The organism is Methylobacterium sp. NEAU K, from assembly GCF_030700285.1.
Taxonomy (GTDB): Bacteria; Pseudomonadota; Alphaproteobacteria; order Rhizobiales; family Beijerinckiaceae; genus Methylobacterium.
In genome coordinates this window covers 1-57,082 of the sequence record NZ_JAUYZJ010000024.1, presented here as the reverse complement: position 1 = coordinate 57,082, position 57,082 = coordinate 1, and the positions used below count along the sequence as shown (strand labels likewise).

Annotated in this window: 51 protein-coding genes and 2 tRNA genes (1 of these 53 cut by a window edge); 20 read left to right on the top strand and 33 right to left on the bottom strand. The window is 68.6% G+C overall.

All coding sequences use genetic code 11. The annotated features are described in order from the left end of the window. The 4 genes in view from Q8W67_RS18675 to Q8W67_RS18660 are tightly spaced (at most 57 nt apart) and all read left to right on the top strand, a layout consistent with a single transcriptional unit that may run on beyond the window. Nucleotides 1-1,157, top strand: partial view of an AAA family ATPase gene (locus tag Q8W67_RS18675; protein WP_305548404.1) — the 3' portion only. The gene continues 88 nt to the left of window position 1, outside the view; 1,157 of the gene's 1,245 nt are visible here — the last part of the coding sequence; its start codon lies beyond the left edge, outside the window; it ends in the stop codon at nt 1,155-1,157. Between the two features lie 57 nt (nt 1,158-1,214). Next, complete coding sequence (locus Q8W67_RS18670) at nt 1,215-2,657, top strand: CpaF family protein (protein WP_305548402.1); 1,443 nt, start codon at nt 1,215-1,217, stop codon at nt 2,655-2,657. A 4-nt stretch (nt 2,658-2,661) separates the two neighbouring features. Next, nucleotides 2,662-3,660: a type II secretion system F family protein gene (locus tag Q8W67_RS18665; RefSeq protein ID WP_305548400.1), complete on the top strand. Its 999-nt coding sequence runs from the start codon at nt 2,662-2,664 to the stop codon at nt 3,658-3,660. A 32-nt stretch (nt 3,661-3,692) separates the two neighbouring features. Then, complete coding sequence (locus tag Q8W67_RS18660) at nt 3,693-4,667, top strand: type II secretion system F family protein (RefSeq protein ID WP_305548398.1); 975 nt, start codon at nt 3,693-3,695, stop codon at nt 4,665-4,667. A 31-nt stretch (nt 4,668-4,698) separates the two neighbouring features. Here the strand turns inward: Q8W67_RS18660 and Q8W67_RS18655 are convergent, their stop codons facing one another. After that, nucleotides 4,699-4,932 carry a GcrA family cell cycle regulator gene (locus tag Q8W67_RS18655; RefSeq protein WP_305548396.1) on the bottom strand — a complete coding sequence of 78 codons (234 nt, stop codon included), beginning with the start codon at nt 4,930-4,932 and terminating at the stop codon, nt 4,699-4,701. 417 nt (nt 4,933-5,349) lie between these two features. Here Q8W67_RS18655 and sseA point away from each other — a divergent pair, with 417 nt between their 5' ends. Next, nucleotides 5,350-6,195, top strand: coding sequence for a 3-mercaptopyruvate sulfurtransferase (gene sseA / locus Q8W67_RS18650; RefSeq protein WP_305548394.1), 846 nt, complete (start codon nt 5,350-5,352; stop codon nt 6,193-6,195). Between the two features lie 103 nt (nt 6,196-6,298). Here sseA and Q8W67_RS18645 read toward each other — a convergent pair whose 3' ends face one another. Genes Q8W67_RS18645 through Q8W67_RS18630 form a run of 4 tightly spaced genes read right to left on the bottom strand, consistent with a single transcriptional unit; the run spans nt 6,299 to nt 9,519 of the window. Then, nucleotides 6,299-7,123 carry an FTR1 family protein gene (locus tag Q8W67_RS18645; protein ID WP_305548392.1) on the bottom strand — a complete coding sequence of 275 codons (825 nt, stop codon included), beginning with the start codon at nt 7,121-7,123 and terminating at the stop codon, nt 6,299-6,301. Nucleotides 7,124-7,153: 30 nt separating this feature from the next. Continuing rightward, nucleotides 7,154-8,578 (bottom strand): 4Fe-4S binding protein, encoded by a 1,425-nt coding sequence (locus Q8W67_RS18640; protein WP_370693903.1) that lies wholly within the window; start codon nt 8,576-8,578, stop codon nt 7,154-7,156. A 7-nt stretch (nt 8,579-8,585) separates the two neighbouring features. Continuing rightward, the gene (locus tag Q8W67_RS18635; protein ID WP_305548390.1) at nt 8,586-8,933 is read right to left on the bottom strand and encodes a cupredoxin domain-containing protein; all 348 of its coding nucleotides are present in this window, start codon (nt 8,931-8,933) and stop codon (nt 8,586-8,588) included. A 22-nt stretch (nt 8,934-8,955) separates the two neighbouring features. Then, complete coding sequence (locus tag Q8W67_RS18630) at nt 8,956-9,519, bottom strand: iron transporter (protein WP_305548388.1); 564 nt, start codon at nt 9,517-9,519, stop codon at nt 8,956-8,958. Nucleotides 9,520-9,869: 350 nt separating this feature from the next. On the opposite strand from Q8W67_RS18630, the gene Q8W67_RS18625 reads away from it, so the two are divergent. After that, on the top strand, nt 9,870-11,984 hold the full coding sequence (locus Q8W67_RS18625; RefSeq protein ID WP_305548385.1) for a carbohydrate porin: 2,115 nt from the start codon (nt 9,870-9,872) through the stop codon (nt 11,982-11,984). A gap of 10 nt (nt 11,985-11,994) precedes the next feature. On the opposite strand, the gene lipB is transcribed toward Q8W67_RS18625, so the two are convergent. Further along, on the bottom strand, nt 11,995-12,726 hold the full coding sequence (gene lipB, locus Q8W67_RS18620; RefSeq protein WP_305548381.1) for a lipoyl(octanoyl) transferase LipB: 732 nt from the start codon (nt 12,724-12,726) through the stop codon (nt 11,995-11,997). Between the two features lie 90 nt (nt 12,727-12,816). Here lipB and Q8W67_RS18615 point away from each other — a divergent pair, with 90 nt between their 5' ends. Both Q8W67_RS18615 and Q8W67_RS18610 read left to right on the top strand, forming a co-directional pair. Further along, nucleotides 12,817-13,122: a FliM/FliN family flagellar motor switch protein gene (locus Q8W67_RS18615; RefSeq protein ID WP_305548379.1), complete on the top strand. Its 306-nt coding sequence runs from the start codon at nt 12,817-12,819 to the stop codon at nt 13,120-13,122. Between the two features lie 112 nt (nt 13,123-13,234). Then, nucleotides 13,235-13,319 (top strand) — tRNA-Leu (locus Q8W67_RS18610). Between the two features lie 497 nt (nt 13,320-13,816). Here the strand turns inward: Q8W67_RS18610 and Q8W67_RS18605 are convergent. The 5 genes from Q8W67_RS18605 to Q8W67_RS18585 form a co-directional block, all read right to left on the bottom strand. Continuing rightward, nucleotides 13,817-14,317 (bottom strand): MgtC/SapB family protein, encoded by a 501-nt coding sequence (locus Q8W67_RS18605; RefSeq protein WP_305548377.1) that lies wholly within the window; start codon nt 14,315-14,317, stop codon nt 13,817-13,819. 18 nt (nt 14,318-14,335) lie between these two features. Next, complete coding sequence (locus Q8W67_RS18600) at nt 14,336-14,920, bottom strand: histidine phosphatase family protein (RefSeq protein ID WP_305548375.1); 585 nt, start codon at nt 14,918-14,920, stop codon at nt 14,336-14,338. 620 nt (nt 14,921-15,540) lie between these two features. Further along, nucleotides 15,541-17,529 carry an adenylate/guanylate cyclase domain-containing protein gene (locus tag Q8W67_RS18595; protein WP_305548373.1) on the bottom strand — a complete coding sequence of 663 codons (1,989 nt, stop codon included), beginning with the start codon at nt 17,527-17,529 and terminating at the stop codon, nt 15,541-15,543. Nucleotides 17,530-17,972: 443 nt separating this feature from the next. Beyond that, nucleotides 17,973-18,197 carry a hypothetical protein gene (locus Q8W67_RS18590; protein ID WP_305548371.1) on the bottom strand — a complete coding sequence of 75 codons (225 nt, stop codon included), beginning with the start codon at nt 18,195-18,197 and terminating at the stop codon, nt 17,973-17,975. Nucleotides 18,198-18,408: 211 nt separating this feature from the next. Next, on the bottom strand, nt 18,409-18,669 hold the full coding sequence (locus Q8W67_RS18585; RefSeq protein ID WP_305548369.1) for a hypothetical protein: 261 nt from the start codon (nt 18,667-18,669) through the stop codon (nt 18,409-18,411). A gap of 450 nt (nt 18,670-19,119) precedes the next feature. Here Q8W67_RS18585 and Q8W67_RS18580 point away from each other — a divergent pair, with 450 nt between their 5' ends. From Q8W67_RS18580 to Q8W67_RS18560, 5 genes are all read left to right on the top strand, one after another. After that, nucleotides 19,120-20,661: a DEAD/DEAH box helicase gene (locus tag Q8W67_RS18580; RefSeq protein ID WP_305548367.1), complete on the top strand. Its 1,542-nt coding sequence runs from the start codon at nt 19,120-19,122 to the stop codon at nt 20,659-20,661. A 104-nt stretch (nt 20,662-20,765) separates the two neighbouring features. Beyond that, nucleotides 20,766-20,951: a DUF1508 domain-containing protein gene (locus tag Q8W67_RS18575; protein ID WP_305548365.1), complete on the top strand. Its 186-nt coding sequence runs from the start codon at nt 20,766-20,768 to the stop codon at nt 20,949-20,951. 172 nt (nt 20,952-21,123) lie between these two features. Next, a complete protein-coding gene (locus tag Q8W67_RS18570; RefSeq protein WP_305548363.1) occupies nt 21,124-21,393 on the top strand; it encodes a hypothetical protein in 270 nt (89 codons plus the stop codon). A gap of 149 nt (nt 21,394-21,542) precedes the next feature. Continuing rightward, nucleotides 21,543-21,680, top strand: coding sequence for a hypothetical protein (locus Q8W67_RS18565; protein WP_305548361.1), 138 nt, complete (start codon nt 21,543-21,545; stop codon nt 21,678-21,680). A 28-nt stretch (nt 21,681-21,708) separates the two neighbouring features. Next, a complete protein-coding gene (locus Q8W67_RS18560) occupies nt 21,709-22,161 on the top strand; it encodes an acyl-CoA thioesterase (protein WP_370693905.1) in 453 nt (150 codons plus the stop codon). Between the two features lie 6 nt (nt 22,162-22,167). Here Q8W67_RS18560 and Q8W67_RS18555 read toward each other — a convergent pair whose 3' ends face one another. Continuing rightward, a complete protein-coding gene (locus Q8W67_RS18555; RefSeq protein WP_305548359.1) occupies nt 22,168-22,725 on the bottom strand; it encodes a superoxide dismutase family protein in 558 nt (185 codons plus the stop codon). Between the two features lie 109 nt (nt 22,726-22,834). Between Q8W67_RS18555 and Q8W67_RS18550 the strand changes: the two genes are divergently transcribed. The 5 genes from Q8W67_RS18550 (at nt 22,835) to Q8W67_RS18530 (ending at nt 28,135) form a co-directional block, all read left to right on the top strand. Next, nucleotides 22,835-23,617: a TlyA family RNA methyltransferase gene (locus Q8W67_RS18550; RefSeq protein ID WP_305548356.1), complete on the top strand. Its 783-nt coding sequence runs from the start codon at nt 22,835-22,837 to the stop codon at nt 23,615-23,617. Then, on the top strand, nt 23,614-24,852 hold the full coding sequence (locus tag Q8W67_RS18545; RefSeq protein WP_305548355.1) for a class I SAM-dependent RNA methyltransferase: 1,239 nt from the start codon (nt 23,614-23,616) through the stop codon (nt 24,850-24,852). Before Q8W67_RS18550 ends, Q8W67_RS18545 begins: the two co-directional genes overlap by 4 nt. A 53-nt stretch (nt 24,853-24,905) precedes the next feature. Further along, entirely contained in the window at nt 24,906-25,178 is a 273-nt protein-coding gene (locus Q8W67_RS18540) for a hypothetical protein (RefSeq protein WP_305548353.1), read from the top strand. 171 nt (nt 25,179-25,349) lie between these two features. Next, nucleotides 25,350-26,354, top strand: a complete 1,005-nt coding sequence (locus Q8W67_RS18535; RefSeq protein WP_305548351.1) for a magnesium transporter CorA family protein — start codon at nt 25,350-25,352, stop codon at nt 26,352-26,354. A 95-nt stretch (nt 26,355-26,449) separates the two neighbouring features. After that, a complete protein-coding gene (locus Q8W67_RS18530; RefSeq protein ID WP_305548349.1) occupies nt 26,450-28,135 on the top strand; it encodes a methyl-accepting chemotaxis protein in 1,686 nt (561 codons plus the stop codon). 41 nt (nt 28,136-28,176) lie between these two features. Here Q8W67_RS18530 and Q8W67_RS18525 read toward each other — a convergent pair whose 3' ends face one another. From Q8W67_RS18525 to Q8W67_RS18510, 4 genes are all read right to left on the bottom strand, one after another. After that, nucleotides 28,177-29,865 (bottom strand): B12-binding domain-containing radical SAM protein, encoded by a 1,689-nt coding sequence (locus Q8W67_RS18525; protein WP_305548347.1) that lies wholly within the window; start codon nt 29,863-29,865, stop codon nt 28,177-28,179. Between the two features lie 240 nt (nt 29,866-30,105). After that, nucleotides 30,106-30,912, bottom strand: a complete 807-nt coding sequence (locus tag Q8W67_RS18520) for an SDR family NAD(P)-dependent oxidoreductase (protein WP_305548487.1) — start codon at nt 30,910-30,912, stop codon at nt 30,106-30,108. Nucleotides 30,913-30,944: 32 nt separating this feature from the next. After that, nucleotides 30,945-31,712, bottom strand: a complete 768-nt coding sequence (locus Q8W67_RS18515) for an enoyl-CoA hydratase-related protein (protein WP_305548345.1) — start codon at nt 31,710-31,712, stop codon at nt 30,945-30,947. A gap of 11 nt (nt 31,713-31,723) precedes the next feature. Beyond that, complete coding sequence (locus tag Q8W67_RS18510; protein WP_305548343.1) at nt 31,724-33,463, bottom strand: acyl-CoA dehydrogenase; 1,740 nt, start codon at nt 33,461-33,463, stop codon at nt 31,724-31,726. A 137-nt stretch (nt 33,464-33,600) separates the two neighbouring features. Here Q8W67_RS18510 and Q8W67_RS18505 point away from each other — a divergent pair, with 137 nt between their 5' ends. Next, nucleotides 33,601-34,599 (top strand): L-threonylcarbamoyladenylate synthase, encoded by a 999-nt coding sequence (locus tag Q8W67_RS18505; RefSeq protein WP_305548341.1) that lies wholly within the window; start codon nt 33,601-33,603, stop codon nt 34,597-34,599. Nucleotides 34,600-34,741: 142 nt separating this feature from the next. On the opposite strand, the gene wrbA is transcribed toward Q8W67_RS18505, so the two are convergent. Further along, on the bottom strand, nt 34,742-35,338 hold the full coding sequence (wrbA, locus tag Q8W67_RS18500) for an NAD(P)H:quinone oxidoreductase (RefSeq protein WP_305548339.1): 597 nt from the start codon (nt 35,336-35,338) through the stop codon (nt 34,742-34,744). A gap of 143 nt (nt 35,339-35,481) precedes the next feature. Here wrbA and Q8W67_RS18495 point away from each other — a divergent pair, with 143 nt between their 5' ends. Then, on the top strand, nt 35,482-36,354 hold the full coding sequence (locus Q8W67_RS18495) for a LysR family transcriptional regulator (RefSeq protein WP_305548337.1): 873 nt from the start codon (nt 35,482-35,484) through the stop codon (nt 36,352-36,354). A 6-nt stretch (nt 36,355-36,360) separates the two neighbouring features. On the opposite strand, the gene greA is transcribed toward Q8W67_RS18495, so the two are convergent. The 16 genes from greA to tuf all read right to left on the bottom strand — a co-directional run. Beyond that, nucleotides 36,361-36,837, bottom strand: coding sequence for a transcription elongation factor GreA (gene greA, locus Q8W67_RS18490; RefSeq protein ID WP_305548334.1), 477 nt, complete (start codon nt 36,835-36,837; stop codon nt 36,361-36,363). Between the two features lie 47 nt (nt 36,838-36,884). Next, nucleotides 36,885-37,871, bottom strand: coding sequence for an MDR family oxidoreductase (locus tag Q8W67_RS18485; RefSeq protein ID WP_305548331.1), 987 nt, complete (start codon nt 37,869-37,871; stop codon nt 36,885-36,887). A 63-nt stretch (nt 37,872-37,934) separates the two neighbouring features. Next, a complete protein-coding gene (locus Q8W67_RS18480; protein WP_305548328.1) occupies nt 37,935-38,522 on the bottom strand; it encodes a hypothetical protein in 588 nt (195 codons plus the stop codon). A gap of 219 nt (nt 38,523-38,741) precedes the next feature. Continuing rightward, nucleotides 38,742-39,842: a cell wall hydrolase gene (locus tag Q8W67_RS18475; RefSeq protein ID WP_305548484.1), complete on the bottom strand. Its 1,101-nt coding sequence runs from the start codon at nt 39,840-39,842 to the stop codon at nt 38,742-38,744. Nucleotides 39,843-40,138: 296 nt separating this feature from the next. Continuing rightward, on the bottom strand, nt 40,139-44,347 hold the full coding sequence (gene rpoC, locus Q8W67_RS18470; RefSeq protein WP_305548326.1) for a DNA-directed RNA polymerase subunit beta': 4,209 nt from the start codon (nt 44,345-44,347) through the stop codon (nt 40,139-40,141). A 169-nt stretch (nt 44,348-44,516) separates the two neighbouring features. Then, nucleotides 44,517-48,641 carry a DNA-directed RNA polymerase subunit beta gene (rpoB, locus tag Q8W67_RS18465; RefSeq protein WP_305548323.1) on the bottom strand — a complete coding sequence of 1,375 codons (4,125 nt, stop codon included), beginning with the start codon at nt 48,639-48,641 and terminating at the stop codon, nt 44,517-44,519. Between the two features lie 243 nt (nt 48,642-48,884). After that, the gene (rplL, locus tag Q8W67_RS18460) at nt 48,885-49,262 is read right to left on the bottom strand and encodes a 50S ribosomal protein L7/L12 (RefSeq protein ID WP_007566046.1); all 378 of its coding nucleotides are present in this window, start codon (nt 49,260-49,262) and stop codon (nt 48,885-48,887) included. A gap of 49 nt (nt 49,263-49,311) precedes the next feature. Further along, nucleotides 49,312-49,830 carry a 50S ribosomal protein L10 gene (gene rplJ / locus Q8W67_RS18455; protein WP_305548311.1) on the bottom strand — a complete coding sequence of 173 codons (519 nt, stop codon included), beginning with the start codon at nt 49,828-49,830 and terminating at the stop codon, nt 49,312-49,314. A gap of 526 nt (nt 49,831-50,356) precedes the next feature. Beyond that, entirely contained in the window at nt 50,357-52,000 is a 1,644-nt protein-coding gene (locus tag Q8W67_RS18450; protein ID WP_305548306.1) for a B12-binding domain-containing radical SAM protein, read from the bottom strand. A gap of 166 nt (nt 52,001-52,166) precedes the next feature. Continuing rightward, nucleotides 52,167-52,865: a 50S ribosomal protein L1 gene (gene rplA, locus Q8W67_RS18445; RefSeq protein ID WP_305548303.1), complete on the bottom strand. Its 699-nt coding sequence runs from the start codon at nt 52,863-52,865 to the stop codon at nt 52,167-52,169. Between the two features lie 11 nt (nt 52,866-52,876). After that, nucleotides 52,877-53,326, bottom strand: a complete 450-nt coding sequence (rplK, locus tag Q8W67_RS18440; protein WP_243969862.1) for a 50S ribosomal protein L11 — start codon at nt 53,324-53,326, stop codon at nt 52,877-52,879. A 194-nt stretch (nt 53,327-53,520) separates the two neighbouring features. After that, a complete protein-coding gene (gene nusG, locus Q8W67_RS18435; protein ID WP_238290620.1) occupies nt 53,521-54,054 on the bottom strand; it encodes a transcription termination/antitermination protein NusG in 534 nt (177 codons plus the stop codon). Between the two features lie 58 nt (nt 54,055-54,112). Next, nucleotides 54,113-54,409, bottom strand: a complete 297-nt coding sequence (gene secE / locus Q8W67_RS18430; protein ID WP_305548298.1) for a preprotein translocase subunit SecE — start codon at nt 54,407-54,409, stop codon at nt 54,113-54,115. Nucleotides 54,410-54,591: 182 nt separating this feature from the next. Next, nucleotides 54,592-54,668 (bottom strand) — tRNA-Trp (locus tag Q8W67_RS18425). 147 nt (nt 54,669-54,815) lie between these two features. After that, the gene (locus Q8W67_RS18420) at nt 54,816-55,706 is read right to left on the bottom strand and encodes a hypothetical protein (RefSeq protein ID WP_305548295.1); all 891 of its coding nucleotides are present in this window, start codon (nt 55,704-55,706) and stop codon (nt 54,816-54,818) included. 212 nt (nt 55,707-55,918) lie between these two features. Further along, nucleotides 55,919-57,082, bottom strand: a 1,164-nt coding sequence (gene tuf, locus Q8W67_RS18415; protein ID WP_305543583.1) for an elongation factor Tu, incomplete at its 5' end; no start/stop codon positions are given.

The following is a 57,082-nucleotide window of genomic DNA, read 5'->3' as shown; positions in this document are numbered from 1 at the left end:
CCGCGATGATCGAGGGCGCCGCCCTCGACCGGCGCATGCAGAAGGCACAGGTCAAGGTCCGGATGGGGGGCGGCGCCGCCGCGATCGAGGCCTATCGCCACGCGCCAACGCCCAACGTCATCGTCATCGAGACGCAGGGCGTGCGCTCGAAGCCGGTCGAGTGCCTCGATGCCCTGGCGGAGGTCTGCGACGAAGGCACCCGCGTCCTGGTTATCGGCCACCTCAACGACGTGATGCTCTACCGCCAGTTGATCCAGCGCGGGGTGTCCGACTACCTGATCGCGCCGGTCGAGCCGCTGACCCTGATCGCGGCGATCTCAGACCTGTTCACGGCGCCCGGCGTCAAGCCGGTGGGCCGCACGGTAGCGGTCTACGGCGTCAAGGGCGGCATCGGCGCCTCGACGGTGGCGCACAATTTCGCGTGGTCGATCGCCCGGAGCCAGGGCGTCCAGACGGTGATCGCCGATCTCGACATCGCCTTCGGCACGGCCTCGCTCAACTTCAACCAGGATCCGCCGCAGGGCATCGCCGAGGCGGTCTTCGCCCCCGAGCGCCTGGATTCGGCGCTGGTCGAGCGGCTCCTGTCGAAATGCAGCGACAACCTCAGCCTGCTCTCGGCCCCCGCGAGCCTCGACCGGACCATCGACCTGTCGGAGCCGGCCTTCGACGCCCTGATCGAATACCTGCGCGCGAGCGTGCCCTGCGTGGTCCTCGACATTCCGCACCAATGGAGCGCGTGGTCGAAACGCGTCCTCACGGCGGCGGACGAGATCCTGATCGTCGCGGGCCCCGACCTCGCCTGCCTGCGCAACGCCAAGAACCTGATCGGGGCACTCAAGCACGGGCGCCCGAACGACCAGCCGCCCCGGGTCCTACTCAACGGCGTCGGCATGCCCAAGCGGCCCGAGATCGGCACGGCCGAATTCGCCAAGGCCCTGGAGGCGCCGATCGCCACCACGATCCCGTTCGAGCCGGCGCTGTTCGGCACCGCCGCCAACAACGGCCAGATGATCGCCGAGATCCAGGCCGGATCGAAGGTGGCGGAGCTGTTCAACGACCTCGCGGCGGCCACCCTCGGGCGCCCGGAAACCCGGCGCGGCCGGGCGAGCCTGCTGGAGCCGCTGCTCGCCAAGCTCGCCGGCCGCAAGGCCTCGTGATGCGGCGCGGCACCTTCGCCGGAACGATTCCTCAGGGAAGCGCCGAGGATCTGGCCCATGTTCGGTAGGAGACAGACCGGCGCCGCCCCGACGGCCCCAGCGCCGGTCCCGCAGCCGCGGGCCGCGATGCCGGCCGCGCCCGCCCCGCGCGACGCTTCGCCGCCGGCCAAGCGCCCGGGGCCGGTCGTCCCGGCGGTCGTCGAGAACATCCGGTCCGAAGACTATTACCGCACCAAGAGCCTGATCTTCGGCGCGCTGATCGAGGCGATCGACCTCACGCAGCTCTCGCGCCTCGACGCCGAGACCGCCCGCGAAGAGATCCGCGACATCGTCACGGAGATCATCGGGCTCAAGAACATCGTCCTGTCGATCGCCGAGCAGGAGGAACTGCTCGACGACATCTGCAACGACGTGCTGGGCTACGGCCCGCTGGAACCGCTGCTCGCCCGCGACGACATCGCCGACATCATGGTCAACGGCGCCAACCGGACCTTCATCGAGGTCGACGGCAAGATCCAGCTGACCAACGTCCGCTTCCGCGACAACCAGCAGCTGATGAACATCTGCCAGCGCATCGTCAGCCAGGTCGGGCGGCGCGTGGACGACGCCTCGCCGATCTGCGACGCGCGCCTGCCGGACGGCTCGCGCGTGAACGTGATCGCGCCGCCGCTCGCCATCGACGGCCCGGCGCTGACGATCCGCAAGTTCAAGAAGGACAAGCTCACCCTCGAACAGCTCGTACGCTTCGGGGCGATCTCCCCGGAGGGCGCGGAGGTGCTGAAGATCATAGGCCGGTCGCGCTGCAACGTCGTCATCTCGGGCGGCACGGGCTCGGGCAAGACCACCCTGCTGAACTGCCTCACAGCCTTCATCGAGCATGACGAGCGGGTCATCACCTGCGAGGACGCGGCCGAGCTGCAGCTCCAGCAGCCGCACGTCGTCCGCCTGGAGACGCGGCCGCCGAACATGGAGGGCCAGGGCCAGGTCACCATGCGCGACCTCGTCAAGAACTGCCTGCGCATGCGGCCCGAGCGGATCATCGTCGGCGAGGTGCGCGGACCCGAGGCCTTCGACCTGCTCCAGGCGATGAACACCGGCCACGACGGCTCGATGGGCACGCTCCACGCCAACAGCCCCCGCGAGTGCCTGTCGCGCATCGAATCCATGATCTCGATGGGCGGCTTCACGCTGCCCTCGAAGACCCTGCGCGAGATGATCTGCGGCTCGATCGACGTGGTGATCCAGGCGATGCGCCTGCGCGACGGCTCCCGGCGGATCACCCACATCACCGAGGTGCTGGGCATGGAGGGCGAGGTCATCACCACGCAGGACATCTTCCTCTACGACGTCATCGGCGAGGACGCGAACGGGAAGCTGATCGGGCGCCACCGCTCGACCGGCGTCGGCCGGCCGAAATTCTGGGAGCGGGCCCGCTATTACGGCCTGGATCGCCGGCTCGGCGAGGCGCTCGACGCCGCCGAAATCGTCGGCGGAGCGTGAGCACATGCCGGATCTCGCCGCGCCCGTCTCGACCGCTTCCCACCTGCCCGTCGCTGCGGGCCTGATCGGCATCGCGGTGGCCGCGGTGGCCTACGTGGCGGTCCTGCCCCTGCTCGACGGCGAGCGGAGGGCGAACCGGCGCCTGAAGTCGATCGGCGTCTCGGCCTCCGGGGCGGCGATACGGGGCGTCGCGGTCAACCGGCGCGAGCAGGTCGCCAAGACTTTGGGCGAGATCGAGGCGAAGGCGAAGAACGCCAGCAAGGCCACGGTGGAGTTGAAGCTCGCCCGCGCCGGCCTCGGCTGGACGAAGCAGACCTACTACGCGGTCTCCGCCGGCTGCGGCGTCGTCCTCGGCCTCCTGCTCTTCCTCATCACCGACAGTCCGATCGCCGCGGCGGGGGCCGCCTTCGCGGGCGGCTTCGGCCTGCCGGCCGCGATGCTGCGCCACCTGCGGCTCCGGCGCATCGCCAAGTTCAACAAGGAGCTGCCCAACGCGGTCGACGTAGTGGTGCGCGGCATCCGCACAGGTATCCCGGTCGGCGACTGCTTCCGCATGGTCTCGCGCGAGGCGGAGGAGCCGGTGCGCAGCGAGTTCAAGACGGTGGTGGAGACCCAGGCCCTGGGCCTCTCGCTGGGCGAGGCGGTCTCGCGCCTGTTCGAGCGGGTACCGACCGCCGAGGTGAACTTCTTCGCGATCGTGATCAACATCCAGCAGCAATCGGGTGGCAACCTGTCCGAGGCGCTGAACAACCTCTCCGTCGTGTTGCGCGAGCGCGCCAAGATGCGCGGGAAGGTCCAGGCGATGAGCATGGAGGCCAAGGCCTCCGCGGGCATCATCGCCTGCCTGCCCTTCGCGGTGGCCGGCATCACGACGGTGACCAGCCCGGACTACATCTCGCTGCTCTGGACCACGGATATCGGCAAGATCGCCCTGGTGGGGGCGGCCATCTGGATGTCGCTCGGCGTCCTGACCATCAAGAAGATGATCGCCTTCGAGTTCTGAGGCCTGTCCCGAGTCCTGCCGGATCCCGTTCCATGATCGACGCCATCGCGGAGAAGCTGTTCGATCCCCGCTTCATGGGTACGCTGCTGACCGCCATCGCGGCGGCCGCGACCGCCTTCGCGGTGGCGCAGCCCTTCTTCGAAACGGACAAGCTCAGCAAGCGCATGAAGCTCGTCAGCGACGAGCGCGAACTCATCCGGCGGCGCGAGCGCCACGTGGACCCGGCCAAGGACCGGGCGGCGCTGCGCGTGGCGCCGAAGGCCTACATGAAGTCCATCGTCGACCGGTACCAGTTGCGCCGGTGGCTCGGCACCGACACGGCCAAGCGCAAGCTGATGATGGCGGGCTACCGTGGACAGGGGGCGGAGACCGCGTTCCTGTTCTTCCGCCTCATCGTCCCGGTGGCGTCCGTGATCGCGGCGGTGTTCTACCTGTTCGTGCTGGAGGCGCTCGACGCCTCCTATCTGGTGCGGATCGGACTGGTGATCGGGGCGGCCTATGCGGGCATCAAGGCGCCCGAGCTGTTCCTGCTCAACACCGCCAAGAAGCGCCAGACCGAGATCCGGCGGGCGTGGCCGGATGCCCTCGACCTGACACTGATCTGCGTCGAGTCGGGCATGGCGATCGAGAATGCCTTCCGAAAGGTGAGCACCGAGATCGCCACCTCCTCGGTGGTGCTGGCCGAGGAACTCGCCCTGATGACCGCCGAGATGGCGTTCCTGCCCGACCGGCGGCAGGCCTACGAGAACCTCGCCCTGCGCACGGGTCTGGAGCCGGTGAAATCCGTGGCCACCGCGCTGATCCAGGCCGACCGCTACGGCACGCCAGTGGGCCAGGCGCTTCGGGTGCTGAGCCAGGAGAGCCGCGACCAGCGCATGAACGAGGCAGAGAAGAAGGCGGCCGGGCTGCCGCCCAAGCTGACCGTGCCGATGATCCTGTTCTTCCTGCCGGTGCTGTTCGTCGTCATCATCACCCCGGCCGTCATCCAGATCATGCGGACGCAGTGACGGCCGGATTGGGCGGTCTCGGCGCAGACGCTCAGCGGATGCGGCCGGGGCGAGTCGGCTCGAACACGATCCGGCGGTGAAAGGCGCACCAGCTCTTCCCGTCGGAGACCGGCGCGCCGCAGCAGATCGCGCGGTCGTTCGGCTCGCCGATGATGTACTTGCAGACGAAGGCCCCCGACTGCGCGAAAGGCACGCGCAGCTCAGCCGAAGGCTCCTGGACGGTCTCGGCATCGCCGATCTGGGACATGCGGACGAGTTGATTCATGGCGTTGATCGGCTCAATAGGCATCCTGCACGGTCGGCATGGACGCCCGGGCAGAGAGGGAGGGTGAACGCCCGCCCCTCAGGCGGCGGCCCCGTCTCGCGTCTCTCGGACTCTCGTCTCTCGGAGCGGCATCCGGGGCGACCAGCCCGATGCCGGCCTCGACGGCTGGCACGGTTGGCGTCATCATGGTGTCGTAACTGGGGTTAGAGCGGTTGAAAACAAGACCAGCGTGCATTCCCTGCATCGGAGCACGGTGCAGGATGCGTAGCTTACCACAGTGTTGCCGCGGCACTACGGACCATAACGGGGCCTGACGAATCCGTCCGACCGCCTGGCCGGAGCCTCGGCCCGGACGTGCAACCCGCTCCAGGCTGTGGTTTGGTGCGGGCTCTCGCCAACAGAGCCGGATCCCGGACCATGGCCAACGCGCCCCTCGTGACACCCGAATGGCTGCACGACCGTCTCGATGCTCCCGACATCGTGGTGCTCGACGCCTCCTGGTACCTGCCGGCCGCCGGCCGCGACGCCGCGGCCGAGTTCCGGGCCGCGCACATCCCCGGCGCGCTGCGCTTCGATCTCGACGCCATGAGCGACACCGAGTCGAGCCTGCCGCACATGCTGCCGCGCTCCGACGTGTTCGCCTCGCGGATGCGCGCGCTGGGTATCGGCGACGGCATGCAGATCGTGGTCTACGACGGCCAGGGCCTGTTCTCGGCCCCGCGGGTCTGGTGGATGCTCAAGACCTTCGGGGTGCGCGACGCGCTGGTGCTGGACGGCGGCCTACCCGCCTGGATCGCCGCCGGCTACGCCACCGAGGAGGGCGACCCGCGCCCGCGTGAGCGGCGCCACTTCACCGCCCGCCTCGACCACGGCGCGATTGCGGATGCGGACGACGTCGCCCGGGCCCTGGAGACCGGCTCGGCCCAGGTGGTCGATGCGCGCTCTCCGACTCGCTTCCGCGGCGAGGAGCCTGAGCCGCGTCCCGGCGTGCGGCCGGGGCACATGCCCGGAGCCCACAACCTCCACTACGCGGCCCTTCAGCGGGACGGTCGCCTGAAGAACCCGGCTGAGTTGGAGAGCCTGTTCGCGGAGAGCGGCATCGATCCCGACAGGCCGATCGTGACCACCTGCGGCTCGGGCGTGACCGCGGCCATCATCGCGCTGGCGCTGGAGACCATGGGCCGGCCGGCCCGCAGCCTCTACGACGGCTCCTGGTCGGAATGGGGCGCCGACCCCGCGCGGCCGGTCGCCACCGGCGCGTGAGCGGATATCGCAGGCGCAACCTGTGGTTTTACGCAGACCACCCGCGCCCCGATACCCTTCTCGAACGGACGAAGCCTCGGCGGGGCCGCCGGACGGGCAGGCCTCAGGCCGTCCGCATGGCCCGGCGCTTGTCGGCGGCGCTCCACTGCATCAGACCGACCATGACGGCGATGGTAGCGAGGTAGACGAGCCCCTGCAGGGCGGTGGGCCGGTCGGTGTAGCCCACGAGGGCGTGGAGCACCCGGCCCGGCCAGGAATTCTCGGGGATCACGCCCGAGCTGTTCCAGAGCGTGTGGCCGAGCACGTCCACGATTCCGGCATTGGCCAGGAACTGGGCGGCCTGCGCGGCCAGCCCGGCGGCCAGGAAGATGATCAGCGCGCTCGTGATCGAGAACACGTAGCGGCTCGGAATCGAGGCGAGGCCGAAATAGGTCACCGCGGAGAGCAGCACGCCCGCCCCGATCCCCGCGAAGGCGCCGAACTGGATATCCGCGCCCGAGGTGCCGGAGGCCACGAGGCCGTACAGGAACAGCACCAGCTCCGCACCCTCGCGCAGGATCGCGGCACCGACGACGATCGAGAGCGCCGCCGCCTCGCGCTCGCCCGAGCGCACCGCCGCGCCGGCCGCACGCAATTCGCCCGCGAGTTCCTTCCCGTGCTTGCTCATCCAGGTGTTGTGCCAGACGAGGAGAAGGACCGCGACGATGAGCACCGCGGCGTTCAGGATGTCCTGCCCGTTGCCCTCGAAGGCGTCGGAGATCTTTTCCGCGAACAGGGCCACCAGGCTGGCACCGGCCAGCCCGCCCGCGACGCCGAGCAGGACCCAGCGCATCCGCCCCGGGATGCCGCGGGTGGCCGCCAGCACGATCGAGATGATGAGGCCCGCCTCGATGACTTCGCGGAAGGCGATGACGAAGGCGCCGATCATGGCGTTCTCCTCAGTTGCGCGCGGACCGCGCTACCAGATCCAGAACAGGAGCACCCAGTTGGCGACCGAGAGGGCCACCGCGCAGGCGATGCAGGCCGTGGCCCCCGCCCGCCGGAGGCCGCGCGCGCCGAGGCCGGCGACGCGCCAAGCGAGCCACACGCTCCACAGACTCGCCCCGGCCAGCAGGGCCGCGCGGATCTCCGAGACGTACGGGATGATGATGCCGTCGCCGCGCAGGAACGTGACGGTCAGCGCCGAGAGTCCAAGAAACACGCCGCACCCCGCCACCGGGATCAGCGTCTGCGTCAGATGGTGGAAGCGGCGGCGCGACCAGCTTCCGGCGGCCAGCGTCGCGAGCGCCACGATCCCCGACAGGACGAACCCGAGGAGGACCGTCGCGGCACCGATGTAGGCCAGGAGCAGCGTGCCGTCGAGGAGCGTCATCACGTCGCTGTGGTCGGGGTAGTTCGTCAGCACGAACCACGGCGCGGAGGTCTCCAGCGGCCACGTCACCCCGTGCTCGATCAGCCAGGTGGCGGCCCATTGCTTGGCATCGACGTACCAGGGGCTCGACGACCATTGGAAGGCACCCACCGCCAGGGCCAGCATGCCGAACAGGATCAGCGCGGTCTGGTCGAGGCTCGGCTCGTCGCCGGCCACGTGCACGATCTCGTGATTGGGCGAGCGCAGGGCGAGGCGTACCGCGCCGCGATGGCCGCTGCAGCGCCCGCACATGTGGCAGGCGCCCGCGCCGCGCATGGTCTTCACCGGTACGAGGGGGGCGCAGTTGAAGTGCTCGGTGCCCCGCGTGGGCCGTGGCGAGGCGGCCCAGCCGGCACGGTCGACCTGGAAGCTCACCGGGGCGAGCTTCGAGAGGACCGCGAAGACGCCGTTGACCGGGCAGAGATAACGGCACCAGACCCGCTTGTTGCGCCCGTAGAGCAGGCCGACGGCGATCGCCGCGACCGTCGAGCCGCCCAGCACGGCGAGCACCGGCTTCGGGTAGCCGTAGACGCTGGTCATCTGCCCGTAGACCGTGGTGCCGGCAAACGCCACGAACGGCCAGCCCTGCCAGGTGATCCAGCGCGGCACCGCGTAGCCGCGGCTCCAGCGGCTCGCGAATTCGCTGAGCGCCCCCTCGGGGCAGAGAATCCCGCACCAGGCCCGGCCGACCAGCACCATGCTCACGAGCACGAACGGCCACCAGATACCCCAGAACGCGAACTGGGCGGCCAATGTCAGGTTGTTCCAGATATGGGCGGCGTTGTCCGGGAGCGGCAGCAGCGCCGGCACGATCACCAGAACCGCGTAGACGGCGACGATCACCCACTGCACCGCGCGGATCATCCAGCCGTGCCGGCGCAGCCAGTCCCCGAAGCGGGCGAGGCGCGTGTCCAGTATGTCCCGGCGGGAGGGGACGCTGGCGAGGGAGAGGGCGGGGGCGGCCACCGTCATGACGCGCTCATTTGGCCACCAGGGTGGCCTTCGCCTCGGGATGGAAGTCGTCGAACACCTGGTAGGTGCCCGGATCGAGGGTGCGGAACACGATCGCCGAGGTCGCGCCCGCGGCGAGCGATTTCTCGCGCTTGAGTTCCACGCTCTCGAACTCGGCCGGGGACTGGCCGGTATTCGAGATCTCCAGCTTGAACCGGGTGTTGGCCGGCACCTCGATGGTCGCCGGGAGGATGACCCCGTCCCGAATCTCGACCTTGATCACCGGCATGTCGTCCGCACGGGCGGACGACGCCGTGCAGGACGCGGCGAGGAGCGCGGCGGCGGCGAGGCGGGCGGAACGCGACGATCGTGACACGGATATCCCCTAGGCTCGGTGGTCAGTAGGCGCCCTTCTTGCCGACGCCCGCGAAGGTGAAATCCTGGGTCACGTCGAAGGGCTCGAACCACGGGCCGACGCCCGTCTCCTTGTCGACGTGGCGGCCGAAATGGCTGTCCTTGCCGGGCGGCGCAACCATCACCTTGAGGCGGTAGCGGCCGGGACCGAACAGCTTGACGTTGTCGCCGTAATGCGGTCCGTCGTTGGCCACCATCGGCATCAGCATCCCCGACACCTTCTGATCCGTAGGCTTGTCGCCGTCGAGCTTCACCGCCTCGAATCGGACATCGAGCGCCGGCACCCAGTCGCCCTCCGCGAAGCCGTTGCGGTTGTCCTTGGCTGCGCGGATATCCGTCTCGAGATGCAGGTCCGACTGCGCGGCGGCCCGCATCATGCCGGGCGGATCCATCTCGATCGGCTGGAGATAGACGGCGGCGACCTCCAGGCCGTTCTGCGTCACGTGCGGGCCGATCGGCACCTCCTTGGCCGCGGCGGCATTCGCAGCCCCGAGAAGGGCAGCCGCGGCTAGGCAGCGGAGAAGCGGAAAGGTGGTCTGAGCGCGCATGATTCCGCACATAAACCTCTCCGCGCGAAGTTCAAAGAGGCCATCGGACGATAGTCAAATCATAATAATTCTAATCTGCGCCCATTACGGCGACGATGAGTGATAGTTCTTCGCCTTTATTTGAGATCTTCGCAGTCCGGCATAGGTGCAACGACGATCTTCTCACTGCTGTGGCCGTGTGGATCTTGACCAACTACGGAATGTCGGGATCGTCACGTCGCTGCCATCCATGGATCCGACAATGCGGCGCAGCACGTAAAATCCGGTGCGGCCCGTGTTCGAAGCCCCGCATGCGGCTTGTGTGACCGAAGATGCCGTTATAGCAAGTGCTATATTTTGCCGCGAGTTCCATGACGACCCGCTCCGTATCCTTGATCCGCGCCGCGGCCCTCGTGCTGATCGTGCCCGTCCCGGCAGGGGCGGCCGACCTCGCTGCGCAGCGGCCTGCGGCGGAGAGTCCCGCCTACACCGACTGGTCGGGCGGCTATGTCGGCCTCCAGGGCAGCGCGGGCGGATCCTACGGCGCCTACAATTTCGGGCCGACCATGATCGGCGCCCGCTCGATCCCGGCCTTCAGGAGCGGCGACTCCACAGGCCGCAGCGATCAGGGGCGGAACGCCACCACGGCGGTCGGCGGCGTCTTCGGCGGCTGGAACTGGCAGGCTGGCCCGTGGGTCTACGGCGTCGAGGCCAGCCTCGACGCGGCGAACCTGAAGCGGCCGGTCCCGTCGACCATCGCGGGCTTCGGCTACGTGGATGCCGACCCGGTCTTCAACCTCGTCCGCGCCAAGACGGACCTGTACGGCACGCTGCGGGCCCGGCTCGGCTATAGCTTCGACCGGTATCTGATCTACGGCACCTTCGGGCTCGCGGGCGCCGACGCGCGCTTCCTGGCGACCTATCCGGATCTCGACGCGGGCGGGCAGAACACGGCGCGGCGCGAACTCGGCTATCTCGGCTTCACCCTCGGCGCGGGCGTGCAATACGCGATCACCGACAGCCTCGCGCTGGGGATCGACTATCGCTACCTCGATCTCGGCGGCAGCCGGCGCTTCCCGCTGGGCACCGTACCGGGAGACGCTGGCGGCCCGGTCACGACCCGGGCGAGCTTCACGTCGAACCAGCTGTTCGCGCGGCTGATGTGGTTCCCGGGCGACCTGACTGTGCCGCCCGACCCGTACGAGGCAGCCCCCCACGATCCCGACAACGGCGATACCGGGCGATTCTCGCTGCACGGGCAGACGACCCTGATCGCCCAGGGCGTGCCGGGCTTCCGCTCACCCTACGCGGGCGCGCAGAGCCTGCTCCCGTACCAGGCCCGGCAGACCACGACGGCCACGATCTTCCTCGGATTCAAGCTCACCGACAGCACCGAGCTGTACTACAACCCCGAGTTCAGCCAGGGCTTCGGCCTGTCGCGCACGCTGGGCGTCGCCGGCTTCGTCAACGGCGAGGCGCAGAAAGCGGGCGCCTCGTTCCCGAAGCTGCGCTCGAACCGCTACTACGTGAAGCAGACGATCAATCTCGGCGGCGAGACCGTCGAGGTACCGGACGGGCCGAACCAGGTGGCCACCCGCTATGCCGCGGAACGGATCACGCTGATCGCCGGCAAGTTCGCACTCGGCGATTTCTTCGACGGCAACATCTACGCGCACGACCCGCGGGTCGACTTCTTCAACTGGTCGCTCTGGGGCTCCTCGGCCTGGGACTTCCCGGCCAACCTCCCGGGCTTCACGCAGGGTGTCTATGCCGAGTACAACCGGCCGGACTTCGCGATCCGCGCCGCCTACACGCAGGTCCCCAAGGAGCCGTCGAGCGACGTGCTCGACCCGCGGGTGTTCCGGCGCGCGGGGCTGAACGCCGAGTTCGAGCAACGCTACATCCTGCCGGGCCTCGACCAGCCGGGCAAGCTGCGCTTCGGGCTGTTCTCGAATGTCGGCGTCTCGGCCAGCAACCGCGAGGTCGTCACGCTCACGCAGTTCGGCTTGTTCGGCGACGTCAACGACGCGGCCGCGGCGACCCGGCGCCCCCGCCGCAAGACCGGCGGCTACATCAACCTGGAGCAGGGTCTGACGCCCGAACTCGGGCTGTTCGCCCGGGCCAGCCTGAACGACGGCCGCACGGAGAACATCTCCTTCACCGACATCGACCAGAGCTTCTCCGGGGGCCTGTCCCTGAAGGGCAAGGCCTGGGACCGCCCGGACGACACGATCGGCGTCGGCGCGGCGATGAACGGGCTCTCGCCCTCACATCGCGCCGCCTTCGCGGCAGGCTTCTACGGCCTGCTGATCGGGGACGGGCGGCTCAACTACGGCACCGAGCGCGCGCTGGAGACCTATTACGCCCTGAACCTCACGAAATTCCTGACCTTGACCTTCGACTACCAGTTCCTGAGCAACCCCGGCTACAACCGCGACCGCGGGCCGGCCCACTTCTTCGCGTCGCGGCTCCACGCGGATTTCTGATCGGACGCGGCTACTCCGCCGCTTCGATCGCCGTCTGCCCGAAGATCGCCTCGAACGCGGCGCGCAGCTGCATGTCGACCTCCGCCATGCTGACCGGCAGGCCGAGATCGACGAGGCTCGTCACCCCATGTTGGCGCACGCCGCAGGGGACGATTCCGGAGAAGTGCGACAGGTCCGGCTCGACGTTCAGGCTGATGCCGTGGAAGCTGACCCAGCGGCGCACCCGGATGCCGATGGCCGCGATCTTGTCCTCGACGCCTTCGCCCTTCTCGGGGCGGCGCACCCAGACGCCGACCCGGTCCTCGCGGCGCTCGGCGCGGACGTTGAAGGCGGCGAGCGTCCCGATCAGCCACGCCTCCAGGCTCGCCACATAGGCGCGCAGGTCACGGCTGCGCCGGTCGAGATCGAGCATCACGTAGGCGACCCGCTGGCCGGGCCCGTGATAGGTATACTGGCCGCCCCGGCCCGTGGCGTGGACCGGGAAGCGGTCCGGCGCCACGAGATCCTCCGGCCGCGCGGACGTCCCCGCCGTGTAGAGCGCCGGATGCTCCAGCAGCCAGACGCATTCGGGGGCTGCCCCCCGGGCGATCCGCTCCGCGCGCGCCTCCATCCAGGCGACCGCCTCCGCGTAGCCCACGGGCGTGTCGCTCACGCGCCAGGAAACCGGGCCCGCGACCGGATCGGAGCCGGGGCGCTTCGGGAAGGCGTGCGGCGAGACCGTGAGACGGGGCGCGTTTACCAAGGCTTCACCATCCTGCGTCGATGGTCGAAGCCTTCAACATCCGCGGCCGGCGGTTGCAAGGCTTCGGCCGCGAGACGGGATGGGCAGGCAGTGGCGGTCTTCGAGACCCTGAAGGTCGATCTGACGGTCGTGCTCGGCCGAGCGCGGATGCCGCTGCACATGCTGCTCCGCATGGGCCGCGGCGCCGTGATCGAGCTGGAGGCCAGCGACAGCGACATGGTCGAGATCCTGGCCAACGACCATCCGATCGCCCGCGGGCAGATCGTGGTGACGGGCGACCGCATCTCCGTCGAGGTGACGGAGCTGATCCGCAAGGCGGTGGCGATCGTCGAGCCGGGCACAACCATCGGCGACAGCGCGGCGCCGTTTCTGGACGGCGGCTACGACGCCGTGTGAGCGGGACGCTTGTCGGCGGCGGAACGATCTGTTATCCGCTGCGCCGCCCGACATGACGGCGACCCGAGGGTCGTCCCCAGGTCGGGAGAACGGGCGGATCTTCGCGTCCGATGCGGCCATGGCGGAATTGGTAGACGCGCTAGCTTGAGGTGCTAGTCCCGCGAGGGGTGGAGGTTCGAGTCCTCTTGGCCGCACCACAATTTTCTCAACGACCGGAAGAGATTGGGCGAATCGGCGGTGTGCGGCTGACCGTTCCTCTCACACGTCGGTCTCACGCTTCGGTCCTCAGGATCGCCAGACCGTGGAAGGACCCGGAATAACGGGTCTGCCATCTTCGCCAACGTATCCCGACCGATCACCTCGAACGGCTGAAGGGCAAGGCCGTCTCGCTCCCAGTCGGTCAAGCCTGGGCGGCCGTCACGTCCGCCCCATCGTCCAGGCCTCGCTTCCGACCGAGGAGCCGCGTGAAGCACGGGTCCCGCACGCTGATCCTGATCGTGCCCTGAAACGATTCTGGCAGGGATAACGGGACGGGAGGCATCGTCACCCTGGCACCGCTCTGAATGTCGTCTTGGCGCGGTACGCCGACGCGACAGGGCCGGCATCAGCGCGAGGACGATCAACAAGAACGATCGCGTGGCCGTGCCGAAGTCATGCGGAATCGTGGCTGGAGGCTTCGAAGGTCGAGCAGGAACTAATCGGGCGGCGTGCTTCCCTGCCGTGATGCTTGTGCCTGTGCCGCGTCGCTCCCGTGCTTCTTCAACCATCGCGCGTCGATGATCCGGTCGATGCGGCCACCGATCCCGATCAGGAGCAGCAGCAGGATCACCCCGACCGCGACGGGTAGATAGGCGCCAACCCCACACGATATGCCAAGCGCGGACGTGACCCAGATGGCAGCGGCCGTGGTCATACCGTGGACGTGCGATTTGCGCGCGCCTTTGACGATGACGCCCGCGCCCAGGAAACCGATGCCCGTGACGATGCCCTGAATGGCCCGGCTGGCGTTGGCATCGACCCCTTCGGCCAGGAAGCCCGACCCCGCCATCGTCACGAGAGCCGATCCGAGACCGACCAGCCCAAGGGTGCGGACTCCGACGGGCTTGGCGTGCATCTCCCGATTGAAGCCGACCACCATGCCGGCGACCACAGAAGCCCCGAGACGCAGGCACAGATCGGTCGCGGTCATCATCATCGTCGGCCAGCCGCTGATCTAGCCTTCACGCTCCGAGAACGGCCCATCGCTGTCGCCGCTCATAAGACGCGGGGACAATTGGCGGAACGACCAAGGAGCGTCCGGCATAGCCCTATCGAATCGGAGCACCACGTCGAAACGGTCGGAGTCCCATTTTGTCGGGACGCCGGGGATGATCTGACCCTCCTTCAACGCTGGGATCAGGTCCGTGACGATGGCCTTGTGCTCCCAAAAGGCGATCACGACCCCGGTGAGCTTCCGAATCTCATCCGCCAGTTCGCGTTCCTGTGAGACGCCATAGTCGGTTCTGAGGGTGAGTCCCAGGCGTTCGGCAAGGGGCAACGCGGTTTCGAACGGGCGATGGCTGAACTTGGCCTTCTTCGTCACCGGCTCGGCCTTGGCCGCGTAGACGACGTTAGGATGGGGATAGTCGGCGCTGCGGAGGTCGGAACCGAACAGCGCCGCCCATGCCCCGGCTCTTTGCCATCCCCGGACCACCAGAGACTTATCGTCAGTCGTCCCATCAATCGTGGTGCCTCCGCCAGGGAAGCGGCCCAAGGGCTTCTCGGCATGGCGGACGAACATTACGGTGAGAGCGGACATTGGGCCGGAACTCGTACGCAGACAAACCAACAGGCATTTCTTAGCAATACCAGATCCTGCAACGCTTCCAAACGCTCACAATTTTAGGCGTGCCTGATCGGACTCTTACCGGGCGCATGCGCGGACGTTCCCGTGACGATGGGACGGGCATCGAAGGAACCGGTGCGGCGAGCATCAGCCGGACGATGCGGGCACGGCACGAGAAGCCCTATCGAGTCGCGGTTGGGTGCCGCTTTCCTATTCATCATATTCAGGGAATGGTGCGTCGCTGTCGCCCATTATTTTACGGAGTGTAAGGCGTCATTCTCGTTCGACCGTGTCGATTCTTTTGAAGTTGGCGCAGCGATCTTCGTGCGATGGCCCGCGCCAGCGCGTGCTGAACGGCCTGTCGCCGGAGATGGCCCGGCGACAGCGCCTCGAAGCCGATCCTGCAATGGCCAACCCCAGCTACAGACCGCTCAGCCCCGGCGTCGTCAAACGCGCTCGGCGCGTCGTCGCGGACGCCTCACAATCAGAACATCTAGCGATAGGAAAACACGCTCCAGCATCGGCCGAACGGTCGCATGCGAACAGCGCGCGGCAATAATCCGTCAGACTTGGCGCGGGCAGGGCCGAATGTATCAGTCGGTAACACCCTCGGACAATCCCGCCATGCGCAATCCCTCTATAAGCTTTTGATATTCATTCAGAAATGTCGGATTGCGCGACCAATCGGCCTTTGCCCATTTTTGAACTGTATATCCGGGCATCAACTTAAGAACCTGCTCGATTGCGGCCTGGGATTTTTCCTTATTTCCTAGCCAAGCATTTGCCACCGCAATATCTATGTAGGCTTGCCAGAATGGGACATCAGCGACAGAACGCTCGCACCAAGCAGCGCCTTTTTCCCATTGCGCTTGATGGATGTATGAATGACACATCCAATATTTCCAAAGATTGGTCTGCGGATCCCGAGGGCTGAGACGCATGGCAGTAGACAATAAGGGCCGCGCATCGCCGGCGCTCCCTCCGAGTATCTTTGTCAGCCCTGCAGTAGCATAGGCCACTGCCAAGTTCCTATCGCTATCGATTGCAGCTTGATACTCGATCTCGGCACCTTCAAATTCTCGTTTGGCCCTCAGAACATCGCCCTTCACCAGACGCGCCACTGCACTGTTCGGATCAACATCCAATACGGATCCTATGCTTCGTTCAGCTACAGCTATATCGGCGGGCGCGTCTTCACTCCAACGCGAAACCACCATCGCAACGACCGTGCGCGCGAGACCGAGATGGCCCTGCAAGAGCTTCGGATCGACCTCCAATGATCGCTCGAATATCCGCCGCGCCTCGCTCATTGTCTGTTTTGTTCTTGGCCGGTTGTAGACAGAGAATCCAATCATTGCCAAATCGGCAGCAGATGGATTGTTAGATTGGTCACGAAGAACCCGGAGTCCCTCGGCTTGGGTTATTTGAACATCGAGAGATCGCGCGAGCCGGGCAACAAACTCGACCTGCAGCTCTCCAAGCCGGGCCCGCTCTCCTTCGAACCTGTCCGCCCAGATATGAGCCCCCGTTTCCGTCGAGATCAACTGCGCATTCAAGACCACGTGCTCGCCCGTTCTTCTTACGCTCCCCTCGAGGGCATAACGAACTCCCAGATCGCGCCCCACCCGTTTCACATCGACTGCATTGCCCTTATAGGTGAAGGCCGTGTTGCGGGCGATGACGAAGCTGCCGGCAAGATGCGACAGGTCGGTGGTCAGGTCCTCTGTCAAACCATCGGCAAAGAAATCTTGCTCCGGGTCGTTGCTCAGGTTCGAGAAGGGAAGCACGACAAGAGAAAGAGGCGGCAGCGGCTTCGGCGGCAGGCCGTTTTGAACTGCGAGCGTGGTCTCGGCAGTTGGTGCTTTGGTCGGCCAGGCCGACCACCCATACGCCGCCACAGACAATAAGAGCAGGACACCCGCTAGGAGCGCCAGACCGACGACGCTCCGCCGGTGCCCCGTCTGTGAAGCTGCCGGCGCGATCGAGGTTTCCGTTCCTCCGGTTGCATCCCCGAGATCGTCGGCGTCGTCCACATCGTCGTCGGAGATAGTGAGCGCCCGAACGGAGTCCGCAGACAGAGCGAACACCCCGATGGGCCGGGCAATGTTCTTGAGTTCCAGCTTGCCCCTGTCTTCGAAGCGGTAGGGCACCCTGTCCCGCACCTGCTCATGGACCGACCGTGACACGCAGAGGCCGCCCGGCTCGGACAGGGGTTCGAGGCGGGCGGCTACATTGACACCATCCCCGAACAGATCGCCGTCCGGTTGCGCGACCACATCACCCACGTTGATGCCGAACCGGAGCTTGAACCGCCTCTCTTCCGGCAGGGCGGCTTCCCAACCGGCCATCGCACGCTGGATGCCGACTGCGCAGGAGACAGCCCTCAAGGGACTGGGGAACTCCACCAACAGGCCATCGCCCATCGTCTTCACGATGCGGCCTTGTGCGGTCTTGATGGCTGGGTCGATCAGGTCGCGACGGAGGACTTTGAGGCGTCGGATGGTGCCCGCTTCGTCGAGGCCCATCAGCCGGCTGTATCCGACGATATCGGCGACCAGGATAGCTGCGAGACGCCGACTCATCGTCCTATGGCCCTGCCGTTTCTCAGCCTAAACGCGGCGTGCCTGTGACCCGACGATAGCACGAAGCGGCGTTCGACAGGCAAGACCATGGCTGCGCTCACCGAGCCATTAATCAATAAGTGCGGACCGGCACAGATACGAAAACAGCATTGCGCCACGCTGAACTCCCTATCGATGCGGGAGGCCGATCATGCTGAAACGCGCAGTCCTTTCAATCAGATGCTGGCTCGTCAGCGGGCGACAAGAACGCGATCTCTGTCGCTTTGATTGTAGATCATTAGACGATATAGGACTTGATCCGAAAGATATCGTCTTAATTTTCGGCCGAAAGTGCCGCGGCTTCAAGCACCATCCATCCTGGGACGGAGAATCTCGCGATAACTACACATCGAAATCCTGAAATAATCCGCACCGATCTCCAAAATCCCTTGGCCTTGCCATCATCACCCGGCAGCAAAACGTCCCTTTAGCGCAGAAATCGTCTCAGATGGCATTCCATATCTATCGCCAAGATCAGATATGATCTGATCCATTTCCTCTGGACCGCATTTTTCATTATGAAGTGCGCTGACCAGGATATCGGTCGCCTCCATCAGCTTTAGGCCATGCTTGATCGCAGCTGTGGAAGGCATAGGAATCCCGCGCCCGAAACGTTTATATCGCGGCATGACCGATCTCCCATTCAATAATATCTAAAATCGTCATCGCATGCCGCTTTTACAACGACTGAAGCAGCAAATGTTATTAAACTTTCAGCGCATAAAACAAGAATGCGGATTCATCGGGGTTCACCTTCGAGACCTCGATTCCCGCCACCGTCATCTCCTCGGCGGTGTTGCGTCACCGGCCAGGCGCCACGGCGCCGGGGAACAACATCGGTCAGACCGTCGCCTCGGCAGCCGGTACGCCCTCGGTGATCGTCTTCGTGCTGCCGGGCCGGGTCATGGTGGGCTGGCGGAACGGCTTTCCCCAGTACACCACCGCGGGGGACACCGTGACCGGCGGGGGATCCTGGGCGTGATGGTCTCGGTGCCCCTGCGCCGCGCCCACGTGGTGGATTCGAACCGGCACCGCGCCGGCGTACAACGGGGTCTTGCCGGTCGGCGGCCTGCGTCTCGGAATCTTGGCCTTCCTCATCATCAGGCCCGGCTCGCGGCCGCCTGACTGGAGGGGCGCCCCGAAACACAGGCGCCCCGATCCATCGCGGCGGTCGATGCCTGTCATCGCAATCGGGCGGCCAGCACAGGCACCTGCGTCCTCGACCACCGGTGTTCCGAAAGGCCGCGCTCGCCCGAGGTATCCGCCCACGTGATCGGTGCCATGTCGTGTCGCGCGCAGCTATGCATTGACTTCGCAGCCGCACACCCGCATATCGGCGGTGCAGCGTCAGCGGCCGTCATGGCCCGCTTGAGGGGGATGCGTGACGGATCGGCCGCCTTGCGGCGTGATCCGACCCCTCTCTTCATAACGTGCATGCACCCGGGCCGCCCCATCACGCGGGCTGCCCCCTGCCAACGGACCGACCTGGATATGGCGCCGCTCGCGAAGGACGCGAGGCGCCCGGCCGGCCCTGCTGCATCGGATACATCCTTGACCCAATTCACCGATTTCGGCCTTGCCCAGCCCGTGCTGCGGGCGCTCAGCGAGGCCGGCTACGTCACGCCGACCCCGATCCAGGCCCAGGCGATCCCGCCGGCCATGGAGGGCCGCGACCTCTGCGGCATCGCGCAGACCGGCACCGGCAAGACCGCGGCCTTCGCGCTGCCGATCCTGCACCGCCTCTCGCTCTCCGACCGCCGGGCCCCGCGCCGCGGCTGCCGGGTGCTGGTGCTCTCGCCGACCCGCGAGCTCGCCAACCAGATCGCCGAATCCTTCGCGGATTACGGCCGCTACCTGTCCTACACCACCACGGTGGTGTTCGGCGGCGTCACCATCAGCCGCCAGGAGCGGGCTCTGGCGCCCGGCGTCGACGTCCTGGTCGCCACCCCGGGCCGGCTGATCGACCTGATCGAGCGCCGCTCGCTGACGCTGGAGGGCGTCGAGATCCTCGTCCTCGACGAGGCCGACCAGATGCTCGACCTGGGCTTCATCCACGCTCTCAAGCGCATCGTGAAGATGCTGCCGGCCCAGCGCCAGAGCCTGTTCTTCTCGGCCACCATGCCGAAGAACATCGCGGGCCTCGCCAGTCAGTATCTCAAGGATCCCGTGCAGGTCGCGGTGACCCCGGTGGCCACCACCGCCGAGCGCGTCGAGCAGCAGGTGATCTTCGCCCACACGGGCGCCAAGCAGGCGCTGCTGGCCCATATCCTGCGCGAACCGGCGATCGACCGCGTCCTGGTCTTCACCCGCACCAAGCACGGGGCGGACCGGGTCGTGCGCGGGCTCGACAAGGCCGGCATCGCCGGCGCCGCGATCCACGGCAACAAGAGCCAGCCCCAGCGCGAGCGGGCGCTCCAAGCCTTCCGCGACGGCGATTGCCGGGTGCTGGTGGCCACCGACATCGCCGCCCGCGGCATCGATGTCGACGGCGTGAGCCACGTGATCAACTTCGACCTTCCGAACGTGCCGGAGAGCTACGTCCACCGGATCGGCCGCACAGCGCGCGCCGGAGCGACCGGACTCGCGATCTCGTTCTGCAACGACGAGGAGCGGGCCTACCTGCGCGACATCGAGCGGCTGACCCGCCAGAGCGTGCCGGTGGCGGGATTCCCCGAGGGCTTCTCGCCCCCGTCCCGACAGGAGGCGGCCGAGATCGCCCGCGAGGAGGAGCGCCGGCCCGAGCGCCAGCAGCAGCGCCCCGCCGGCGGCCGTCCCGGTCAGCGGTCCCGTCCGCAGCAGGGTCGTCCGCAGCAGGGACGCCCGGAAGGTGGTCGCGGCTTCGGCGGCGGCCAGGGCCAGGGCGCACCGCGCCAGGGCCGGCCGCAGGAGGCCCGCGCCGACGGCCGCGGCCCCGCCCCGCAGGGACGCGACACCCGCGCGGACCGGCCCGCCCGGCCGCAGGGCGAGCGCCCGAACCAGGCGCGCCCGGCGCGTGACAGCCGGCCGCAGCGGGCCGACGCCCGCCCGCGCAGCGCCGGCGGCGGCAGCGAGGGCCGCAGCATCGGCTGGCTGGAGCGGGCGCCCCGTTCCTGAACCTCAGACAGCATAGAAGCCGCCCCGGGAGGAGACCCCCGGGGCGGCTTTTTTTGTGCGCCGCGCATCCCATCTCATCCGGAGGTTGGATGGGAGCCTGCACCATGCGGTTCGAACTCTACCGGGACGCCAAGGGCGAATGGCGCTGGCGCCTGCGGGCGCGCAACGGCGAGGTGGTCGCCGATTCGGGCGAGGGTTATCTCCGCCGGGAGGATTGCGAACACGGCATCGCCCTCGTGCGCCAAAGCGCCGAGGCCCGCATCGTCGACATGACGACGCAGATCGCCTGATCGCCCGAGGCTCCGTGCCAAAGACTCGGTAAACCCTGACCCCGGCCCGTTGCGGTTAAGCTGCAACGCTTCGGCTCGCCCGAGCGTTGCAGCGGTTCGGACCGGGCGGTGGGCCCTCGCTTGCCGTGCGGTTCGTCGTCCGAGACGCAATGATGCGAAGGGAGTCGAGACCGTGCTGAGGAAATTCCTGCTCGCGGCCCTGCTGGTGCTGGGCTTTGCGGCTGCATCGCCGCAGGGAGCGTCCGCCGCGCCCGTCGGCCCGGGGCTCGCCCTGCCCGCCGGCGCCGCCCCGGCGAACATCGAGAAGGCCCAGTATTACTACCGCCGCCGGTTCTACGGCCCGCGGCCGTTCTACCGTCGGCCGTACTATCGCCGCCGGTTCTACTACGGCCCGCGCCCGTTCTATCGCCGGCCCTACTGGCGCCGCCGGTTCTACTACTGAGCGGATCGCCGGCCTGACCGGCCCGGCGGCTCCCCCGAGCCGCCGGGCTTTTTCATGCCGCGATGCGGGGTGCGCGGCTCACGTACACGCTTTATACTGCCGATAATGGACCCGTCGGCGACAGACCGGCGCGGCCGGGAGGAGCCCCGATGAACGATATCGCGCAGCGCGCCGAGCCCGCGGCGGCGCCGCAGGACCTCTGGCAATCGATCCCGCTCGAATGCATCCTGGGCGCGGCCGCCATCCTGCTGGCGGCGGGGCTGAAGCTCGCCGGCATCCTTCCCTGACGGCGGAGACGGGCGGATGGACGGCATCATGCAGCACGTCGGACTTGCAGCGGCCGGGAGCGGGCCAGAGACTGCTCCGGAGGTGGACCTGCCGAGGGGGGATCTGACCGTCCGCACCATCGCGATGCCGGCCGACACCAACGCCAACGGCGACATCTTCGGCGGCTGGGTGCTCTCGCAGATGGATCAGGCCGGCGGCATCGCGGGGGTCGACCGGGCGCAGGGGCGGGTCGTCACGGTTGCGCTCGACGCGATGACGTTCATCCGCCCGGTCCGGGTCGGCGACGTGCTGTGTGTCTACACCCGGGTCTCGCATGTGGGCCGGACCTCGATGAAGATCGAGGTCGAGGCCTGGGCGCGCCGCTTCTGCACCCAGGTCCGCGAGCGGGTGACGCAGGCGACCTTCACCTTCGTGGCCATCGACGAGGCCGGCCGCCCGCGCCCGATCCCGCCCCTGGTGCCCTCGCCCCCCGCGGCCTGACCGGCCCTACTTGATCAGTGCGCAGGCGACCCGGTCCCCGGCCCCGCCGATCGGCTGGGTGGTGTGGTCGTCCTCGTTGGCGTGGATGATCAGCGCCGAGCCGTCCCCGTCCTTGAGGCCGCCCTCGCCGGTGAGCGGCGTCTCGCTCGTCACCTCGGCATTGGCCGAGCCGTCCTGCGCCACGTAGAGGTTCGGCAGGTCGCCCTCGTCGGGTCCGTCCGGATTGAGCAGGCCGTGCTTGCTCTGGTCGTGGTTCACATGCGCCTTGGAATTCAGGAACTTCGGGTCCGAGCAGTCGCCGACCGCGTGGAAGTGCATGCCGTGCCAGCCGGGCGGGAGGCCGCCGGGCTGGATGGCGACGCGCATCACCAGGGTGTTCGCGCCGTCGCGCATCGCCATGGTGCCGATGGTGTCGCCCTTGGCGTTCTTGATCGGCGCCTGGAACGCCTCCGCGGGCTTGGCGGCCGCGGCATCCTTGCCAGCGTCCTTGGCGGGCTCCTGCGCGAGGGCGCCGCTCGCGGCGAAGGTCCCGAGCAGCGCGAGCAGCGGCAGGGTGCGTGTCATGCGGTGGCTCTCCTCTTCAGGCCGGTCTAGTTAGGAGGCGCGCCGGCCTTCGACAGGCCCGCGCCCCGAAACCCCGGCCGCAACCCTGCCGAGAGCGCATAAAGCCCTGATGACCGGAGACCGGCCCATACCGGATCGCCAGGCGCCCGCGCGCCGCGATCCGTCACCCCGAAGGGCCGACCTGTTCCTGGTGGAGCATGGCCATTTCGAGAGCCGGGCGCGGGCGCAGGCCGCGATCCGGGCCGGGCTGGTGCGGGTCGATGGCCGGCTGCTGGCGCGCCCTTCGGACCCGATCGCCCGGGGGGCGCGGGTCGAGGCTGCGCCCGAGCATCCCTACGCCTCCCGGGGCGGACTCAAGCTCGCGGCGGCGCTCGACGCGTTCCGGCTGGATCCGGCCGGCTTGGCCTGTCTCGATGTCGGCGCCTCGACCGGCGGCTTCACCGACGTGCTGCTCAGCCGGGGCGCGACCCATGTCCACGCGGTGGATGTGGGCCGGGACCAGCTCCACCCGCGGCTCGCCGCGGATCCGCGCGTGACCCGTCTGGAGGGCACCGATATCCGCACGCTCGACCCGGCGCGGCTGGTGCCGCGGCCCGAATTGGCGAGCGTCGACGTGAGCTTCATCGGCCTGCGGCTGGTGCTCCCGGCTCTGCCGCCGCTGCTGGCGCCCGGCGCGGCCGTCGTCGCGCTGATCAAGCCCCAATTCGAGGCGGGGCGCGAGCGGGTCGGGCGCGGCGGCCTGGTGCGCGACCCTGCGGTCCACGCGGAGGTCTGCGCGGCCGTCCGTGCCCTACTGGAGGGGCTCGGGGCGGCGATCCTGGGCCTGATCGACTCGCCCGTGCCGGGTGGCGACGGCAATTCAGAATTCCTGATCGGCGCACGGTTATCATGAGCGAGACGGTCACGATCCGGGAACTGGGCGCCCGCGGCGACGGCATCGCGGAGGACGGGACCCCGGTCCCGTACACGCTGCCCGGAGAGCGGGTAGCGATCCACCGGGAGGGCCGCCGGGCCGAGCTGCTCGGCATCGAGCGGCCCGCGCCCGAGCGGGTCGAGCCGTTCTGCCCCTATTTCATGCGGTGCGGGGGCTGCCGCACGCAGCACCTTGCGCCGGAAGCGGAGCTGGCCTGGAAGCGCGGCCTCGTGGCACAGGCCCTGTCGCAGGCCCGGCTCGACGTGGAGCCGGCGCCGACGATCGACGCTCATGGGGCCGGGCGCCGCCGCATCACGCTGCATGTCCGGGAGATCGACGGCCGGGCCGAGGCCGGCCTGATGGAGGCGCGCAGCCACGCGCTGGTCCCGATCGACCATTGCCCGATCACCGTGCCGGCTCTGCACCCCGCCCCCGCGGTGGCGCGCCGCCTCGCCGCCCCCCTCGGCCACGGCCGCAAGCCCCTCGATGTCGCCGTGACCGCCACCGACCAGGGCCTCGACGTCGACTTGCGCGGCCACGGGCCGGTGAGCGCCGGCGTCGCCGCAGCGCTGGTGCGGATCGCGGGCGAACTCGGCCTCGCCCGGCTGTCGATCCACGGCGAGCGCCTGATGGAGGCCGAACCCGTTTCGGTGACCGCCGGCGAGACCCGCCTCTTTCCGGCCCCCGGCGGCTTCCTGCAGGCCACCGCCGCCGGGCAGGCTGCGCTCACCGACCTGGCCGTGGCGGCCCTGGGAGGCCGGGAGCGGCGCGTCGCAGACCTGTTCTCCGGCTGCGGCCCCCTCGCCCTGGCGATCGCGCGAATGGCCGCGGTCCACGCCGTGGAGGCCGACGCGGCCGCCCTCGGCGGGCTGGACCGGTCGGCCCGGGCCGCTTCGGGCTTGCGCCGGATCACCACCGAGCGCCGCGACCTGTTCCGCCGTCCGCTGCTGCCGCTCGAGCTCGACACCTTCGACGCGGTTGTGTTCGACCCGCCCCGGGCCGGCGCGGAGGCGCAGGCCCGCCAGCTCGCCGCCTCGCGCGTGAGGCTGGCGATCGGCCTCGCCTGCGATGCCGGCACCTTCGCGCGGGACGCCGCGACCCTCGCGGCCGGCGGATTCCGGATCGAGGCGGTGACGCCGGTCGACCAGTTCCGGCACTCGGCCCATGTCGAGATGGTCGGTGTGTTCAGGCGCGAGCCCGCCCGCCGTCGATGAGGCGTGCAACTTGCGGAGACATCTGACGTTCTTCCCATGACCGGAGGTTCCCCATGGCCACAGGATCGATCCGTCCGTTGATGCTCGCCGCGCTGAGCCTCGCCCTGCCCGCGACGCTGGCGGCCCAGCCGGTCGCGCCCGACCAAACCGGCACCGGCGGCGGCCCGACTTCGACGATCACGGCGCCCAACACGAACAGCCTCGGCGTGACCAAGCCGCCGGGCACCTCGCTCGGCCCCGGCGAGATACCCTCGCGGCGGGAGGAGCAGCGCGAACGCACGCTGACCGACAAGATCGACCGCAGCATCTGCGACGGCTGCAACTGAGCCGCCGCCCCCCCGGGACCGCTGCGCGGCCGCCTGAGGCGGCCCGTGATGTCACGGAAGCGTCAGAAAACAACGCCACACCCGCGGCACAGCTTGCGTCGGGAGCCGCCGTGCCGGATGCGGACCGGAACTCGCGCCGAGCCGTGACCGTCCCGCACCCGAGACCTGTTCGTGATCTTCATCCACCAGCCGTCGATCGGCGCCGGATCCACGCTGCTCGAGCGGCGCATCGTCGACCTTCAGGACACGATCCCCGAGGATACCGTCTGGCTCGACCTGATCCGCCCGAGCCGCGAGGAGGAACTCAAGGTCGAGGCGTTCGCGGGCATCGAGGTGCCGACCCGTGAGGAGATGAAGGACATCGAGCCCTCCGAGCTGCTCTATGTCGAGGAGGGCGCCCGCTACATGACCGGGCGCGTGCTCTCGAAGGTGAGCGACGCCGAGGAGCCGGGACTCGCCGGCATCACCTTCATCCTGCGCGGCAGCCGCCTCGTGACCGTGCGCCACGAGGAGCCGCAGGCCTTCCGCATGTACACGCAGCGCGCCGGCCGCACGATGGGCAACGGCAGCGCGTCCGCCGCCTCCGGCGAGACCATCCTGGCCGGGCTGATCGAGGCGGTGATCGACCGGGCGGCGGATGTGCTCCAGCTCCAGGGCGAGCGGATCGACCGCCTCTCCGGCAAGATCTTTGAAGTGCAGGAGGATCCCTCCGCCCGCAACACCGCCCTGCAGGACACGCTGCGGGCCCTGGGACGACACGGCGACCTGATCTCCAAGCAGCGCGAGAGCTTGGTCTCGATGGAGCGAATCCTGCTCTCGCTCTCGGCGACCTATCGCACCAACAAGGCCCCCCGCGACCTGCGAGAGGATGTCCGCTCGACGCTGCGCGATCTCCAGTCTCTGGAGGAGCACGCGACGTTCCTGTCCACGAAAATTCAATTTTTGCTCGACGCGACGCTCGGCCTCGTCAACCTGGAACAGAACAACATCATCAAGCTGTTCTCGGTCATGGCCGTGGTCTTCATGCCGCCGACACTGATTGCCTCGATCTATGGCATGAACTTTAAGTCCATACCGGAACTAGATCTCCCGTACGGATACCCGATGGCCGTCGTAATGATGATCGTTGCCGCAGTCCTGCCCTACGTTTTCTTTCGCTGGAAGAAGTGGCTCTAGCCTTGAACAACTGGCGGTCGCAGACAGAACGTTAACAACTGGCCGGGACAGTATCGGCTCTGGAAACGCGGACCGCCCGCGGCGACGAAGCCCTCATGCGATTCTCCCTGAAGATGGTCCTCTCCGGAGCGATCGGTCTGCTCGCGCTCGCCGCCGCGGGCCAGGGCGTCGTCAGCGTCGTCCGGCTGTCCGAGATCGAGCGGGATGCGCAGGCGGTGTCGCAGCGCTGGCTCCCCGCGCAGAACCAGGCCGAAGCCATCGGCATGGCCGTGCGCGACGCGCGGCTGCGGCTGTACAGGCTCGCCGTCGCATCGCCGGACCTCTCGGCCCTCGACAAGAACCAGACGGCGCTCACCGACACCCTCGGGACGCTCTCCGAGCTGCGTCAGGGCTATCAGGACCGCTTGTCGAGCCCCCGGGAGCAAGAGATCTACGAGCGGTTCACCACCGCGTGGAACGCCTACCAGAACATCCAGCTCCAGGTGGTGGAGCTGATGATCGCGGGCGACAACGACGGCGCCCTCAAGCTGGTCCTGGACCCCGCCACCGGAGCCCAGAACGATGCGGCGGTCCGCAGCCTTACCGAGGCGATCGCGCTGGCCCAGTCCCAGACCGACGCGAACGTCGTGGCGACCGCCGACAACGCGACCTCGGCCAGGATCACGGCGTTGGTCGCCACCGCGCTGGCCCTGACGGTCGCCGTCGCGGCGATGCTGTTCACCCTCCTCGGCGTCGCGCGCCCGATCCAGCGCATGACCGGCGCCATGGGCCGCTTGGCCGAGGGCGACGAGACCGTGGCGGTGCCCCATACCGGCCGCCGCGACGAGATCGGCGCGATGGCGGCGGCCGTGCAGGTGTTCAAGGACAACCTGATCCACACGCGCGCGCTGGAGCGGGAGACGGCGCTGGCCCGGGCGGGCGCCGAGGCGCAGCGGCAGCGCGCCGTGCGGGCGATGGCCGACGGCTTCGAGACCGCGGTCGGCGGCATGCTGGCGCAGGTGACGGAGGCCGCCCTCGACCTGCGGGACAGCGCCGCGGCGATGACGCGCACGGCCACGCACACGGCCGAGCGCTCGGCCACGGTGGCGGGCGCCGCCCAGGAAGCCGCCACCCATGTCGGCACGGTGGCGGTGGCTGCCGAGGAACTCGGCGCCTCCGTCCAGGAAATCGGCCGGCAGGTCGACGGCTCCGCCGACCTCGCCCGGGGCGCGGTGGCCCAGGCCGGGCAGACTGCCGACCTCGTGCAGGATCTGAGCGAGGCCGCGGGCCGGATCGGCGACGTGGTGCGGCTGATCTCCGACATCGCCGCCCAGACCAACCTGCTGGCCCTGAACGCCACGATCGAGGCCGCCCGGGCCGGCGAGGCCGGCCGGGGCTTCGCCGTAGTGGCGGCCGAGGTGAAGGATCTGGCCGCGCAGACCGCAAAGGCGACCGACGAGATCGCCGGCCAGGTCGGCCGCATCCAGGGCGCCACAGGTCAGACGGTGGGGGCGATCGACGGCATCGCGGCCCGCATCCGCGAGATCGACGGCGTGGCGACCTCCATCGCGGCCGCCGTCGAGGAGCAGGGCGCCGCGACCCGGGAGATCGCCCGCAACGTCGCCGAGGCGGCGGCCGGCACCGGTGCGGTGACCGGCACGATCGACGCGGTGGCCCGGGCGGCCGATGAAACCGGCTCGGCCGCCACGCGGATGCTCGCCTCGGCGGCGAGCCTCTCGGACCAATCCGAGGCGCTGCGCCGGGAGATCGGCGCATTCCTGGAGACGGTGCGCGCCGCCTGATACCGGACCTCGATGACCCCGACGTATCGGGGTCGGCCGGCTCAGGCCACGGCGGCGAGGTGCTTGACCTCCGCCTTGGCCGCGACCTTTCCGACCGGCGCGGCCTTGCCGCCTCCATCGTTGTCGGCGGCAAGGATCGGCGGCATCACCCAGCGGTCGGCATCGAGGTCGGCGATCCGGCCGTTGATCTCGCGGATGACGTAGCGCGAGAACGGATAGACGTGCAGGTAGATCACCATGTTGGTGACTACGGCCTCGAGGGCGGCCGGGTTGCGGCGGGCGGTCTCGAGGAACACGCTCCAGAAGTGCTTGGCCAGCTCAGGCCGCCGCACGGTCATCCGCCAGCACACCCGGAGCAGCGACCAGAGATCGTGGGCGACATGGCGCCAGTTGAGCTTCTGCGCGGCGAATTTCGGCCGTTTCACCCGCCGCGAGACTTCGCGCACGCGTTCGAAGAAATTCGGCGGGTCGTAGACTTCTTCGAGGACATCCCGGTAATCCGCCAGCACATCGCGCTGCGGGCGCAGGGTCACGAAGTTGATGCCCTGCGTGCACTGGTCGCCCTGGTCGGCGGTTGTCGCCGCGTAGTTCTTGTACAGGCGGCCCTCCTTGCGTAGGCGCCGCGAGAGCTGGGTGTTCGGCAGCGCGAACAGCAGGCCGACCATGGCGATCGGGATGCCGGTCTGGCTGATGCAGAGCGACATCGCCTTGGCGATGCTGTCCTTCTCGGTGTCGAAGCCGACGATGAAGCCGGCGGTGACGAACATGCCGTGCTCGTAGAGCTTGTGCACGCTGTCGGCGATCGAGCGCTTGGTGTTCTGCTTCTTCTGGGTCTGGATCAGCGTCGCCTCGTCGGGCGTCTCGATCCCGGTGAACAAGGCGAAGAAGTTCGCGTCCCGCATCATCCCGAGCAGCTCGTCGTCGTCCGCGAGGTTCAGCGATGCTTCGGTGGAGAACTTGAACGGGTAGCCGTGCGTCTCCTGCCACTTGATGAGGTGCGGCAGGAACAGCTTGATCGCCTTCTTGTTGCCGATCAGGTTGTCGTCGACGAAATCGACATGGCCGCGGTAGCCGAGGCCGTAGAGCCGGTCGAGCTCGGCCAGCATCTGGGGCGCCGTCTTGGTCCGCGGCGACCGCCCGTACAGCTCGATGATGTCGCAGAACTCGCAGGTGAACGGGCAGCCGCGGGAGAACTGGACGCCGATATAGAGGTAGTGGCTGAAGGTGAGGAGGTCGAAGCGCGGGATCGGGCTCTTCGTCACGTCCGCGGTGAACTTCTCCGCCGAGAACCGGCCGCGGCGCTCGCCGGCCTCCCAGGCGGCCACGAACGTGTCCAGGATGCCCTCGGCCTCGCCCAGCACCAGGAAGTCGGCCTTGTCGTAGACCTCCGGGGTCGAGGTCGGCGCAGGGCCGCCGACGCAGACCGGGACGCCGAGAGCGACGCACCGGTCGATCACGACGAGGCAGTCCGGCTCCTGGGGCAGCATGCCGCCGGTCATCACCAGGTCGGCCGCCAGGATCTGTTCGTCGGTCAGGTCCTCGCAGTTGCGGTTGACCAGCGTCACCTGCCACTTCGGGGGCAGCATCGCGGCGAGCGTGATCAGGCCGAGCGGGGGCGCGGGCGCGCGGGCGCCCTGCAGCTCCATGGCCTCTTTGAAGTTCCACATCGAGTTTTCGTAGAACTTCGGGAACACCATCAGCACGCGCGGGGCCGTGTTCGCATCCGACATGCCAGATTCCCTTGTTCCACACAGGCGGACCCGGCCCGAACGGCTTTGAACCGGGCACACGATCGCTCCTCGACCTGCCGGAGAATTAAGGCCGTTTTTCGCTCCCGCAGCGATCCGGATCGGTTCTTATGACAGGACGAACGCCCGGGATCGATCTATCAAGCCTGCGGTCCGGGGCGCTTGCGGACATGGCGCGGCGTTGTGCCGTTTCGGCGGCGCGGTGGCCGCCTCGGGTCGCTGTCACGGCCCGACCCGGAACCGCTCCGGCCGCGTGCCGTCCGTATCGGTGAAACCGTAGATCCGGGCGAGGTCGCCGGCGTGCAGCACGGCGCCGGCCCGCGCGGCCACGTCCGGGTCGGCCGCCAGCGCGGCGAGCGCCCGGCCTGCGTAGAGCGGCCCCTCGGTGGCGCGTTCGTCCTGACCGAGGTCCCGCGCCCGCTCGGTGGCGACGAACCCCGGCGAGAGGCCGAGCGCAGTCACGCCGTACGGCGCGAGTTCCCGCGCGAAGGCCAGCGCCAGCCTGTTGGTGGCGGCCTTGGCCGAATCGTAGAATACGTCGCCGAGGTAATCCTCGGTCCCGAAGGAGACCAGCGCGATCAGTCCGGCGCGGGCCGCCACCATGGAGGGGGCGACGGCCCGGGCGAGCAGCAGGGCCGGCAGCGGCCCGGCCTGGAGGAAGCCGAGATACGGCTCGGCCGAGCGGCGCCAGAACGGCGTGCCCCAGCCGGCCCCGTCCGGGTAGCGCTCGCCGTCGTAACCCTCGTTGCCGCCCCAGACGCTGCAGGCCGCGACGTCGATCCGCCCGAACCGGCGCAGCACCCAATGGACCATCGCGTCGGTGGCGCGCTCCGAACGGTGGTCGCAGAGATAATGGTGGCCGCGTCCCCCGGCGGCGTCGACCATGCGGGCGGTGTCCTCGATGGATTCGGGCCGCATCTCGGTGCGCGGACCCGTCTCGCTGGAGCGGGCGGTGACGATCACCGTGGCCCCCGCCTCCCCGAGCGCCTGGGCGAGGCCCCGCCCGACCCCCCGCGAGGCGCCCGCCACGAGGCAGATTTTTCCGGTGAGGTCGGGCGCGCTCACGCTGACGCGGCGGGCTTCGACCGCGTCAGGAAGGCCCTGAGCCGCTCCTGGGATTCGGGCGAACGCAGCTGCGTGTCGAAGGCCCGCGCCTCCGCCTCAAGCGCCGCCTCGACCTGCGCTTGGTCGCCCCGAATCAGCGCCCGGGACGCCGCCAGCGCCGCGCGCGGCAGGGCGGCGAGCCGCGCGGCCTGGACCACCGCCTGATCCAGAAGCATGTCGGCCGGCAGCACGGCGTTGACGAGGCCGAGCGCCTGCGCCTCGTCGGCCTCGAGGGGCTGGGACAGGAGCAGCAGCTCGGTCGCCTTGAGCCGGCCGACCCGCAGGGGCAGCAGGTAGCTCGAGGCCGCCTCCGGCACGAGGCCGAGCTCCACGAAGGGCATCCGCAGCCGCGCCGCCGGGCTCGCGTAGACGAGGTCGCAGTGCAGGCACAAAGTCGCGCCGATGCCGACCGCGATCCCGTCGACCGCCGCAACCATCGGGGTGCGGGTGCGGGCGAGCTGCCGGATGAAGGCCAGGGCCGGCGAGGCGCTGAAACCGTCCCCGGCCCGGCCCATGAAGTCGGCGAGGTCGTTGCCGGCGCTGAACATGCCGGGCTGCCCGGCGAAGACCACGGCGCCGATCCGCTCCGAGGCGTCGGCCTCCTCCAGGGCCTCGCGCATCGCGTCGTACATCGCCCCGGTGAGCGCGTTCTTCTTCTCCGGGCGGTTCAGGGTGATCAGGCGGACGCCGCCCTCGACATCGGTGATCGCGACGGTGTCGGCCATGTCAGTCCCCCTCAAACCGCCAGAGCCACCGCGGCATCGTCCATGAAGGCGCCGCCCTCGACCACGCTCTGCTCCAGCCCGCCCGCCGCCACCAAGAGATTCTCGGCGTAGAACCGGGCGAGCGCGATGCGGGCCGCGTGGGCCGGGTCGCGCTCGCCGGCCTTCAGGGCGGCGCTCGCCGCGAGGGCGCCGCGCGCCAGGCAGGCGCCGCCCAGGGCGAGGCCGAACAGACGCAGGTACGGGGCCGCCCCGGCGAGCGCCGCATCCGGTCGGTTGGAGGCCAAAGCCGCGAGTTGGTGGCTGGTCGCACGGTCGAGACTCCCGATCCCGTCCCGCAGCCGCGCCGCCATGTGGCCGAAGGAGGGATCGGCCGCCTTCAGCAGCCCCTCGGCGGCCCGGCGCATCCAGGCGATCTGCGAGCGGGCGGTGGCACCGCCGTTCAGCGGCAGCTTGCGGGCGGTCAGGTCGATGGCCTGGATGCCGTTGGTGCCCTCGTAAATGCCGAGGATGCGCGCGTCGCGCATCAGCTGGGCCGCCCCGGTCTCCTCGACGAAGCCCATGCCGCCATGGACCTGCACACCCAGCGAGGTCACCTCGTTGGCGAGGTCGGTGGAGAACGCCTTGGCCACCGGCGTCAGCAGGGAGGCGCGGTCGAGCGCGGCCTGCCCCTCCGGACCCAGCGCGGCATCCAGGGCGGCCGCGGTGAGGTAGCAGATGCCGCGGGCGGCGGCCGTGTAGGCCTTCATGGTGAGCAGCATCCGCTGCACGTCCGGATGAGCCGCGATCGGGCTCGTCGCCTCGGCGGCACCGACCGCGCGGCCCTGCCGGCGCTCATTGGCATAGGTCAGGGCCCGCTGCGTCGCGGCCTCGGCGACGCCCACGCCCTGGAGGCCGACATTGAGCCGCGCCGCGTTCATCATCGTGAACATGCAGGCCAGCCCCTTGTTCTCCTGTCCGATCAGCCAGCCGGTGGCGCCGCCCTGGTCGCCGAAGGCCATTGAGCAGGTCGGGGACGCGTGGATGCCGAGCTTGTGCTCCACCCCCGAGCAGCGCAGGTCGTTGGCGGAGCCGTCGGGCAGCACCTTCGGGACCAGGAACAGGGAGATGCCGCGGGTGCCGGCGGGCGCATCCGGGAGCCGCGCCAGCACGAGGTGGACGATGTTGTCCGCGAGGTCGTGCTCGCCATAGGTGATGTAGATCTTGGTTCCGGTGATCCGGTAGGTGCCGTCGCCGGCAGGCTCGGCGCGCGTCCGCAGCAGGGCGAGGTCGGAGCCCGCCTGCGGCTCGGTCAGGTTCATGGTCGCGGGCCATTCCCCCGAGACGAGCTTCTCGAGGTAGCGCTCCTTGAGCGCGTCGGAGCCGTGGGCCGCCAGGGCCTCGATGCCGCCCTGGGTCAGCAGCGGGCACAGGCCGAAGGCGAGGTTGGCGCCGTTCCACATCTCGGTGCAGGCAGCCTCGATCAGCTTCGGCAGGCCCTGGCCTCCGTGATCGGCCGCGGCCGAGAGCCCGTTCCAGCCGCCCTCCGTGAACGTGCGGAAGGCCTCCCGCCAGCCGGGCGGCGTGGTGACGCGCCCGTGCGCGAACGGGCTGCCGTGCCGGTCGCCGATTCGGTTGAGTGGAGCGAGCACCTCGGCGGCGATGCGCCCGGCCTCGGTCAGGATCGCCTGCGCGTCTTCAGGGTCAACCGCGTCGAGCCCGGCCACGTGCCGGAGGGCGAACAGCATCTCGGTGACGGGGGCGCGGTAGCTCATCGGGTCGTCGCTCCTCTCGGCCCACCCCTGCGATCACCCGGGGCGGGTTTGACCGCGGCCCTGTACCGGGGCTACGGCGGCCCGAGGATAGGCACGCGACGCTTGCGCCGCCATCACCTCGCGACACGGCTTCCCGCATGAACGATCCCGGGTCAACGGTCCCGGCCGCGACCCGGCGGCTCGCTCCCGACGCAGACGGCCTCGCACAGGCCGCCGCGATCCTGCGGGCGGGCGGCCTCGTGGCCTTCCCCACCGAGACGGTCTACGGGCTCGGCGCGGACGCGACCGACCCCGCCGCGGTGGCGCGGATCTTCGCCGCCAAGGACAGGCCGCGCTTCAACCCGCTGATCGCCCATCTGCCGGATGCGGACGCGGCCCGGGCGGAGGGCGCCTTCGACGCCCATGCGCGCCGCCTCGCCGAGGCCTTCTGGCCGGGCCCCCTGACGCTGGTGGTGCCGGCCCATCCGGGAACGCGCATCTGCGACCTCGCCCGCGCCGGGCTGCCCAGCGTCGCCCTGCGGGTACCCGGGCATCCGCTCGCGCAGGCCCTGCTGGACGCCGTCGCCCGGCCGGTGGCGGCGCCCTCCGCCAACCGCTCCGGCCGCGTCAGCCCGACCCGGGCCGAACACGTGCTCGACGACCTCGCGGGCCGGATCGAAGCGGTGCTCGACGGCGGCGGCACGCCGGTCGGCGTCGAATCGACCGTGGTGGCCTGCCTCGGCGGGCCGCCGCGCCTATTGCGGCCGGGCGGGATCACCCGGGCCGCGCTCCGCGACGCCCTCGGACTCGATCCGGCCAATCCCGATGCCGCCGATCCCGATCGGCCGGCCGGCCCCGGCATGCTCGCCTCGCACTATGCGCCGCGTGCGCGGGTGCGCCTCGACGCGGAGCACGTGGAGCCCGGCGAGGCGCTGCTGCTGTTCGGCGCCGGACGGCCCGAGGGTCACGAGCGGGCGCGGGCCGCCCTGAACCTGAGCCCGGCGGGCGATCCGGCCGAGGCGGCGGCCCGGCTGTTCGGGGCGCTGCGCGAGCTGGACGCCTCGGGGGCCGCCACGATCGCGGTGGCGCCGATTCCCGCAGAAGGCCTCGGCGAAGCGATCCGGGATCGCCTCGCCCGGGCCGCCGCGCCCCGCTGAGGGGAGCGGCTTTTTTTGCCCGGGCCGGGAACAGACCCGGTCGTCGATCGTTCATTGATCACGAAGGCCTTCTCAGCCCCCAATGGCCTTTTTCCTTTCAAGGCTCGGAGCGATCCGAGCCTTTTTTTATTGGTCGTCGGCCTCAGGCCAGCTTGGCCGCGATCCCGGCCACGTGGCGGCCCTGGAAACGGGCACCCTCCAGCTCGACCGCGCTCGGCTGGCGCGAGCCGTCGCCGTCCGCGATGGTGCTGGCGCCGTAGGGCGTGGTGCCCTTCACCGCCTCGACCCCCGCCTGCCCCTGGAAGCTGTAGGGCAGGCCGACCACCACCATGCCGTGATGGAACAGAACCGTGTGAAAGCTCGTCAGCGTCGTCTCCTGGCCGCCGTGCTGGGAGGCGGTGGACGTGAAGACCGAGCCGACCTTGCCGACCAGCGCGCCCTTCATCCACAGGCCGCCGGTCTGGTCGATGAACTGCTTCATCTGCGAGGCCATGTTGCCGTAGCGGGTCGGCGTGCCGAAGATGATCGCGTCGTACTGGGGCAACTCCTCGACGGTGGCGATCGGCGCAGCCTGATCGACCTTGAAGTGGCTCTGCCGGGCAACCGCCTCCGGCACCAGCTCCGGCACGCGCTTCACGACGACTTCGGCGCCGGCCTCCCGGGCGCCCTCTGCGATGGCGTAGGCCATCTGCTCCACGTGTCCGTAGGACGAGTAGTACAGCACCAGAACCTTGGCCATGTGGGGATCTCCCATCGGTGAGTCTCGGACGGCCGACCGAATCATCCGGCGGCGCGGTCGTCTCTCATCGCGCGTTTTGTGTCTTGCACGAATGCCCTCGGATGCAAGAATAACCTTGCATTCCTGCAAGCAAGGATCTGCCCGTGTCGCTCGACTGGGACGAGTTCCGGTTCGTCAAGGCAGTGGCGGACCGGGGCAGCCTGAATGCGGCCGCTGCACAACTCGGGATCAATCCTTCGACTGCCTTCCGGCGCCTCGGGGCACTCGAAGCGCGGCTCGACGTGCGCCTGTTCGAGCGCCGGCGCACCGGCTACGTGCCGACCTCCGCCGGCCAAGCGATGATCGAGGCGGCGACCCGGATCGAGACGGATGTCACCCAGTTCGCCCGGGCCATGGCCGGTCGGGGCGAGACACCGTCCGGCGAGTTGCGCGTGACGGCGCCGGCCGGCCTCGCCACGGGCCTCCTCATGCCGATCCTGGCGGACTTTCGCGCGTCTTACCCGGACATCCGCGTCGAGCTGATTCTCGCCGAGGAGGCGCTGAACCTGTCGCGCCGCGATGCTGACGTGGCGATCCGCGCGAGCCGGGACCCGAGCGAGACGCTCGTCGGGCGCCGGCTGACGGGCATCGCCTGGGCGGTCTACGGCCGGGCCGGACACGCCTACGGCGATCTCGCCACCGAGACCTGGGTCAGCCCGAGCCCGGCCGTGGCGGGCGGCATGTTCGCACGGTTCGTGGCGGCGCGGGTCCCGGTCGAGCGGATCGGGCTGCGGATCAACACCGTGACGGGGCTCGATGCCGCGGTAGCGGCCGGCCTCGGGATCGGACCATTGCCGTGCTTCGAGGCCGACACCAATCCTGCCCTGCGCCGGCTCTCGGGCCCGCACCCGGAACTCGGGGCCGATCTCTGGCTGTTGACGCATCCTGATCTGCGGCACGCCGCACGGGTCCGGGCCTTCATGGATCACTTCGCCGGAGCGATCCTGCCCCTGCGGCCGCGCTTCGAGGGCCGGTGAGCCGGCTCAGGCTCGGATCTCGACGATCTCGACCTCGTGGCCGTTGACCTCGACGACATCGCCCACGCTCTTGCCGGTGATCGCCCGGGCCAGGGGCGCCACGTAGGAGATCGAGCCCTTGTGCGGGTCGGCCTCGTCCTCGCCGACGATCCTGAAGGTCTGCCGGGTTTCCTTGCCGGCCTCGTCCTCGCGGAGCACCGTGACGGTGGCGCCGAAATGGACCGTGTCGCCGCTCATCGGCTCCACGAGCTGCGCGGTGTTCTTGCGCGCGGCCCAATAGCGCAGGTCGCGGCCGATCCGGGAATCCTCGGCCTTGTCGGCGGGGTCGAGGCTCGCGACCTCCCGCTCCAAGCGCGCCACCTCGGCCTCGATCTGCGCGAGCCCCTCCGGCGTGACGAAATTGGTGTGCGGCGAGATGGGACGGTCGGGAAGGTTCTCGAACGCTTCCCCGCCCTCGGGCTCTTTGATGAATGCAACGCTCATGATGCAAGGCAATGCCGCCGGAACGGCAACGGTTCCGCGGCGATGCCTCAACCGACCTCGACGACGGTCCGCCCCCGGACCCTGCCGGCCAGGATCTCCTCCCCGAGCCGGCCCACCTCCTCCAGGCGGACGCGCGTCGTCATGGCGGCCAGCGTGTCGAGATCGAGTTCCCCGGCGAGCCGCGCCCAGGCCTGGCGGCGCTTCGCCTGGGGGGTGGTGACGCTGTTGATACCCAGGAGGGAGACGCCGCGCAGGATGAAGGGCGCCACCGAGGTCGGCAGGTCCATGCCCTGGGCGAGACCGCAGGCGGCCACCGCGCCGTCGGATCTGGTCATGGCCAGCACGTTGGCCAGGGTGGTCGAGCCCACCGCGTCGATGCCCGCCGCCCAGCGCTCCTTGCCCAGCGGCTTGCCGGGCTTGGCCAGCTCTGCCCGATCGAGGATCTCGGCGGCACCGAGATCCTTGAGATAGCCGGCCTCGCTGGCCCGCCCCGTGGAGGCGATCACGTGCCAGCCCGCCCGCGCGAGCAGCGCCACCGCCACCGAGCCGACGCCGCCGGAGGCGCCGGTGACGATCGCCGGGCCATGCGCGGGCGTGAGCCCGTGGGCCTCGAGGGCCATCCGGCTCAGCATCGCGGTGTAGCCCGCCGTGCCGATCGCCATGGCCTGCTCGGCGGTGAGGCCCTGGGGCAGCGGCACCAGCCAGTCGCCCTTGACCCGGGCGCGCTCGGCATAGGCGCCGAGATGGGTCTCGCCGACGCCCCAGCCGGTGAGCACCACGGCGTCACCCGGCTTGTATTCCGGGTGGTCCGAGGTCTCGACGACGCCGGAGAAGTCGATGCCGGGGATCATCGGGAAGCGGCGCACCACCGGCGACTTGCCGGTGAGCGCGAGCCCGTCCTTGTAGTTCAGGGTCGAGTGCGTCACCCGCACGGTGACGTCGCCGTCCATCAGGTCGGCCGCGTCGAAATCCCGGAAGGCCAGGCTCTGGCCCGCCTCGGTCTTCTCGACCACCCAGGCCTTGAACGTCCCCATCACACCCTCCCGCATTTGCGCGAAGAGGTGTCGCGGGGACGTCCGGAATCAAGGCGGACCGGATCAGTAGCCGTCGTAGCGGCTGCCGGTGGAGAAGCCGAGGCCCACGCCGATATCGGCCGAGCTGGCGCCGGTGATGCCCATAGCGTCCGGGATCGAGCCGACCACCGGGCCGCCATAGGAGACGGCGTGGTATCCGCCGCCGTAGCCGCCGATCGGCACCCAGCCGGAGCGGGCGGGCGCCACCAGCACGCGCCGGCTGACGGTGGCGTATTCCGGCGGGATGGTCTCGGGGATCGCCTGGGCCGGGCGGACCAGCACGGTCCGGGTGCGCACAGCGAAGCGTGGCGGCGTGGTGACCCAGCAGCCGATCAGCTCGCCGCCGGGACCGCGGCTCGTCTGCCAGAAGCGCCCGCCGGGGGAGACCATCACGCGTTCGGATACGGTGTCGTAGACCGGCGGCACGCTGCGGTAGACGGTCCGCGGCGGCCGCACCAGCACGTTCTCCTGCACGGTGTCGTAGACCGGCGGCGTCGTGACGTGGCGGTAGCATTCGGAGCCGTAGCAGCCGCCCGCCTGTGCGGGTCCGGCGAGCAACAGGCCGCCGAGCGCGGCGGCGAAGAGGGTGGGGCGTGCGACCGACGCGGTCATGGAAGTCCTCTGGTACGCAATACGGGCGAGATGCTGCGCAGGGGCGGCGCTCGTCTCGACGCACTACAGGCCAGAGTCGTTGCCCGACTCGCAAGCAGTGTTCAAAATGAAGGTAAAATTAACCCTCGGTTTGGACTGCTTAGGGATCGACTACCTACGTAAGCTTTTATCGGAAACCGCAAGCCTTCCTTACCCGCGACGGAGGCGGCTCCCGTCCGGTCAGGTCTGTCCGGGCTTGAGCTGGTAGAAGATGTGCCGTCCGATGACATCCATCTTGCGAAGGCGTCGCGCCCAGCCCGGCCGCACGTAATCCGCGTGGTAGTGGGTCGCGGCCCCGACCTCGGCCAGGTAGGTCCGGCCCTCGATCACCGAGCGGGCGATGCGGGTCGCCGATTCCCAGGCGCCGGCATCGGTGATGCGCAGGGACTTGCCCTCGCAGGCGAAGGAGAACTGGCAGCCCATGTAATGGTGCCGGTTCTGATAGACGACGCCGCAGACGCTGCTCGGATAGAGGCCGCTCTTCACCCGGTTGAGCACCACCTGGGCCACGGCGGCCTGCCCCGCCTCCGGCTCGCTGCGGGCCTCGAAATAGACCGCCTCGGACAGGCAGCGCTGCTCCTTGTCGAGCGAATCCGGGTCGATCAGGTCGGCATAGCGCCGGCGAGCATCCTCGGGGACCGACTGCAGGCCCTCCAGGCGCTCGGGGCGGATCGCGAAATCGGGCAGCGCGAGGCTGGCGGCCGCCACCTCCACCGGGATCGCGTCCGCGGGCGCGGGCGTGGTCGATGACAGGGCGACGGCCCGGGGCACCGGCGGCGTCGAGCCGTCGAGGCGCCGCTCGGGGCCGCCGTCCTCGGTGAGGTCGGCGCTGCCCTCGCCCGTGGAGGCGGCGCTGCCGGCCCCCGTGGTCAACCCGAGATCGGGCACCGGCACGAACCCGGCCTCCGGCTCGGAGTCCGGATCCCAGACCGCGGCGCCCGCGGTGAGCACGCCGCTGACGCTGCCGGTGACATCGCCGAAGACCAGGGCGCCCCCGGTCTCGCGCATAGACGCGGCGCGGCGCGCGAAGCTCGCGGCCGGCGGCTGGGCCGGGTCCCCCTTCCCGGCGCGCTGGACCACCGGGAACACGTGCGCGCCGGTCTTGAACACCGCCTGGGGCGGCTCGTCGCCGGATCGGCGGAGCGCCGATCCGATCAGCACCGTGCCCGGCGGCAGGGCCGGCACCGTGTAGGCGTCGATCGCCCCGAGGCGGCTCGACCCGATCGCATTCTCCGTGCCGGCATCGGCCGTGAACGAGACCAGAAGGCCGAGCCCCGCCATCCATGGCGTCAGGGCGGCCGAGAGCCAGCGCAGGCTCGATTCCCGTCGTCCTCGTCTCGCGCCCACGGCTTCAGACCCGCACCGATGCACCACCGCCGGCCCCATCCTCCCCGGTTCCAGGGAGGTTTCGTGGCCGGCATGGATTTATCGCCCGGTATGGTTGAGCCCGGGTTAAGCCCAGACTACGGCATCCGTCCCGGTCCCAGCGCGCTGTCCCGAATCGTGAACGCGCATGAAAAAGGGCGGCCCGAAGGCCGCCCTGTCTCGTCTCGCGCCTGTCGTGCGGCGATGCGGCGTCACTCCGCGGCGGGCGGCAACTCCTCGATCGGGTCCGCGGCACTGCCGGCCTGCTTCTGCTGCAGGATCATCGCGTCGCGGCGACGGGCCACGGCGCGGATGTCGGCCACCATCGAGCCCGTGCCCGCCGGGATGAGCGAGCCGACGATGACGTTCTCCTTCAGGCCTTCCAGATGGTCGACCTTGCCGTTGACCGCGGCCTCGGTGAGCACCCGGGTCGTCTCCTGGAACGACGCCGCCGAGATGAACGACTTCGTCTGCAGGGACGCCTTGGTGATGCCGAGCAGGACCGGCACGCCCTGGATCGGCTTCTTGCCCTCGGCAAGCAGCTTCTCGTTGAACTCGGTCAGCTCGGTGCGATCGATCTGATCACCCGAGAGGATGTCCGAGTCGCCGCCGTCGGTCACCTCGACCTTCTGCAGCATCTGGCGGACGATCACCTCGATGTGCTTGTCGTTGATCGACACGCCCTGCAGCCGGTAGACTTCCTGGATCTCGTTGACGAGGTAGGCCGCGAGTTCCTCCACGCCCTTGATCGCCAGGATGTCGTGCGGCGCCGGGTTTCCGTCGACGATGTAATCGCCGAGTTCGACCACGTCTCCGTCCTGCAGGTGGATGTGCTTGCCCTTCGGGATCAGGTACTCGACCGCCTCCGAACCGTCATGCGGCGTCAGCGTGAGCCGGCGCTTGTTCTTGTAGTCGCGGCCGAACGCGATGGTGCCCGACTTCTCGGCGATGATCGCCGCGTCCTTCGGGCGCCTTGCCTCGAACAGCTCCGCCACCCGCGGCAGACCGCCGGTGATGTCGCGGGTCTTGGCCGAGTCGGTCGAGACGCGCGCCAGGATGTCGCCCGCCTTCACCTGCGCACCGGGATCGAAGCCGATGATGGCGTCGACCGGCAGGAAGTAGCGGGCATCCGAGCCGCGCGGCAGCTTCAGCGCCTTGCCCTCCTTGTCGACCACAACCATCGCAGGCTTGAGGTCCGAGGTGCGGGCCGAACCGCGCCAGTCGACCACCACGCGCTTGGCGATGCCGGTCGACTCGTCGGTGGTCTCGGTCATGGACTGACCGTCGACCAGATCCTCGTAGGCCACGATGCCGTCGACTTCGGTGAGGATCGGACGGGTGTAGGGATCCCACTCGGCGATCCGCTGCCCGCGCTTGATCTTGTCGCCCTCGTCGACCCGGAGCTTGGCGCCGTATTGCAGACGGTGGACCGCCCGCTCGACCCCGTCCGACCCGACGATCACCACCGCCACGTTGCGGCCGGTGGCGATCAGATCACCATCGGTGTTCTTGGCGATCGCCCGGTTGCGGATCTTGATCGTGCCCTCGAAGCTCGACTCGATGAACGACGAATCGGCGATCTGGGCGGCACCGCCGATGTGGAAGGTGCGCATCGTGAGCTGGGTGCCCGGCTCGCCGATGGACTGCGCCGCGATGACGCCGACCGCCTCGCCCATGTTGACGGGCGTGCCGCGGGCGAGGTCGCGCCCGTAGCAGGTGGCGCAGACGCCGCTCCGGGTGGCGCAGACCAGCACGGAGCGGATCTTCACCTCCTGGATGCCGGCGGCGTTGATCGCCGGCAGGTGCTTCTCCTCGATGGTCTCGCCGGTCTTGACGATGACCGTACCGTCCGCCGCCACCAGATCCTCGGCGGTGGCGCGGCCGAGGATGCGCGTGGCCAGCGTCGCCACGACCTGGCCGGCATCCACGATGGCGCGCATCTTGATGCCGTTGGTCGTGCCGCAATCGACCTCGCGGATCACGGCGTCCTGGGCCACGTCGACGAGGCGGCGGGTCAGGTAGCCGGAATTGGCGGTCTTCAGGGCGGTGTCGGCGAGGCCCTTACGGGCACCGTGCGTGGAGTTGAAGTACTCCAGCACGTCCAGACCTTCCTTGAAGTTCGAGATGATCGGCGTCTCGATGATCTCGCCCGACGGCTTGGCCATCAGGCCGCGCATGGCGGCGAGCTGCTTCATCTGCGCGGGCGAACCACGGGCGCCCGAGTGGCTCATCATGTAGATCGAGTTGACCTGCTTGTCCGCGCCGTGCTCGTCCTTCTGGACGGTGGAGATGCGGTTCATCATCTCGGCGGCGAGCTTGTCCGAGCACTTGGCCCAGGCATCGACCACCTTGTTGTACTTCTCGCCCTGGGTGATCAGGCCGTCGTTGTACTGCTGCTCGTAGTCCTTCACCAGGGTACGGGTGCTGTCGACGATCGACCACTTGTTGTCCGGCACGACCATGTCGTCCTTGCCGAACGAGATGCCGGCCTTGAACGCGTGGCTGAAGCCGAGACCCATGATCCGGTCGCAGAAGATCACCGACTCCTTCTGACCGCAGTGGCGGTAGACGGTGTCGATCATCGCCGAGATCTCCTTCTTGGTCATCAGCTTGTTGACGACGTCGAAGGGAACCTTGGCGTGCTTGGGCAGCGCGCCGGACAGGATCACCCGGCCGGGGGTGGTGTCGTAGGTCTTGGTCAGCGGCTCGCCGTCCGGGCCGATGCCGGTCCAGCGCCACCGGATCTTGGAGTGCAGCGACACGGTCTTGGCCGCCAGCGCGTGCTCCAACTCGCCCATGTCGCCGAAGACGCCCTGCATCGGGTTCTTGGGGTTGTCCGGGTTGAACGCGCCCGGCGCCCCCTCGGCCACGATCGACAGGTAGTAAAGGCCGAGCACGATGTCCTGCGACGGCACGATAATCGGCTGACCGTTGGCCGGGTGCAGGATGTTGTTGGTCGACATCATCAGCACGCGTGCTTCCAGCTGCGCCTCGAGCGACAGCGGGACGTGCACGGCCATCTGGTCGCCGTCGAAGTCGGCGTTGAACGCGGCGCAGACCAGCGGGTGCAGCTGGATCGCCTTGCCTTCGATCAGCTTCGGTTCGAAGGCCTGGATGCCGAGGCGGTGCAGGGTCGGCGCGCGGTTCAGCATCACCGGGTGCTCGCGGATCACCTCATCGAGGATGTCCCAGACCTCCGGCTTCTCCTTCTCGACCAGCTTCTTGGCCTGCTTGACGGTGGCCGAGAAACCCTTGGCGTCGAGGCGCGCGTAGATGAACGGCTTGAACAGCTCGAGCGCCATCTTCTTCGGCAGGCCGCACTGATGCAGCTTCAGCTCGGGGCCGACCACGATGACCGAGCGGCCCGAATAGTCGACGCGCTTGCCGAGCAGGTTCTGGCGGAACCGGCCCTGCTTGCCCTTCAGCATGTCGGCGAGCGACTTCAGCGGGCGCTTGTTGGCACCCGTGATGACGCGGCCGCGGCGGCCGTTGTCGAACAGGGCGTCGACCGCCTCCTGCAGCATCCGCTTCTCGTTGCGGATGATGATGTCGGGGGCGCGCAGTTCGATCAGCCGCTTCAGGCGGTTGTTGCGGTTGATGACCCGGCGGTACAGGTCGTTCAGGTCGGAGGTCGCGAAGCGGCCGCCGTCCAGCGGGACCAGCGGGCGCAGGTCCGGCGGGATCACCGGCACGACCGTGAGGATCATCCATTCCGGCTTGTTGCCGGACATCTGGAAGGCCTCGATGATCTTGAGCCGCTTCAGGAGCTTCTTGGGCTTCAGCTCCGACGTGGTAACGGCGATCTCCTCGCGCAGATCGTTGGCGATCTTGTCGAGGTCGAGTTCCTGAAGGATGCGCCGGATGGCCTCGGCGCCGATCATGGCGGTGAACGAATCCTCGCCGTACTCCTCCTGGGCGCGCAGGTACTCCTCCTCCGAGAGGAGCTGACGCTCCTTCAGGGGTGTGAGGCCCGGCTCGATGACGCAGTAGGACTCGAAGTACAGGATCCGCTCGAGGTCCTTGAGGGCCATGTCGAGCAGGAGGCCGATGCGCGAGGGCAGCGACTTCAGGAACCAGATATGCGCCACCGGGGCGGCCAGCTCGATATGGCCCATGCGGTCGCGCCGGACGCGCGCCAGCGTCACCTCGACGCCGCACTTCTCGCAGATCACGCCCTTGTACTTCATGCGCTTGTACTTGCCGCACAAGCACTCGTAATCCTTGATCGGCCCGAAGATACGCGCGCAGAACAGACCATCGCGCTCGGGCTTGAAGGTCCGATAGTTGATCGTCTCGGGCTTCTTGATCTCGCCGTACGACCAGGAGAGGATCTTCTCCGGGGACGAGATCGAAATCTTGATCTGGTCGAAGCTGACCGGCGTGGCCTGCTGGTTGAAAAGGTTCATGACCTCTTGGTTCATGATCCGCTCCTTGTTGACGCCGGCAACCCTGCGCCTGGGCCACCGCGTACCGAATGCATCCGGCGCCGCGCCCCGTTCGAGCGCCGCTGGCCGTCGTCACCGGAGGCCCCGCCCCTCCCCGCTCGACCGTGGCGGCGCGACGCCGCCACGGGAGGTTCTTCGCTGACCGCTACTCGGCGGCGTCGGCCGGCGGCTCGAGCTGGTCGTTGGCCGCCTTCTTGGAGGAGGTGAGCTCGACGTTGAGGCCGAGCGAACGCATCTCCTTGACGAGCACGTTGAAGCTCTCGGGGATGCCGGCCTCGAACGTGTCGTCGCCGCGGACGATCGCCTCGTAGACCTTGGTGCGGCCGGCCACGTCGTCCGACTTCACCGTGAGCATCTCCTGCAGCGTGTAGGCTGCGCCGTAGGCCTCCAGCGCCCAGACCTCCATCTCGCCGAAGCGCTGACCGCCGAACTGCGCCTTGCCGCCCAGCGGCTGCTGGGTGACGAGCGAGTACGGGCCGATCGACCGGGCGTGGATCTTGTCGTCCACGAGGTGGTGCAGCTTCAGCATGTAGATGTAGCCCATCGTCACCTTGCGGTCGAAGGGCTCGCCGGTCCGCCCGTCATAGAGCGTCGACTGCGCCGAGCGGTCGAGGCCGGCCATCTCCAGCATCTGCTCGATATCGGCCTCCTTGGCGCCGTTGAACACCGGGGTGGCCATCGGCACGCCGCGGCGGACGTTGTTGCCGACCTCCGCCAGTTCCTCGTCGGTCAGGCCGTCGAGCTCGCCCGGGGAGTAGATCGCCGTCATCTCCTCCCGCAGCGGCGCGATGTCGTTGCTCTTGAGATAGGCATCCACCGCCTTCGAGACCTTGCGACCCAGGCCCGCAGCCGCCCAACCGAGGTGCGTCTCCAGGATCTGGCCGACGTTCATGCGCGAGGGCACGCCCAGCGGGTTGAGCACGATGTCGGCATGGGTCCCGTCCTCCAGGAACGGCATGTCCTCGATCGGCACGATCCGCGACACGACACCCTTGTTGCCGTGCCGCCCGGCCATCTTGTCGCCCGGCTGGATCTTGCGCTTCACCGCCACGAAGACCTTGACCATCTTCATGACGCCGGGGGGCAGCTCGTCGCCGCGCTGCAGCTTCTCGACCTTGTCGAGGAAGCGCTGCTCAAGGCGCTTTTTCGACTCGTCGTACTGCTTCTGCATCGCCTCCATCTCGGTCATGAGACGGTCCTCGATGACGGCGAACTGCCACCATTGCGAGCGCGGGTAGTCGTTGATCAGCTCGCGGGTGAGCGTGGTGTCCTTCTTGAAGCCCTTCGGGCCGGCCACCGGCGCCTGGCCGATCAGCACGTCCGCGAGGCGGGCGTAGGTGTTGCGGTCGAGGATCGCCTGCTCGTCGTCGCGGTCCTTGGCAAGCCGCTCGATCTCCTCGCGCTCGATCGCCTGGGCGCGCTCGTCCTTGTCGACGCCGTGGCGGTTGAACACCCGCACCTCGACGATCGTGCCGGTGACGCCCGGCGGCACACGCAGGGAGGTGTCGCGTACGTCCGAGGCCTTCTCACCGAAGATGGCGCGCAGGAGCTTCTCCTCCGGCGTCATCGGGCTCTCGCCCTTCGGGGTGATCTTGCCGACGAGGATGTCGCCGGCGTTCACCTCGGCACCGATGTAGACGATGCCGGCCTCGTCGAGATTCTTGAGCGCCTCCTCGGAGACGTTCGGGATGTCGCGGGTGATCTCCTCCGGCCCGAGCTTGGTGTCGCGGGCCATCACCTCGAACTCCTCGATGTGGATCGAGGTGAACACGTCATCCTTCACGATCCGCTCGGAGAGCAGGATCGAATCTTCGAAGTTGTAGCCGTTCCACGGCATGAACGCGACGAGCACGTTCCGGCCGAGCGCCAATTCGCCAAATTCGGTCGAGGGGCCGTCAGCGATGATCTCGCCTTTCTTCACCGGCTCGCCGACGCGCACCAGCGGCTTCTGCGTGATGCAGGTCGACTGGTTGGAGCGCTGGAACTTCTGCAGGCGGTAGATGTCGACGCCGGGCTTGTTGGCGTCAGCCTCCTCGGTGGCCCGGATGACGATGCGGGTGGCATCCACCTGATCGACGATGCCGGTCCGGCGCGCCGCGATCGCGGCGCCCGAATCACGGGCGACCACGGCCTCCATGCCGGTTCCGACGAACGGCGCGTCGGCGCGCACCAGCGGCACGGCCTGCCGCTGCATGTTCGAGCCCATCAGCGCGCGGTTCGCGTCGTCGTTCTCGAGGAACGGGATCAGCGCCGCAGCCACCGAGACGAGCTGCTTGGGGCTCACGTCCATGAGGTCGACCCGCTCGGGCCCGACGACGATCACCTCGCCGGCGCGACGGCAGACCACGAGGTCCTCCGTGAGCTTGCGGCTCTCGTCCATCTGGGCGTTGGCCTGGGCGACGTAGTACTTCGCCTCCTCCATGGCGGAGAGGTAGGCGACCTCGTCGGTGACCACGCCGTCGCGCACGCGGCGGAACGGGGTCTCGATGAAGCCGTACTTGTTCACCCGGGCGAAGGTCGCCAGCGAGTTGATCAGGCCGATGTTCGGGCCTTCCGGCGTCTCGATCGGGCAGATGCGGCCGTAATGGGTCGGGTGCACGTCGCGCACCTCGAACCCGGCGCGCTCGCGGGTCAGGCCACCCGGGCCCAACGCCGAGAGGCGGCGCTTGTGCGTCACCTCGGAGAGCGGGTTGGTCTGATCCATGAACTGCGAGAGCTGCGACGAGCCGAAGAACTCGCGCACCGCCGCCGCGGCGGGCTTGGCGTTGATCAGGTCCTGCGGCATCACCGTGTCGATATCGACTTGGCTCATGCGCTCGCGGATCGCCCGCTCCATGCGGAGCAGCCCGAGGCGGTACTGGTTCTCCATGAGCTCGCCGACCGAGCGCACCCGGCGGTTGCCGAGGTGGTCGATGTCGTCGATCTCACCCTTGCCGTCGCGCAGCTCGACCAGCGCCTTGACCACCGCCAGCATGTCCTCCTTGCGCAGGGTGCGGACGGTGTCGGCGGCGTCGAGGTCGAGGCGCATGTTCATCTTCACGCGGCCGACCGCCGAGAGGTCGTAGCGCTCGGAATCGAAGAACAGCGAGTGGAACATCGCCTCCGCGGTGTCGAGGGTCGGCGGCTCGCCGGGGCGCATGACCCGGTAGATGTCGAACAGCGCGCCCTCGCGGCTGGAATTCTTGTCCACCGCCAGCGTGTTGCGGATGTAGGGGCCGACGTTGACGTGGTCGATGTCGAGCACGGGGAGCTCGGTGATGCCGACCTCGTCCAGGCTCTTCAGGAGCTTCTCGGTGATCTCCTCGCCGGCCTCGGCCCAGATCTCGCCGGTCTGGGCGTTGACCAGGTCCTCGGCGATGTACTGGCCGACGAGATCCTCGTCGGTCGCCTTGAGGAACTTGGTCCCCTTGTCGGTGATCTGGCGGGCGTTGCGGGCGTTGAGCTTCTTGCCGGCCTCGAGCACGACCTCGCCGGAATCGGCGTCGATCAGGTCGACCGTGGCCTTCATGCCCTTCATCCGCTCGGGGTCGAACGGCACGCGCCAATCGGCGCCGTCGCGGTCATAGACCACGCGGTTGTAGAAGGTCGACAGGATCTCCTCGCCGTCGAGGCCGAGGGCGTAGAGCAGCGACGTCGCCGGGAGCTTGCGCTTCCGGTCGATGCGCACGTGCACGATATCCTTGGCGTCGAACTCGACGTCGAGCCAGGAGCCGCGGTACGGGATGATCCGGGCGGCAAACAGGAGCTTGCCCGACGAGTGGGTCTTGCCCTTGTCGTGGTCGAAGAACACGCCCGGCGAGCGGTGCATCTGCGAGACGATGACGCGCTCGGTGCCGTTGACGATGAAGGTGCCGTTCTCCGTCATCAGGGGCATGTCGCCCATGTAGACGTCCTGCTCCTTGATGTCCTTGACCGACTTGGCCTGGGTGTCGGGATCGACGTCGAACACGATCAGCCGAAGCGTGACCTTCAGCGGGGCCGCGAAGGTGATGCCGCGCTGGCGACACTCGTCCACGTCGTATTTCGGCGCCTCGAACGTGTAGCGCACGAATTCCAGCAGGGCGGTCGACGCGAAGTCGGAAATCGGGAACACCGACTTGAACACGCTCTGCAGGCCCTCGTCGCCGCGCCCGCCCTCCGGCTCGTCGACCATCAGGAACTGGTCGTAGGACGCCTTCTGAACCTCGATGAGGTTCGGCATCTCGGCGACTTCCTTGATCTTGCCGAAGAACTTCCGAATGCGCTTGCGACCGACCAGCGTGTTGGCCATGTGAACTCGCTCCATCCCGCGTGCCTCGCGCCCGGGGAAGCGTTCCCGAAAGGGACCTCCCGCGCCGGGCTGTGACGCGCGCCCCGCCGGGCCACGCCACCGAACCGAATCTCACTGGCCCCAGGCGGGGCCGTCCGCCGAAGCGGCCTAAAGCCCGCGGGCGCTACACCCGCGGGCTCCAGTCACGACAGGCCCGAAGCGGACCTCCGTGGGATGATGGGCCGGAACCGGCCCACCGTCGGCTTACTTGAGCTCGACCTTGGCGCCGGCCTTCTCGAGCTGGGCCTTGAGCTTCTCGGCCTCGTCCTTGGCGACGCCTTCCTTGACGGGCTTGGGCGCACCCTCGACCAGGTCCTTGGCTTCCTTGAGGCCCAGGCCGGTGATGGCGCGGACTTCCTTGATGACCTCGATCTTCTTGTCGCCCGCGGCGGCGAGGACGACCGTGAACTCGGTCTGCTCCTCGACAGCGGCGGCGGCGCCACCAGCGGCCGGGCCGGCGGCCACGGCGACAGCGGCAGCGGCGGAGACGCCCCACTTCTCTTCGAGCATCTTGGCCAGGTCGGCGGCCTCGAGCACGGTCAGCGAGGACAGGTCGTCGACGAGCTTGGCAAGATCAGCCATTTTCAATTCCTCTCAGATATCGGTTCGAACAAAGGATTTTTGAAGGGCCTCAGGCGGCCTCGTCCTTGGTGGCATAGGCCCCGAACACGCGGGCGAGCTTGGCCGCCGGCGCATTGACGACCTGAGCGATCTTGGTCGCGGGCGCCTGCACGAGGCCCACGATCTTGGCGCGCAGTTCGTCGAGAGACGGGAGCGAGGCGAGGGCCTTCACGCCGTCCGGGTTCAGGGTCGTCTTCCCCATCGCGCCGCCAAGGATCACGAGCTTGTCGTTCGTCTTGGCGAAATCGACCGCGACCTTGGCGGCAGCGACCGGATCGCCCGAATAGGCGAGCAAGGTCGGGCCCTTCAGGAGCGGCTTGATGGAGGCGACGTCCGTGCCATCGAGTGCGATGCCGGCGAGGCTGTTCTTGGCGACCTTCACGGTGGCGCCTGCCTGCTTCATCTGCGAACGCAGCTTCTGCATGTCGGCGACCGTGAGGCCCTTGTAGTGGGCCACGACGACGACGGCGCTCTGACTGAACACGCCGTTGAGCGTCGAGACGAGGTCAGCTTTAGCTGTCCGGTCCACTGGGCTCTCTCCGGTTGGCGGAACCCGATCTCGGGCCCGCCGGTTGCACATGCCGCCCGGACGTCGTCTCGGCCTTCAAGAGACCGGGAACGTCCGAACGACGCTTCGCGGCCCTGTCCCCGCACGTACCCCTGAAGGGCCGCCTCGGGCGAGTTGGTTCAAACCGACACCCCTCCGCGGCACTCAGGCCGTGGCGAGGCTTTTCCTAAGTTCGGTCTTCCCCGTCTGTGCAGGCTGGTCGTGGATTAAGCCGGCGAACCGGCACCTGCAGTCTCGGACAGGACATGGCCGGACAAGGCTCCGCAGGGCTCGTCGCCCTCTGGATCCTGCCGGCCTTTGCCCCCCGGTTACCCGGGCGACATTTCGAGCGGAAAGCGGCCGATCGGCCGTCTCCTTCCGTGAGGATGAATTGCGTAAGGCGCGGTGTATAGAGCCTAGCAAGCCGCCTGCCAAGAGCCGAAGCGCGACTTTTCCGCCGCAGGCAAGGGCGCTCGCGACGCTCCGACGGCAAGGCCTGGGCGCGGGCTCACGCCGCCTCGCGCTCGGGGGCGAGCCGGCGCCGCGCATTCTCCCACCACGAGCGCCGCCTTGCATCCTCGGCCTCGGCCGCCTTGGCGGCATAGAATGAGGCGTTGTGCTCGCCGCGCAGGGCCTCGCGGGTGAAGCGGATTAGGTGGTGGGCGACGAAGCCCATGTTGAACACCGCCTCGATCTGGCCGCGCTTCAGGGCGTAGGCCGCTGCGCTCCAGAACGGACGGCGGTAATCCGAGAGCAGCCCGACGCGCGTGAGGATGTTGAAGCCGAGGATCAGGCCGCGGCGCAGGTTCGTGAAGGTGAGCTTGCCCTTGGTCGGAGTCACGATCCGGTGAGGGTACGTGGTCTCGCACTGGTGCTTGAACCGCGCGAAGATCTGCTCCGGATCGTAGGCATGGGCGATGGCCCGGCGCCAGCTCGCCACCACGGTGTCGTGCGGGCGCTTGAACAGCACGTTCGACTCGAGCGCCGCGTCGTGAACCAGCCGCCCCTCGCGCTCCAGCCGATCCCAGAGCGGGGTCTTCGGCAGGGCTTGGAGAAGGTTGATGGTCAGCACCGGGATGGCCGACTTGTCGATGAAGTCGATCAGGTTCTGTTCGGACTTGTCGCTGTCGGAATCGAGCCCCAGGATGATGCCCGAGGTCACTTCGAGCCCATAGGAATTGAGCGTCTCGATCGCCTCGTACATGGGCACGGCGGCGTTGTGGGTCTTGTCGATGCCCTTGAGCGCGTCCGCCTCCGGCGTCTCGATGCCGACGAACACGGTCATGAAGTTGGCCTGCCGCATCAGCTCGAGGATCTCGGGCTGCTTGGCCATATTGAGGGTCGCCTCGCAGGCGAACTGCAGCGGGTAGTCGTTCTTCTTCTGCCACGCGACGAGATGCGGCAGCATCTCGCGCGTGGCCTTGCGGTTGGCGATGAAATTGTCGTCGACGAAATAGACCACCGCCGGATGGCCGGGCTGGCTGATGATGGCGTCGAGCTCGGCGCACATCTGCTCAGGGCTCTTGAGCCGCGGCTGGCGGCCGTAGAGTTGCGGGATGTCGCAGAACTCGCAGCGATACGGGCAGCCGGAGGAGAATTGCAGCGAGCCGATCAGGTAACGCTTGAGCGGCGCCGCCTCGTAGGCCGGGGCCGGGAAGTCCGAGAGCGCGAGCCGCTCACCGGTCTCGAACACCTCCTGCCGGGCCGGCCGGCCGAGGTCGGCGTCGAGGCGCGCGATCAGCCGGTCGGTGGCGTCGCCGATCTCGCCGACATGCAGGTAATCGAAGTCGGGGTACTTCTCGGGCGCCCCCGAGACGGAGGGGCCGCCGAGCGCCGCGACCTTGCCGGCCGCGTGGGCGCGGCGCCCGATATCGTGGATCTGGCCCTCCTGGATGTGCATCCCGGAGACGAACACGGCGTCGGCCCAGGCGAAGTCCTGGGCGCCCGCGCGCCGGATGTTCTCGTCGATGAAGCGGCATTCCCAGCTCTCGGGCATGTAGGCCGCGATCAGCAGGAGCCCCTGGGGCGGCATGAACGCCTTGACGCCCCCCATCAGCGGGTAGGCGTGCGAGAACGTGCCGAATGACGGCGTGTAAGCGGGGAAGACGCACAGGATGCGTCGGCGGGTCGTGACGGAGACAGTGCTGCGCATGAGGGCCTATCTAGCACAGCCGTGCGGGATGGCGCCCCCTTCGATGGTGAGAATGATGTGATGGATTGGCCCGCCTCGAAGCGTGCCGGCCCGCCCCGCACAAACACCAAAAAACGCCCGGCCGTTTCCGGCCGGGCGCTTCGAAGCGTTGCCGCCTCGCGTGATATCAGGCGGTCAGGACCGTGCTCGGCTCAACCTTCACGCCCGGGCCCATCGTCGAGGTGACGGCGATGCGCTGGACGTAGGTGCCCTTGGCGCCCGTCGGCTTGGCCTTGGCCACCGCGTCCGCGAAGGCCTTGATGTTCTCGACAAGCTTGTCGGCGTCGAACGAGACCTTGCCGACGCCGGCATGGACGATCCCGGCCTTCTCGACGCGGAACTCCACCGAGCCGCCCTTGGCGCCGGCCACGGCGCTCTTCACGTCCATGGTGACAGTGCCGACCTTCGGGTTCGGCATCAGGCCGCGCGGGCCCAACACCTTACCGAGGCGGCCGACCAGCGGCATCATGTCCGGGGTGGCGATGCAGCGATCGAACTCGATCTTGCCGCTCTGGACGATCTCCAGGAGATCCTCCGCCCCGACGATGTCGGCGCCGGCCGCCTTGGCGTCGTCCGCCTTGGCGCCGCGGGCGAAGACCGCAACGCGCACCGTCCGGCCGGAACCGTTCGGCAGGTTGCAGACGCCGCGGACCATCTGGTCGGCGTGCCGCGGATCGACGCCGAGGTTCATCGAGACCTCGACGGTCTCGTCGAACTTCGCGGTCGCCCGCTCCTTGACCAGCTTGATCGCCTCGTCGAGCGGGTAGAGCTTGGTCACCTCGATGCCCTCGCGGGCAGAGCGAATGCGCTTTCCTTCGCGTGCCATGATGTCCTCCCTCAGGCCGTGACTTCGAGGCCCATGGCCCGGGCGGAACCGCGGATCATGGCGACGGCCGACTCGACCGAGTCGCAGTTGAGGTCGGGCATCTTCTTCTCGGCGATCTCGCGCAGCTGCGCCTCGGAGATCTTGCCGACGGTCGGGCCCTTGCCGGGGGTCTTCGAGCCGGAGGCCGGCTTCTTGCCGATCTTCAGCCCGGCGGCCTTCTTCAGGAAGAAGGTGACCGGGGGCTGCTTCATCTCGAAGGTGAACGAGCGGTCCTGATACGCGGTGATGACCACCGGGATCGGGGTGCCCTTCTCGATCTGCGCGGTCTTCGCGTTGAAGGCCTTGCAGAATTCCATGATGTTGAGGCCGCGCTGACCGAGCGCGGGACCGATCGGCGGCGACGGGTTCGCCGCGCCGGCCGGGACCTGAAGCTTCACGTAGCCCGTGATCTTCTTCGCCATGGGACTGCTCCCAATGAGAATCCGCCCCCACGCGGCCTGAAGCGCGGCGGGTCGGAGGGTTGCAGGTCGCGGTGCGATCCGTGGATCCCGGAGGCGAGGCCGGGCGGGTCTCCCGCGGGGTTCAGCGAGATGCGTGTCTGCGGATGCGGGCCGTCAGGCCCACGATCCGCATCCGCCTTTCGCTATGCGCCGCCTCAGGCCTTCTCGACCTGGGCGTATTCCAGCTCCACCGGGGTGGCGCGTCCGAAGATCGACACGGCCACCTTGAGGCGGGAACGGGCCTCGTCGATCTCCTCGACGGTGCCGTTGAAGCTCGCGAACGGGCCGTCGGCGACCCGCACGGTCTCGCCGATCTCGAAGGAGACCGAGGGCTTGGGCCGGTCGACGCCCTCGGCGACCTGCCCCTTGATCCGCTCGGCCTCGGCGTCGGGGATCGGCACCGGCTTCGACTTGTCGGCCCCGAGGAAGCCCGTGACCTTCGGGGTGTTCTTGATGAGGTGGTAGACCTCGTCGGTCAGGTCGCACTTCACCAGCACGTAGCCGGGAAAGAACTTGCGCTCGGCATCGACCTTCCGGCCGCGGCGCACCTCAACGACCTTCTCGGTCGGGACCATCACCTCGTCGAACAGCTCGGTCAGCCCGCGCTGGGCCGCCTGATCCTTGATGGATTGGGCGACCTTGTTCTCGAAGTTCGAGTAGGCGTGGACGATATACCAGCGCTTCGACACGGTTCCGTTCAACTCCGACACGTCAGCGAGGTCTCCCCCGATCGATAGCGTCCCGCCCTCAGAGGCCCAGGACCAAGCCGACCACGAAGCGCAGGGCCTGGTCGACCACCGTGAAGAACAGGCTCGTGACCACCACCATCACGAACACCATGATCGTGGTGATCGTGGTCTCCCGGCGGCTCGGCCACGTGACCTTGCGGGCCTCGTCGCGGACCTGGGCGATGAACTCGCCCGGGGTGGCGCGCTTCTGAGGCACCCGGGCGGGCGTCGCCGGACGGGCCGGCGGCGTGCCCACGGGACCGCGGGCTGCGCCGCGCGCCAGATCCACCTTCTTGGTCGCTTCGTTCGATGCCATGGCGCCAGTGTTTGTGCGTGTTCGGCCCCGAGGCAGAGACCGCGTCCGGGAATGCGAATGCCGGCGCCGAGGGCCTGAACAGGCCCGCACCGACGGTCGCTTCAGATCTCGGATTGCGCCCGCTCTAGCGCAACTTCGCCGGCTTGTCGACCGGGCGACCGCGCGGGATCGGGGGAGATATCTGGCAGGAGTGGAGGGACTCGAACCCGCAACCTCCGGTTTTGGAGACCGGCGCTCTGACCAGTTGAGCTACACTCCTAGCGTCCCGCCCAATGCCCGATTGCAGCCCGGCTTGCAAGAGGTTCGGCGGCACAGACAGGCCCGCGAGGCCCGAATGCCGCCGTCGCGGCGTCCGATCATGGACCGAAGCGGAAAGCCCTTTCAGGGGGCCCGCGACCGCGCGGCGTCAACGTCCGTGATCCGCCCGCTCCGCGGCGGTCAGGGGCCTTAATCCGCTCCGGTCGAAGCGGAACAGCTCGTCGCTGCGGCCATACGGGCCGGCCCGCATCTGCCTAGTCGCCTCCGCGGCCAGGCCACGCCGGGCGGCGCTGTCGGCCGGCCACGCCATCAGCGCATCCCGGGTCGGGGCGGTCAGGGTGATGCTGTCCGCCTTCAGGGCGCCGCGAATCTGCTCGAGGTAGTCAGGCACCAGCAGCCGCGCGGCGTTGTCATCGTCCCCCGATTCGGCGATGGCGAACATCGGCACGTCATTTCCGAGGCCGAGGCTGAACGGCGTGTCTTTCGAGGTCGCCGCGAGGTTCTTCACGGCCGTCGCTTCCACCAGCGCAGGATCGACCCGCCAGCCCGCGAGCATCGCACGGGTCACGTATCGGTAGCGGCTCGGCTCGTCGAGCACGTAGACGACGAAGAGAGTCTCGGAGAAACGACGGCGCGCGATCTCTGCGTGCTGTCGGAGGATCTCCTCCGGCACGAGTTGCACGCGCAGCCGCGCCTTGACGGCCGCGAAGTCGCCGGGATCCGTCGCGGGCCCGGAACCCGCGAGGACATCGGCGAGGAATGCCTCGATGGCCCGTCGGCGCTCCGCGCCGGCGAGGCTGGCGACGCGCGGATACAGGTTGGTGAGGGTGATCGTCCTGGTGTCGACATGGATCTGCACCGGATCGGAATCGAGACGGACCTCGGACTCCGGCCGCATGACTCGAACCAGCGCAGCCGCCTCGTCGCGGAACCGCCCGTCGCTCAGAACATCGTCGCGCGGCGCACCTGGCAAGATTGGGAGCCCGACACAGATCAGGACCAGGAACCACAGGGTGCGGAGAACAGAACCAGCGGACATGCGAGTCTCCACCGGATAGAGGCAGAGACAAAACGACGCAACGCCGGCACTCCGTCAAGACGAAGGCCGGCGCCAAGCAAATCAAACCCGGGCACTGAAGCCGGTCCGCCGGACGGGACCGGAACGCTAGAGCGATTCGACTATACGCAGATCGCGAATTGCATTCCGCCGGCCGGCGCATCGCCCGTCGCGACGCGCCGGTCCTTTCAGACCTACTCGTTGATGGCGGCGACGACGCCGGCACCGACGGTGCGGCCGCCCTCGCGGATGGCGAAGCGCAGCTTCTCCTCCATGGCCACCGGGACGATCAGCGTGACGTCCATGGTCACGTTGTCGCCCGGCATCACCATCTCGGTGCCCTCCGGCAGCGTGCACACCCCGGTCACGTCCGTGGTCCGGAAGTAGAACTGCGGCCGGTAGTTGGTGAAGAACGGCGTGTGGCGCCCGCCCTCCTCCTTGGTCAGGATGTAGGCCTCGGCCTTGAACTTCGTGTGCGGCTTCACCGAGCCCGGCTTGCACACCACTTGGCCCCGCTCGACGTCCTCGCGCTTGGTGCCGCGCAGCAGAACGCCGACGTTGTCGCCCGCCTGGCCCTGGTCGAGCAGCTTGCGGAACATCTCGACGCCCGTCACCGTCGTCTTGGTGGTCGCCCGGATGCCGACGATCTCGACTTCCTCGCCCACCTTGATGATCCCGCGCTCGACCCGGCCCGTCACCACCGTGCCGCGGCCCGAGATCGAGAACACGTCCTCGATCGGCATCAGGAACGGCATGTCGATCGGGCGCTCCGGCTGCGGGATGTAGCTGTCCACCGTCGCCATCAGCGCCAGGACGGCCTCCTTGCCGATCTTCGGCTCCTTGTCCTCCAGCGCCATCAGCGCCGAGCCCTTGGTGATCGGGATGTCGTCGCCCGGGAAGTCGTACTTCGACAGAAGCTCGCGCACCTCCAGCTCGACCAGCTCCAGAAGCTCCTCGTCGTCGACCATGTCGACCTTGTTGAGGAACACCACCAGCGCCGGAACGCCGACCTGACGCGCCAGCAGGATGTGCTCGCGGGTCTGCGGCATCGGGCCGTCGGCCGCCGACACGACCAGAATCGCGCCGTCCATCTGCGCCGCGCCCGTGATCATGTTCTTCACGTAATCGGCGTGCCCGGGGCAATCCACGTGCGCGTAGTGCCGGTTGGCCGTCTCGTACTCCACGTGCGCCGTCGAGATCGTGATCCCGCGCGCCTTCTCCTCCGGAGCCTTGTCGATCTGGTCGTAGGCCGTGAACGTCGCCCCGCCCGTCTCCGCCAGAACCTTCGTGATCGCAGCCGTCAACGACGTCTTGCCATGATCAACGTGGCCGATCGTGCCGATGTTGCAGTGCGGCTT

Coding starts and splice junctions, on each gene's coding strand:
- Q8W67_RS18670 (WP_305548402.1), top strand. CDS start 1,215: ATGTTCGGTAGGAGACAGACCGGCGCCGCCCCGACGGCCCCAGCGCCG.
- Q8W67_RS18665 (WP_305548400.1), top strand. CDS start 2,662: ATGCCGGATCTCGCCGCGCCCGTCTCGACCGCTTCCCACCTGCCCGTC.
- Q8W67_RS18660 (WP_305548398.1), top strand. CDS start 3,693: ATGATCGACGCCATCGCGGAGAAGCTGTTCGATCCCCGCTTCATGGGT.
- Q8W67_RS18655 (WP_305548396.1), bottom strand. CDS start 4,932: ATGAATCAACTCGTCCGCATGTCCCAGATCGGCGATGCCGAGACCGTC.
- sseA (WP_305548394.1), top strand. CDS start 5,350: ATGGCCAACGCGCCCCTCGTGACACCCGAATGGCTGCACGACCGTCTC.
- Q8W67_RS18645 (WP_305548392.1), bottom strand. CDS start 7,123: ATGATCGGCGCCTTCGTCATCGCCTTCCGCGAAGTCATCGAGGCGGGC.
- Q8W67_RS18640 (WP_370693903.1), bottom strand. CDS start 8,578: ATGACGGTGGCCGCCCCCGCCCTCTCCCTCGCCAGCGTCCCCTCCCGC.
- Q8W67_RS18630 (WP_305548388.1), bottom strand. CDS start 9,519: ATGCGCGCTCAGACCACCTTTCCGCTTCTCCGCTGCCTAGCCGCGGCT.
- Q8W67_RS18625 (WP_305548385.1), top strand. CDS start 9,870: ATGACGACCCGCTCCGTATCCTTGATCCGCGCCGCGGCCCTCGTGCTG.
- Q8W67_RS18605 (WP_305548377.1), bottom strand. CDS start 14,317: ATGATGATGACCGCGACCGATCTGTGCCTGCGTCTCGGGGCTTCTGTG.
- Q8W67_RS18600 (WP_305548375.1), bottom strand. CDS start 14,920: ATGTCCGCTCTCACCGTAATGTTCGTCCGCCATGCCGAGAAGCCCTTG.
- Q8W67_RS18595 (WP_305548373.1), bottom strand. CDS start 17,529: ATGAGTCGGCGTCTCGCAGCTATCCTGGTCGCCGATATCGTCGGATAC.
- Q8W67_RS18590 (WP_305548371.1), bottom strand. CDS start 18,197: ATGCCGCGATATAAACGTTTCGGGCGCGGGATTCCTATGCCTTCCACA.
- Q8W67_RS18585 (WP_305548369.1), bottom strand. CDS start 18,669: ATGATGAGGAAGGCCAAGATTCCGAGACGCAGGCCGCCGACCGGCAAG.
- Q8W67_RS18575 (WP_305548365.1), top strand. CDS start 20,766: ATGCGGTTCGAACTCTACCGGGACGCCAAGGGCGAATGGCGCTGGCGC.
- Q8W67_RS18565 (WP_305548361.1), top strand. CDS start 21,543: ATGAACGATATCGCGCAGCGCGCCGAGCCCGCGGCGGCGCCGCAGGAC.
- Q8W67_RS18560 (WP_370693905.1), top strand. CDS start 21,709: ATGCAGCACGTCGGACTTGCAGCGGCCGGGAGCGGGCCAGAGACTGCT.
- Q8W67_RS18555 (WP_305548359.1), bottom strand. CDS start 22,725: ATGACACGCACCCTGCCGCTGCTCGCGCTGCTCGGGACCTTCGCCGCG.
- Q8W67_RS18550 (WP_305548356.1), top strand. CDS start 22,835: ATGACCGGAGACCGGCCCATACCGGATCGCCAGGCGCCCGCGCGCCGC.
- Q8W67_RS18545 (WP_305548355.1), top strand. CDS start 23,614: ATGAGCGAGACGGTCACGATCCGGGAACTGGGCGCCCGCGGCGACGGC.
- Q8W67_RS18540 (WP_305548353.1), top strand. CDS start 24,906: ATGGCCACAGGATCGATCCGTCCGTTGATGCTCGCCGCGCTGAGCCTC.
- Q8W67_RS18530 (WP_305548349.1), top strand. CDS start 26,450: ATGCGATTCTCCCTGAAGATGGTCCTCTCCGGAGCGATCGGTCTGCTC.
- Q8W67_RS18525 (WP_305548347.1), bottom strand. CDS start 29,865: ATGTCGGATGCGAACACGGCCCCGCGCGTGCTGATGGTGTTCCCGAAG.
- Q8W67_RS18515 (WP_305548345.1), bottom strand. CDS start 31,712: ATGGCCGACACCGTCGCGATCACCGATGTCGAGGGCGGCGTCCGCCTG.
- Q8W67_RS18510 (WP_305548343.1), bottom strand. CDS start 33,463: ATGAGCTACCGCGCCCCCGTCACCGAGATGCTGTTCGCCCTCCGGCAC.
- Q8W67_RS18505 (WP_305548341.1), top strand. CDS start 33,601: ATGAACGATCCCGGGTCAACGGTCCCGGCCGCGACCCGGCGGCTCGCT.
- wrbA (WP_305548339.1), bottom strand. CDS start 35,338: ATGGCCAAGGTTCTGGTGCTGTACTACTCGTCCTACGGACACGTGGAG.
- greA (WP_305548334.1), bottom strand. CDS start 36,837: ATGAGCGTTGCATTCATCAAAGAGCCCGAGGGCGGGGAAGCGTTCGAG.
- Q8W67_RS18485 (WP_305548331.1), bottom strand. CDS start 37,871: ATGGGGACGTTCAAGGCCTGGGTGGTCGAGAAGACCGAGGCGGGCCAG.
- Q8W67_RS18480 (WP_305548328.1), bottom strand. CDS start 38,522: ATGACCGCGTCGGTCGCACGCCCCACCCTCTTCGCCGCCGCGCTCGGC.
- Q8W67_RS18475 (WP_305548484.1), bottom strand. CDS start 39,842: ATGGCGGGGCTCGGCCTTCTGGTCTCGTTCACGGCCGATGCCGGCACG.
- rpoC (WP_305548326.1), bottom strand. CDS start 44,347: ATGAACCAAGAGGTCATGAACCTTTTCAACCAGCAGGCCACGCCGGTC.
- rpoB (WP_305548323.1), bottom strand. CDS start 48,641: ATGGCCAACACGCTGGTCGGTCGCAAGCGCATTCGGAAGTTCTTCGGC.
- rplL (WP_007566046.1), bottom strand. CDS start 49,262: ATGGCTGATCTTGCCAAGCTCGTCGACGACCTGTCCTCGCTGACCGTG.
- Q8W67_RS18450 (WP_305548306.1), bottom strand. CDS start 52,000: ATGCGCAGCACTGTCTCCGTCACGACCCGCCGACGCATCCTGTGCGTC.
- rplA (WP_305548303.1), bottom strand. CDS start 52,865: ATGGCACGCGAAGGAAAGCGCATTCGCTCTGCCCGCGAGGGCATCGAG.
- rplK (WP_243969862.1), bottom strand. CDS start 53,326: ATGGCGAAGAAGATCACGGGCTACGTGAAGCTTCAGGTCCCGGCCGGC.
- secE (WP_305548298.1), bottom strand. CDS start 54,409: ATGGCATCGAACGAAGCGACCAAGAAGGTGGATCTGGCGCGCGGCGCA.
- Q8W67_RS18420 (WP_305548295.1), bottom strand. CDS start 55,706: ATGTCCGCTGGTTCTGTTCTCCGCACCCTGTGGTTCCTGGTCCTGATC.